Origin of the sequence: Leptolyngbya sp. BC1307, assembly GCF_002286735.1 — a bacterium.
Taxonomy (GTDB): domain Bacteria; phylum Cyanobacteriota; class Cyanobacteriia; order Phormidesmidales; family Phormidesmidaceae; genus Phormidesmis.
The window spans coordinates 1-57,531 of the sequence record NZ_NRTA01000013.1 but is presented as its reverse complement, the minus strand read 5'-3'; the positions used below and the strand labels follow the sequence as shown (position 1 = coordinate 57,531).

Sequence of the window (57,531 nt, the reverse complement as noted above, 5' to 3'; positions counted from 1 at the left end):
AAATACTCATAAGTGCCGTACTTATCGCAGGCTTCATCGCCCGCATAGACCTTAAACCAGACAATCTGTCGCTGGTTGCCATAAGCCTTCGCCACCGCCGCATCAAACACCTGCTGCGCTGCTGGCCAAATATCAACCCCTGTACCATCACCGCGAATAAAAGGAATAATCGGCTGATCGGGTACTACCGGCTCTCCCGCTTCAAACGTGATGCGACTGCCGGTCTCTGGGGGCTTAATCAGTTGATACATATGTTCTTAACTGAGGAATGAATGGGTTTAATCATACGCATAAGCGGTCTGGGCAATTGCGGACAATTGGGAAACGGTCTGCCAACGTCCTGGCAATTGAGCTGCGTATCGCTTCGAATTTTACCGAAAGAGCGGCGAATGATGTGGTTTGCGGCGAGCATTCCTAACGGCACCCGATAGCTAGCTGTCTATCGCGAGGCGGTTCGGTAGCCATAGCTTTGTCAAACGCTTACAGAAACATTATTTGAGCGCTATCCGGATCGCTATAGACTCTAGTAAACAAAAGTTCCTATCGCGTCACTTTATCTGGCTACTGTCAATCTATCCGACTGATTTGGCCGGTTACTATCACAGCATGCAAAAAATCCTGATCGTGGATGATGACAGTACCCTTAGAGCAGCCTTAACTCGCTACCTGAGAGATCGTGGGTTTATCGTACACAATGCCGCTTCGGGCACTGAAGGCTTTTTGAGCTTTACCAAAGACACGCCGGATTTGATTGTGTCCGATGTGGTCATGCCAGAAATGGATGGGTTTGAGCTATGCATCAGAATTAGAAATACTGCGCCAGGGCAGCTAGTTCCCTTTATTTTTCTTTCCGGGCGCTGCGATCTAGAAGATCGCATTCAGGGTCACAGCATTGGCGCAGATGATTATCTGGTTAAACCTTTTCATCCTCGGGAGCTGATTGCCAAGATTGAGGCTCAGCTTGCTCGTACTCACCGCGTTCACGCTGAAATTAATCGTTTGCTACGGCGAGCCCGTGAAGAACGGCTGCAAGGCCAGCCTCAGCCTCCCCTGCCGCTCACCCCAGCTGAAGAAAAAGTCTTTTGGGAAGTGACTCAGGGTTTTACTAATAAAAAGATCGGCGATCGCCTTTTTATCAGCCCCCGCACCGTTCAAACCCACCTCAGCAGCATTCTCAGCAAACTTTCCTTAGAAAACCGCTCTCAGCTAATTCGCTACGCCTTCGAAAACGGCCACAAACCGCCGCAAAATGCTGGCAAAACGCTATAGCCACAGGCCAAACTGCCGCCGCCGAAAAGACTCGATCTGGCATGCTCAAAGAGCCTAATCATCCTTTAATAGTCAGCGAGCATTCCGGTATTCCACTATCATTGGAAAATCAACCGTTTTTACCCCTAAGCAATGCGGCCAAGGCTGTCGGCGGCTGCAGTATCTGCTCTGTTTACTCATAACGTATGTCTTCAAACGCTATCGATTCTGCTGAGTTTCCTACTAATAGCCCCCATGAAAGCTCAGCTCAGACTCAGGGAGTGCAAACCTCAGATCAGATCGATCTGAACCTCAAAACGCTAGCTGCTAGGCTGCAAGAAAGTAGCCTTAAGAAGCAGCTTCAGGCCATCCGTGACTTAGCGGCACTGGGCGAAAAGGGCGATCGCATCCTCATAGACTTTGTGCGCCATCAGCTCGCCACTCAGCAGAGCAAGAACGCCAGCACAGAGGCTCACAGCTTGCCTACAGCCGCACACGGCAGCGCTTATCAGCACCTATATCAGGCCGATTCTTCGGCAGCCAAAGCCTTCATTGCCGAAGCCGCCCACGGCGTATTAGCGCCTGTTTCGGCTCAGGGAATAGACTACAGCGATCTGCAAATTTTGCTGGTCAAGCAGGCTTACCAGCTAGCCGATCAGCTCACCATGCAAAAGCTCTGCGAACTCGCAGGTGAGAGCGCCGTTAAACGTAAATGGGTCTACTTCACTGAAGTCAGCCAGTTTCCAACTGCCGACTTACAGACCCTCGATACCCTTTGGGGTATTTATTCTGAAGACAAATTTGGCTGGAGTAAGCAGCGCGAACTGTGGCTACGCTTAGGCCAGGACTGGGTGCGACTGTGGACGCAGCTTGCCTGGAAGACAGACAACGCTTGGACTCGCTACCCTAACGAATTTATTTGGGACTTATCAGCCCCTATCGGTCACCTGCCGCTTTCCAATCAGCTGCGGGGCGTCAGGATGATGGATTCACTTCTCTCTCACCCGGCATGGACTCACTAAAGCGTGGCCGGGTAGCTGCGGGTGGACGATGGCCTCGTTTGATCCAGCTGGGGTTGACTAGCGTTTGCGCCGCCCCTAACAGCTGACGCGGATGATCGATTAAGAAGGCAGGTCGCTGCGCCGCCAGCGCCTCCCGACTGCTAAAGCCCCAAGTGACCGCTGCTATCAGAATGCCCACTTGCTTAGAGGCGTCAATATCTCGGGTTTCGTCACCGACATAAATCACCTGAGAAAAGTCAACATCGCCTCGCTGCACGATGCGCCTGAGCACTCTGGCTTTACCCAACAAGCCCACGCCCCCTTTAACTGACTCGAATACGTCGCCAATACCGTGCAGAGCTAAAAAGCGCTGAATATTGCGCTGAGAGTTAGAGCTCATAATCATCAGCCGATGACCGGCGGCGACCAGATCTCGTAGCGTCGGGACCAGATCAGCAGCGATCGGCACCGTCCCTATCTCTGACCCCATCTCGCGCCGCACCCGGCGCAGCAAAAAAGGCAGCCGAAAAAGCGGAATCTCAGCCTGTTTGAGCATCTCTGGAGTGCTCAAGGACTGATAATATCTGAGCCTTTCGGGGGTGGTGGGCGAGTAGCCGTACTCCGGTGCGATGCGATTGGTAATTCGCACGATGGCCGCTAGCGTGTCGGCAATGGTGCCGTCAAAGTCAAAAATTATAAATGCCACGTATCCAAGGGCTGATAAGGGTTGAAGCTAGGCACTTCACCATCATACGGTAAAGGCGTTGCTGAGACGATTTCCGAGTGGGCAGCGATCACTCTATGCCTATTTCCACCGGCCCGACCTTAAAATGCTCACAATCAGCCAGAGTCCCAAAAAAGATGCCGCCGCGAACAAGAGCGTACTGAGCCACTGTAGCTGAGCCGTTTGTTGACTCGTTGAGATAATCGCCGCCCCGATAATCAACGCGGCGACTACCGTGCTAAAGGCTCGTCGGTTGGCGGCGCGCTCAATGCTGCGCTGCAGAGAATCCATCCCCTGAATACGCAGATTCCACTGCAGCGTTTCGTCACTGAGACGATCCAGCAAAAAACCGAACTGTCGGGGAGCCGATAGCGATAGATTGCGAAATTCCAGGCCCGTGCGCAGAAACATCTGTAGCGGATCGTTGCCGACTAGCTGCTGGCGAAATAAATCAACCATCAGCGGCTTGATTTCGGCAATCAGGTTAACAGCAGGATTAAACAGACGGGCACCGCCTTCTAGATTGGCTAATGACTTGGTAAACAGGCCAATATTGGCAGGCCACCGCAGATGGTTGCGAATGCCAGTTTCAATCACGGCGCTGAACGCCTCAGCGGTATTAAAGCGATCTAGCGAGATGCCGTAGTAGCGACCTAGCAGGCGGCTGTAGTCGCTCTCAAGCCGAACGAGATCAATAGGTTTGAGCGGCTCTGTGAGCTGAAGAGTAAGCTGGGCGCAGCGTTGAGCATCGGAGCTGACAATGGCTAGCACCAGCTCTGTGAGGGTGGCGCGCGTCTGCGGATCGAGACGGCCCATCATGCCGCAGTCAAGCAGAGCAACGCGGCCATCGTCTAAATAAAAGATGTTGCCAGGATGGGGGTCGGCGTGGAAAAAACCGGTGATGAAGTACTGAGAGAGAAAGGCCCGAAAGAGCAGTGAAGTAATTTCCCCTCGCTCATCTTTCGTATCACCCGGCAGCAGGCGCTCGAAGGGATCAGCGAGGGGATTAGCAGCATCGCCATCTTTGCCGGCAGCTCCAAACCCGGTAGCTCCAACGTCATTAGGTCGTGGTACAACCGGCAGCGGAGCCTGTAGGAGAGGTCTACCCTCTAGCCACTCCATCACCAAAATTTTAGAGTTAGTCAATGGCCAGATAATCTGGGGCACGGTCAGCCGCTCAGAGTCAATCCAACGGCTCTCGGTCATGTCTTTGCGCAGCTCATCGGTATAGCGCGCCTCGGTCGTGAAGTCTAGCTCGTTGGTCAGGGCCGACTTGAATTCTTCGGCAAGTTCAGTGATGTTGTAGCGCTGGCCAAACTGGGTAGTAGAGACCAGTCTGGCGATGTCTTTGATCAGCGCCATATCCCGCTCGACCTGTTTATCAATACCGGGGCGCTGCACCTTGACGGCGACGGCCTGTCCGGTTTTGAGCACGGCTCGGTGCGTTTGACCGATGGATCCAGCGGCGATCGCCCCATAGCCAATCTCCGCAAACACCTCCTCCGGCGGCCTCACCATATGCTGCCGAATGTAACCCTCGATCTGCGCCGCTGGCACCGCTGGCACTGTAGACTGTAGCCCGCTCAGCGCCTCGATATACGAAGGACTTAGCAAATCAGGGCGAGTACTCAATAGCTGCCCGAGCTTTACATACACCGGACCTAGCTCAATTAAGATATTGCGCAACACCTCAGGCGGGGGTAGGTCGGGCCGATCCGGATCGCCCCCGGTGAGCAGTCGCCGCATATAGTCCCAGCCATTGCGCAGAAATACCTCAACAATTTCACGCTGACGCCCAATCAGATCGGGCGTCAGCATCGACGGGAGGGGAGAGCGAGGCATAGAAGGGGCACTCTATAGATTCACTGTTGATGCTAACAATTTTGAGAGCATCGGCCCTGATTAATAGCTGGTCGAGAAAACTTGAGCTACAGGCCGATTTGACGGGTTTAACCGCAGTCCCAGTTGTACAGAACATCAGAAAAATCAAGCTTTTTCAGAGCTGAGGGCTTGATAAAAAAGTTGCAGATGCCGGCATCACCCCATAGAATATCGATTTTCCCATTGGCTTCTGAATCAATTTGCAACAGCAATACATAGGGTTCGTCGTCTTGTGACCCAAGACGAGGATCATTTTGATTGAACAAAGGATACCCGCCCAGTCGATGGCCACTGAACTGCTGACTATAGCTGTCTAGCATCAGCCAGAACTCACCTTCAGCTATGTTGCGTTCATCTGGCCCCTGAGCCAGCGGATTGAAGCCGGTCAGTGCTGTCCATTGATAGTCACAGATACTGATAGGCGCTGTCTTGCGGTGGAAGGTTAAAGCCAAGCAGCTATCTGGTTTGCTCAGATACTTTGAATAAATCTCAAAAGGCATATATCTGTCATCGTCGTCCCACGGTGAGGGCATGAAGTCGAACTGGGTGACTAGCTTTGACTCATCCGGCTCAGGATTGGGATGGTACAAAATCCGGAAGTGAGTCTGAGCAGTCGGATTATCAAAATCTGCGCCATAGAGATAAAACTCATCTTTGGCGATATAAAACTGAAGAATTCCTTGAGAGGGAAAGCCTTCTAGATTGGGAACTTCAGCAAAGTTGATTTGAGCGAGCAGGTAGAGATAGTCGCCCGCTGGCGTTTTAGGCGGGCTAGTTGGTTTAGGTAGGTAGGGCAGTCCTAAAAATTTGCTTTGCCACAGTGTTGCTGTCTGCGTGACGTGGGTCTGAATCTGAATATAGGGTTTAACTGTGGCTTCGAGCTTTTCTCGATAGGGCTCAAAGACTGGCGGCAGGTCTAACTGATTTGGAGGTTGAGTCATTGAGGAGTTTCCTCCAAAGGTTTTGCCTCCAAGCGTTTGCGCTCTGCGAGCTTGAGCATAATTTCGGCATGGGCTTCTCGCGTAATCGGATAGAAATAGATCAGTACGACTCCGCAAATAACCAGAACCAGGGGCACTGGCCCCATAAAAAAGCGGATCGCATTTAGCGCCGACTCGGGCTGCTGGGCGGCTTCTTTGACAAAGCCAGAAGCTTCTAGAGCCGCACCGACTAGGAAAATGCCGACAGCCAGACCAATTTTTTGCAGCAGGGTCATGAACGCATAGAAAGTGCCCTCGCGCCGACAGCCGGTGTTCAGCTCATCCAGCTCGATCACATCTGGCAAAATCGACCAGGGTACGATGTAAGCAGTCGCTACGCCAAAGCTGGCCAATATGCACAGCCCATAGAGAATGGTGGTTTGCCCGGGCTGTAAGAAAAACAGGGCTATCTGCACCAATATCCAGACACCTGAGCCCAGAAAGTAGAGGTTTTTTTTGCCAATGCGCTTGCTCAGGGCGGCGCAGACAAACATCATGACAATCGCGGTGCCCTGAACAATCAGCGCGACTAGGTTTTCATCGACGCCCATCCAAAATTTGGCATAGAAGGGAATGACTGCCGCTGTAATTTGCAGGGCTAGCCAGGAAAATAGGTAGATGCCGACGACGAACAGAAAAGGGCGGTTGCTAGCGACAACTCGAAACTGCTGTAAGAAAGACTCGTTTTGGATGTCGGCGATCGCATTCAAAGACCGTCCTGCCGCCTTCGCCTTTTGATCCATGTAGCCATAGGTGCCGAATATGCACCAGTAAATCGACGCAATCGAAATCGCCCCGCCCAGAAGCCCTAACACGGCGTACCGCCGGGTATCGTCTGCAATCAGCTGGCCAAAAATACCGGCAGCAATCAAAATCGCCACGCCGCCCGCCACCGAAAAAGCCAGCCGAAAAGAGGTCAGCTCGGTACGCTCATCGTAGTCGCCGGTCATCTCGGCGGTGAGCGTGGTGTAGGGCAGATTCGTCGTCGTGAAGAAAACCTGGAATATCGTGGTAACCACCACGTAATACCAAAACTTAGCAGCGCTGCTAGTATCTTCGCTAAAGGGCGCAATCCAGATCAAAAAGTAAGAAAGGCCAAACGGAATCGCCGTCAGAAACATCCACGGGTAGCGGCGACCCCAGCGGGTTTTAGTGCGATCGCTCAGCACTCCCACCAGCGGATCGTTCACCGCATCCCAAATCTTCCCCAGCGCCAGCACTGAACCGGCTACCACAGGCCGCATCCCCGCTACGTCAATTAAGAAAATCAGCAGAAAAAACGCCAGAAACTGTGAGGTCAGCCCTGCCCCAAAATCTCCTGCGCCATAGGCCAGCTTCACCGGCAGCGTCAGGGCTGGCGACGGGCTGTCAGCGTGCAGTTCAGACTGAGATTCTAAATTGGCCATGTTTAAAAAGCCTGATTAAAGCCTGTATAAATAACTATATGAATTGGGCAGTCCGCTAGCGGTTGCCCTTCACGGTTAATCTATTCCCGTTTGCTCTAGCTCTTGCCCACTCCCAGATCGAGAGAGGTTGCCTGGCTGAGCATTCATCTACCCTTCCTTTTCACATCCCATGTCAGATTTATACGTATCCTGGTTAGATTATCACCGAAACATAGAACAGTTGGCCCTGATGGTACACCGCTCCGGCTGGCAATTTAATCAAATTGTGTGTTTGGCCAAGGGCGGGCTGCGAATTGGCGATATTATCTGTCGGATCTCTGATCAGCCCCTAGCTATTCTCTCGACGGCTTCTTATGGTGGCGAGGGCAACCGTACCCGGGGCTCTATTACCTTTTCAAATGACTTGAGTATGACCACCGCCAATTTGGGTTCACGGGTCTTAGTGGTCGATGATTTGGTCGATTCGGGGCAGAGCCTGAAGCGCAGCCTGTCGTGGCTAGAGCACAAATATGGCTTCTATATCGATGAAATGCGCACCGCCGTGCTCTGGCATAAAGAGTGCTCAGTGATAACACCTGACTACAGCGTCCACTATCTAAAAGACAATCCCTGGATTCATCAGCCCTTCGAAAACTACGAGGAGATGAGCTGGGAAGATCTTGCCAGCCTGGAAGACTCATCACCGGGTCAGACTGCTCAGCCCAGCATGACCCGATAGCCGAGGTAAGAATTAGTGCCTGTCGCTAAGCAAATGGCCAATCAAATCGATTTGTGCGCATTCGCGCTGAATTGCTATACACTAAGCCCGTCGCTTCTACCCGCACCTTTCTACTAGCCCTTTGAAAACAACCGATATCACCGGTAGCCCAAAACTTGTAGCGTCTGTGAGTACCCCCCCTTCTAACCTGCCTTCTGACGACATTCCGGCTGCTCGCCGACAGTCACCTCAGTCTGCTTCAGCGCCAACAGCCGCCAGGCGACGAGGCCGATGGGTGGCAGTAGCCTCCAGTCTGGTCGGCGCGATCGCCCTGGTAGGATTGGGCCTCTGGCAGCGGGATCGGCTGAGCGCCCAAGTCAATGTCATTCAGGCAGTTATTCTCCCTTTGAAAAGTTCTGCCAATGCGGCAGGCGATCGCTCTCTACCTGCCGCGAACCTACCCGAGCCCTCTACAGACAGCGCTGACCCGAGCCCGCCTGAGCAGCTGCTCAATCACCGCCATTATGATACGGCTCTCCCCCAAGATCTGGTTCCGCTAAATTCTAAAAGTCAGATTCGGCTGCGGCCTGCGGCCCAAGCTAAAGTTGTCGCCATGATCGCCAAAGCCAAGTCAGAAGGCGTTCAGCTAGGCATCATTTCTGGATTTCGCTCTTTAGAAGATCAGCAGTACCTCTTTTTTGATGTCAAAGCAGAGCGAGGCGAAACCTCTAAAACCCGGGCTGAAGTCAGCGCCCCTCCTGGCTATAGCGAGCACCATACCGGCTACGCAGTAGACTTTATCGACGAGAGTAACCCGGCCACCCACTTAGAAGAAAGCTTCGAAACCACCGCTGCCTATCAGTGGCTAGAGCAAAACGCCGCCTTCTATAACTTCGAGATGTCTTTTCCTAAAGATTCGGCTTCACCTTTGAGCTATGAGCCGTGGCACTGGCGCTACGTTGGGGATCAAGAGAGTTTGGAGTTATTTTATAAAGAGTAGTCGATTCTGCTTAGCTGCCGCTTTGTTATAAAGGGCACCTCCTATGAACCCCACCACTTTAAACTTGCTCGCTGTCTCTGTCTTTGCCTTTACGATGCTGAGCTTGGTGGGGCCGCTGCTGAATATTTCGCCAGGCGCAGTGGCGATCGCCCTTTCCGGCTGTGCTGGCATCGTCGCCATCGACCGCTTTGGCGCTCAGGGAAAAGGCGGCACGCTGCTAATTGACTTGCTCTCTCGTCAATCTTCAGAGTATCGCCAGCGCATTTTGCACCACGAAGCGGGCCACTTTTTAGCTGCCTACCTGCTCGAAATTCCGGTACAGAGCTACACGCTGAGCGCTTGGGAAGCCCTGAAAGCAGGTCTTCCGGGTCAGGGCGGTGTGGTCGTTGAGGCTACTGCTGAACCAGATACAGCTAGCGCCCAGCTCTCAGATCAGCAGCTCAATCGCTACTGCATTGTTTGGATGGCAGGCATTGCTGCTGAAAAGCAGACCTACGGCAGCGCTCAGGGCGGCCAAGATGACCAGATGCAGCTCCGAGGCGTGTGGCAACGACAGCGCCCTACTAGCGAACCCGAAACCCAACTGCGCTGGGCCCTACTCCAGGCCCAAACGCTTTTAGAAAAGCAGCAGAGTGCCTACGAAGCCCTGGTGACCGCCATGGCCAACCGAGCCCCCGTAGAGACCTGCTGTCAGAAGATTGAAGCGCATAGAGTGTCTGCCGATCTAGAGAGTCAGGCGCTCACGACCTGATTACGCCCTAATGCCTTAGCCCTGAGCAGATTTTGGTCGGCTCGGTGCAAAAAACTGTAGCCTTGAGCGTCATCTTCTAGCTGCAATTCAGTCAATCCGATGCTAACGGTGACCTCAATTGTGCTGACATCGTTGATTGCAGTAGTGAGTTCGAAAGGGTCATCGGCAACGGCCTGACGCAGGCGCTCGGCTAGTGCCTGTCCTTCTGTCAGATTGGTATTGCTCAAGATCACTACAAATTCCTCTCCCCCATAGCGGAACGGCGTGTCATAGAACCGCATATCGTTGAGCAGTCGCTTAGCCAACTGCTTGAGCACATCGTCTCCTACTAGGTGGCCGTAGCGGTCATTGACCCGCTTAAAGTAATCTATGTCGAGCATGAGCAGCGATAGCTGAGCCTCCCGAGCGCGGGTTACCTTGATTTGCCGGGGCAGTTCCAAATCGAAGGCACGGCGATTGCTGACCTGAGTGAGCGAGTCTACCAGGGCGATCGCCGAGAGCCAGTCATGAATTTGCAAGAGGGTATGATGGCGCTGAGCCCGGGCGAGCCCTACTTGAAGGTAGGCTTGCGCTAAGCGTTGCTGGCTCTCGCTAAAGAGTACCGATGATGTCATTTCCTCACCGTCAGGCGGGCCGTCCGAGTAGGAGTAGCTTTGAGGCTGAACCGTCGGTTGAACGAGATTGGAGGTTGACGAGGTCTGCGCCGGTGTTAGCCAGAGATAGGCATCGGCTCCAGACTCTAAAGCGGCTGCCGTCTTTTCTGAAAGCAAATCTGACAGACCGTAGAGAAGCGTATGCTCGGTCAGCATTCCAGTTGGCGAATCGGCATTGAGCGATCGCCCCTGGCTCTCCCCTGACTGCCCATCTAGCTGAGAGGCTGGCGGCACCTGACTCGGCCAGATTTCTTCAACGACAATAAAGAAAGTGCCGCGCAAACTCCGATCAAATGTTTTGACTACCGATCCGTCTATGAGCTGACTGGCTTGCGCAATGACTACGTCCGGAAGTGATCGCGCCATGAGCGCCCTGGCTGTGCTCGTTGTCGCCGCCGATGTGAGCGTGAGCGCATCAAGACCGCGCACCTGGGCAATAATGATGGCGGTGAAGCGATCGCTTCCAAGAAGTAGCACACTATTCACAGTAATCTTCCTACCAAAACCAGCTGGCCTTCAATCAACGCCCGCAGATCCCGCGCTCAAAGGGACTCGCCAGTCTTCCTTGTAAGAAAGGATACACAGCTAGTATTCGCGTCAAACCTTAGCGATCGCTGACTTTTTTGCTCGTATTGTTCTGTCATCATCAGTACTGCACCGCTGACAAGAACTATAGAGCAACATCAACGATTGAGCGACTCATTCCCGGTCAGCAGAGAAAACTGGCATCAGCCAAAGGTCGAAAAATAAAATGGTGAAAGCCTGTCTGCACAAAGCGCCTGTGTTCTGCGCTGAAGATATGCATAGACGATACATAGGTGAAATTGATCCGTACTTACTCGCAATCAAAAGCACTCTATGTATAAATAAATGCGGAATTTTGACTAAGTATGGTTTCCGTTTTTACAGTCTCGGTGCTGTGGCTGGATAGCGAGCAGTGACAGCTCGATAAATTTAGTTAGCAGTCCAGCAATATCAACAAACCTCATCAGTTCTAAAACACCTAGATCTTTAATTACTTCGAACGGTCAGCGTAAAAAACATATTGCTAATGGCTGCAGTTACCTGCATAGCTCATAAGTTTTCTCGGCAAACGCCCGTGATTGTACTGGTATAGATTAATGCAAAACCAGATCACTTTTGAGGGGAGCTTTTAGTTCAGCGAATTGGCGTAGGCATCTGGATAATCCTGTTACGGCAAATGGCTGATGCGCTCAGGTTGATAGTATGTTGGCAGTTCGCTGATATCCAGTTTTGCCGCATGCCAGTCGAAACCTTCAAGAATGTGGCACCATTGATTGAATCTGAGATTGAATCTGGAGCGCTGAACCCGTCACCCTTTTCGTTAGCTTTATGTCTGTCAATCAAACCCCATCCCATAACGCTTTACCCGCTCTCAGCGGCGCTGACATTCGCCAGAAGTTTCTAGCGTTTTATGCGGCCAGGGAGCATCAGATTCTCGATAGCGCTTCCCTGGTGCCTGAAGATCCGACTGTGCTCCTGACGATCGCTGGAATGCTGCCATTTAAGCCGATCTTTTTGGGTCAGCGGACTGCAGAGTTTGACCGAGCAACGACAGCTCAAAAGTGTATTCGCACTAACGATATCGAAAACGTCGGTCGCACCGCTCGCCACCACACGTTTTTTGAGATGCTGGGCAACTTTAGCTTTGGTGACTACTTTAAGCGGGAGGCGATCGCCTGGGCCTGGCAGCTCTCCACCGAAGTATTCAAACTCCCACCAGATCGACTGGTTCCTAGCGTTTTTCGCGAAGATGATGAAGCCTTTGCAATCTGGCGTGACGACATTGGCATCCCGGCGCATCGGATCATTCGCATGGATGAAGCCGATAACTTTTGGACTTCTGGCCCGACTGGCCCCTGTGGCCCCTGCTCAGAAATTTACTACGACTTTCATCCCGAATGGGGTGATGACAATATCGATCTAGAAGACGACAGCCGCTTCATTGAGTACTACAACCTTGTCTTCATGCAGTACAACCGCGACGCAGCGGGTAAGCTGACGCCTCTAGATGCGCAAAATATTGACACCGGTCTGGGCCTAGAGCGCATGGCCCAAATTTTGCAGGGCGTGCCTAACAACTATGAGACCGATCTGATCTTTCCGATTATCCAAACTGCCGCCGAGATTGCGGGCCTGGACTATCAGCAAGCAGGCGACGCGCAGAAAGTGTCGCTGAAGGTGATTGGCGATCATGTCCGCGCGGTCATACACATGGTGACAGACGGCATCACGGCTTCTAATGTAGGCCGGGGCTACGTGCTGCGTCGTCTGATTCGCCGAGTGGTTCGCCACGGCCGGCTGTTGGGCATTGAGAAACCCTTTACAACTCAGATTGCTGAGACTGCGATCGCCCTTTCTGAGCAGGCTTATCCGGCTGTGCGCACCCGCCAGACCGCGATTAAAAATGAGCTAGACCGGGAAGAAATTCAGTTTCTTAAAACCCTGGAGCGCGGCGAAAAGCGGCTGGCTGATATTTTAGAGGGCCAGCCGGAGAAGGTCTCTGGAAAGGATGCCTTTGAGCTGTATGACACCTATGGTTTTCCGCTAGAGCTGACTCAAGAGATCGCTGAAGAGAGCGGTATTGCTGTAGACGAGGCTGGCTTCAACGAAGCGATGGAACATCAGCGACAGCGATCTAAAGAGGCCCATGAAACCATCGATCTAACGGTGCAGGGCAGCCTGGATTCTCTGGCAGACGCCATTGACTCGACTGAATTTGTCGGCTATGAGCAGGCAGATACTCAGAGCAAAGTAGAAGCAGTTTTGATAGCGGGTGAGTCAGTCAACCAGGCGGGGATCGGTCGTGAAGTGCAGGTTGTTTTAGATCGAACGCCTTTTTATGCAGAATCGGGCGGGCAGATTGGTGATCGCGGCTATCTCTCCGGTGAAAATCTGGTCATCCGTGTCGAAGATGTGAAAAAAGAAGGCGCGTTTTTTGTGCATTTTGGCAAAGTTGAGCGAGGTGCCGTTGCTGTTGGCGATCAGGTGAGTGCAAAGATTGACCTCGCCTGCCGTCGTCGGGCTCAGGCTAACCACACCGCGACTCATCTGCTGCAAGCCGCGCTCAAATCTCTGGTAGATGAGTCTATCTCTCAGGCCGGTTCGCTGGTTGATTTTGACCGGCTGCGGTTTGACTTTCATGCGCCCGAAGCCTTGAGCGCTGAGCAATTGCAGCAGGTAGAAAAGCAGGTAAACACCTGGATTGCCGAAGCTCACAGCGCCGATGTGCAGACGATGCCGATTGCCGAAGCTAAAGCTAGAGGCGCTGTTGCCATGTTTGGTGAAAAGTACGGTGATGACGTGAGGGTCATTGACTACCCGGGTGTTTCTATGGAGCTGTGCGGCGGTACGCATGTGGGCAACACCGCTGAAATTGGGGTCTTCAAGATTGTTGCCGAAACGGGTGTGGCAGCGGGCATTCGCCGGATTGAAGCAGTCGCGGGGCCGGCGATATTAGATTATCTAGAAGTGCGCGATCGCATTGTCCGCGACTTAAGCGAACGCTTCAAGACCAAGCCTGAAGAAATCACCGAACGTGTCACTAGCCTGCAAAGCGAACTTAAAACCGCTCAAAAAGATCTCGCCGCGCTTAAATCTGAGCTAGCTTTAGCCAAATCCGACCAGCTAATTGGCCAGGCTGAAACCTTTGGCGATATTCCCGTTTTAGTTGCAAATCTAGATGCCGTTGAGCCCGACGCGCTGAAAGCTGCTGCTGAAAGACTGTTACAAAAGCTAGGTGAAGGGGCAGTCGTCCTGGGCTCTGTACCTGAACCAGGCAAGGTCAGCCTGGTGGCGGCTTTCAGTAAACCCGTTATCGGTAAAGGGCTACAGGCCGGTAAGTTTATCGGCGGCATTGCTAAGCTGTGCGGTGGCGGCGGCGGCGGTCGGCCCAACTTCGCGCAGGCAGGCGGACGCGATGCCGATAAGCTTCCCGCAGCGCTAGAGGCAGCAAAGGTACAGCTAAAAGAAGCTCTGGGCGGATGACTTGAAGGCTGAAAAGATGACTTATTACAGATGGTTGGAGAGTCCCTTAGGGGCACTGTTGCTGACTGGGGATGGGCAATCGCTCACCGGCCTCTATCTCAAAGGCCAAAAGCATTTTCCCAAACAGACCGAAGCCTGGCGCGAGTCCGTGCAAGCAAATCCCTTTAACCAGGTTCAAGAACAGCTCGCCGAGTACTTCGATCATCAGCGCCAAAGCTTCAATTTGCCAGTGGCTGCACGCGGCACCGATTTTCAGAAACAGGTCTGGCAATTGCTCAGTCAAATCCCATTTGGTAAAACCATCTCTTACGGCTCACTCGCTCAGCAGCTCGGGCAACCAACCGCGTCACGCGCAGTCGGAGCCGCCAACGGACGGAACCCGATTTCAATCGTAGTCCCCTGTCACCGGGTGATTGCCGCTAGCGGTAAGCTCACAGGCTATGCAGGCGGCATAGATCGCAAACGATGGCTGCTTGAGCATGAGACGGCAAATCTCGAAGATTCACACCCCTCTCAACAACTGTTGCTCTTATCTGACTAATCTAAGCTTTCCTACTTTGACAGTCAGCTATTGGGTGCCAAACATGCGATCGCCCGCATCTCCTAGCCCTGGCAAAATATAGCCGTGTTCGTCTAGTTTGTCGTCAATTGCGGCAGTGAAAATAGGGACATCAGGGTGTTCTGCGTGAAAGCTGGCGATGCCTTCAGGCGCGGCCAGCAGGCAGACAAACTTGATCGATTGGGGCTGAGTTTCTTTGAGCCGGTAAACAGCAGCGATCGCCGAATTACCCGTCGCCAGCATCGGATCGACCACCAACATTTCTCGCTGATCAACGCCGCTGGGCACCTTAAAGTAGTACTCCACTGGGCTCAGCGTTCTCGGATCGCGGTACAGCCCGATATGACCGACCCGGGCCGAGGGGATTAGCCTGAGCATACCGTCTAAAATGCCCTGCCCCGCCCGCATGATGGAGATTAACACTACCTTTTTGCCAGACAGCATCGGCGCGTCCATAGTGGCAAAAGGGGTTTCAATAGAGACTTTTTCTAGGGGAAGATCACGAGTGACTTCATAAGCCAACAACATGCTAACTTCTTCTAAAAGCTTCCGAAACTTGGCAGTGCTGGTCTCTTTTTGCCGCATCAGCGTTAGCTTATGCTGAATCAGAGGATGCTCAATAAGCGTTACCTGATTTGTCATGAAAGCATCTCACATTGTTTCATTAAAAGACTGTCCCATCGCTTTGAATCGTAATCGGGGGCGCGCCGGTTGGCCTGAGCTGCTTGGCAATGCGCCGCCCGGCTGCCCAAGTGCCGCCCTCTAACACTTTGATTAGCGGCAGCTCTTCAGGCGATTTGTTGAGTAGGTGACGGACGCGATCGCCAATCAAATCCAACAGTACAACTGTCAATGCTCGCCACTCTACCACTACAGGCGAACTGGGTAGGTGAGAGTCACCCATGACCGCTGCATGTTTAGGAATCAACAGCTTTAAATCAACACACAGCCCACCATTGCGGTATTCTGCTAGGCCGGTGAGCGCATTGAGATTAGTGACTGCTATGCCTGCTACGCTCAGAGGTTCAACCAGAGAATAGGTCAGCCACTGCGAGAGTTTATGGAACGGGATCAGATTTTCGCCTAATCCCTGATCAGTTAGGCTCGGATGGGGCCACACATCGCCCAGATTGGTACCGGCAAGGGTCACCCGACCCGGCCAGATCGAGCCAAGGCTCTCCAATACCTCTGTCAACAGCGTGCCCGCATCCAACTCCATACCATAGCGTTCTATCCAATAGTCCAACAGATTGCCGGGTCTTGCCGGGTTTTGGGGAATACGATCGCTCTCTAACAGCGCTTTGCCTAACTGCTGTAAGAGAGACAAGCGACCTGAGAGCCCGACCAGAGGATTGCTGTCATCAACTTGAAAGGCCCCGGCTAACTCAGCTTCGTTCAATCTCTTCAGCCCAACGGCATCCACCTGATAGGGCAACTCATGATCAGACGAGAAAAGGCCCTGCTCAAAAGCGTGAAGACTCGCTACAGCTAACCCTTCTGAGCGTTCTAAGCGTTGGTCAGCGTAGGGATCTTGGTAGCGCCACTCAGTGCCAGCACCCGCATCTAGCAGCACGCTGACGATGGCCAGATCAAGCTGCGATCGCGCCATCTCCAACCGATCAAAGCCCGTCACCTGAAAAGCCTGATTGAGCTTGGCGAGTCGGGGCACACTGCCCACATCAAAATGCCGCCAGCGGCTGTGGAACGGCACGTCAAAACTAGGATACGCCTGCTGAGTGGTCTCCACAACGTAAGCGGCGACCTGATCTAGCTGGGACAGATCGCAAGAGAAATACTCAAGCTGGTCGGCCTGAGCCAGATCAAACAGTTGCTGAGCGCGATCACGAATGGCCTGCGGGGTCTGTAAGTAGGCGATCGCCGCTTTTTCTGCTGGCCTCATCAGGCTTCCTCATACTGACGACCAATGGTTTGAGTCAGTACAGTTTCCTCGGGCACTGCTCCCTCTGTAAAATAGCCCGCCGCCTTCTTCGCATTCATCTCAACTTGAGCATCTGCTGGGATCAGCGCTTCTGGAATTGAGATTCGCTCGACAATTTCAATGCCGGACTTGACCACCGCGTCGTACTTCAGATTGCTCATCGAGACAAACTGGTCGATCCGGGTGATGCCCAGCCAGTGCATTACATCGGGCATCAGCTCTTGAAAACGCATGTCTTGAACGCCGGCAACGCATTCAGTACGGGTGAAGTAAGTATCAGCGCGATCGCCGCCTGCCTGCCGTTTGCGAGCGTTATATACCAAAAACTTAGTCACTTCGCCCAGCGCCCGGCCCTCTTTGCGCGCGTAGATGATGACGCCAGCCCCACCGGCTTGAGCGGTCGCTACTGCCACTTCGATGCCGTGAACCAGATACGGGCGACAGGTGCAGATATCTGAACCGAATACATCTGAACCGTTGCATTCGTCGTGAATGCGCACAGCTAATGGCCGATTGGGGTCAGTGATAGCTTCTAGGTCGCCAAGTATATAGACGGTAAGTCCCCCAATCGGTGGCAAAAATACCTGCAGGTCAGGCCGCGTCACCAGTTCTGGAAACATGCCCCCCGTCTGTTCAAACAGGGTGCGGCGCAGGTCGCTTTCTTTGACGCCAAACCGCTGAGCGATTCCGGGCAGATACCAAACGGGCTCGACGGCGGCTTTGGTAACTACCAGGTCTCCTCGCTTGTTTAAGATTTTGCCATCTACCTGCAGGCGACCCCGAGAAACGGCTTCTTGCAGCTCTGGAATGTTGATATGGGCTTTGGTAATCGCAATCGAAGGGCGGATGTCATAGCCTTCTGCTCTCAGCTCAGCAAACAAATTGTTGTCTATTGCTCCAAAAGGGTCGAGCGAAACGATCTTCTCAGCATCTGTCCAGCTAGGGTATGGACCGATAGAGACCGTGGGCGCAGTATTGGTTAAGTCGGCGCGGTGGTCTTGCTCCAGGCTACCGCTGGCGATCGCCAAAGCCCGATACACCGCATAGCCGCCAGAATGCGTCCCGATTGCATTGCGGTGAGCCCGGTTCCCTAGCGTGGCAATAATCGGCCCGCGCTCAACCGGGTCAGGATACCCCCACCGAATCGGCAGCGGTTTCTGTCCGGACTGCCCAGGATGCGAGGTTAAGACAATATGCTTATGCCGAGGCGACTGCGCTGATGCCATCCGTGGAACCCTTTTGTCAACGAATTCTCAAATTAGCCTACAAGGGTCATTTTTGGCTGTAGTTGAGATTGCCAATTTATAATGTATCGGCTTTAATGCTGCGGCGCTGGAGTTGGGGCGACTCTAGCGCATGCTGATCTAAAAACGCTGGGTTGCTCAGCACCAAGCTGTCTAAAAGTTCGATGAGCTGCCGCCGCGATCGCGGATCGAGCTGCGCAGAAGGTTCATCTAATACCTGTACCTGAGGCTGCATAGCGAGTACACCGGCGATTGCTACCCGCCGTAGGGTGCATCCGCGCAGCGATGCACCCCTGAAAAATCTTTTCTCTCACCGAAATACTTTCTAAGGCGGCGCACAATTGGGGGCAAGAGCCAGATTTGCTGCTGGGGGCGTTTCGATTGTCCCTATCTCCTGATTGCCCCTATCCTCTAACCCTACTCACCTACGCCCCTACCTATGATGCTGCTCTCCGTGGGGAATCAGCGAGTGGGGTTTCTCTAGGCCATGTTTCTCCATTAGCGATTGGTCGCCCATGATCGCTCGGGGACAGCCGTCGGCGATGATGCGGCCTTCGTCGATTAGGATGACGCGATCGCATGCTTCCAGCACAAACTCTAGGTCGTGGGAGGAGATTAGCACGGTTTCGGTGGAGTTTTGCAGAAAGCGAATCAGGCGGCGGCGGGTGCGCAGGTCGAGGCTGGCAGTGGGTTCGTCGTAGAGAATGATCTGGGGGGTCATGGCGAGGAGGCCAGCGATGGCCACCATTTGCTTTTCGCCGCCGGAGAGATGATGGGGCAGGCGGTCGAGCAGGTGGGTGATGCCGGCCATATCGGCGGCCTGAGCGACGCGGGCGGCGACTTCGGCGGGGTCAAAGCCCATGTTTTGGGGGCCAAAGGCAATGTCATCGCGCACGGATGCCGAGAACAGCTGGTCGTCAGGGTCTTGGAACAGCAGGCCAACTTCGGGGCGAAACTGTCCGGGTTTGAGGGGTTCGCCAAACAGTAAAATCTCGCCAGCGGCGGGGCTGAGCACGCCGCACAGCAGCATAAACAGGGTAGTCTTGCCGCAGCCGTTGTGGCCAATGATGCCGACGCGATCGCCTGCCTGCACCGTCAGCGAGATCTGGCACAGCACGTCGGGCTGGTCGGGGTAGCCAAAGGAGAGAGTCTGGGCGGCGATCACCGCTGGTCGAGGCTCTGCGGCCATAGCTAGGGGGTCAAACCCGGTCGAGACTGAATCTATTGACACATTCATCGTTGGCCCATTTGTCATCGTCATTTCTGTCACCGGCGCAAGATTCCTTCAGCTATGACTAACGCGATCGCAGCGGCCAGCACTAGCCCCGCCAGCCCCCAGCTTAGGGCGCAGGGCTGGGCCGCAGCACTCTGCCCCACGACTGACTTTGTGCCGTAGCCATAGCCCCGCAGTCGCATAGCTTTATACACCCGATCCGACTGCTCGTAGCTGCGAATCAGCAGATTGCCCGCCAGCATCGCTAGCTGCTCCATGGTCTGGCGATTTACCCGCAGCCAGCGCTGGCGCTTTTGGCCAAAGCCCCGCAGCCGCATGGCCTGTTGCATAGTGGCCAGCATGGCGGCAATCTCAAACAGGTAGCGGTACGACAGCAGCGTCATATCGGCCAAGACGGTGGGCAGACCGAGCGATCGCATGGCGTGCAGCAAAGTCAAAAACGGCGTCGTGCCCAGCAAAATAAACCCCAGGGTCAAAATCGACAAAAACCGCCCCACAATCAGCAGCGTCGCCATCAGACCCTCTTGGCGCAGGGTCAGCCAGCCCCACTGTCCCAGCACCGTATCGCCCACGGTCAGCGGCAGCACCACCACCAGCGCCAAAATAAATAGCCCCGGATAGCTCAGCCGCTGCCGCAAAAACGTCAGCGGCAGCCCTGACAGGCCGTAGAGCACCGCCGCCAGTCCCAGCATCCAGGGCACCAGGGCCAGCTGGCGCACCGTTGCAAAGGCAAACATCAGCCCCACCAGGCTGACCAGCTTCAGCCGGGGCGACCAGCGGTGAATCACCGACTCGCGATGGACATAGGTATCGAGACTCGCGGCTCCCATGGTGTTTAGCCCTCCAGCAGCTCGGGTTTCACCCGGCGCAAAAACAGCACCAGCATGGCGGTAAAAATACCCTCCACAATGGCCAGGGGCACATGGCTCACCGACAGCGCCAGCACCGCCGTTTGCTCAGCCCCGGCATCTAGCTCAGCCGGAATGTTAAAAATAATCAGCGCCAGAAAAATCAGCGCCGCTACCCCCAGCCCCAGGGCTCCGCCCAGAAAGGCAAAGACGCCTGTGCGAGTGGGCTCAGCCAGGGGCTTACCCACCGAGTTGCGCAACTGAAAGATGTGGTAGGCCAGCAGCGCCGGAATGCCCATCATGGTGGCATTCACCCCCAGGGTGGTAATGCCACCATGGCCAATTACCAACGCCTGAAAAAACAGGCCAATCAAAATCGCCGGAAAGGCAAAATAGCCCAGCACCACCCCCAGCAACCCATTCAAAATCAAATGCACGCTGGCGGGCGGCACCGGAATGTAAATAGACGACGCCACAAAAAACGCCGCCGTTAGCAGCGATGCCTTAGGCACCTCCGCCGCCGGGTCGGGTTTTCGGTTGATCTGCCGCAGAGAGTACCAAGTGGCCAGACCAGTGACAGCGTACCCCGCTGCACAGACCTGGGCAGATAAAATTCCGTCGGGAATATGCACTAGCGCTTGCCTCGGGCGAAAAATAGAGCGGTGCCAATAAAGCCCCAAATTACAGAGCCAATGGTAACGCCCCGCTGCACTGGAGACAGGCCAGTACTCGAAGAGATTAAAGAATTGGTTGGGGTTTCGGCCTCATTCTCAGAGTCAGGCCCAGAGTCAAGCCTTGGAGAAGGAGCATCCTCAGCGCTGGTGGCAGGGGCAGCTTCAGCCGCAGCGGTCACGGGAATGGTGGAGATCGCACCGTGCCCCGCCTGGCGCACCACCACCTCCCAGTTGCCCTGCACCGTCTCATCGGGCACAAAGCTAAACCGACCCTGGTCGTCGGTAGTGCTCTGCTGCCAAACCTCAGCCGGGTCGTCAGGAGCGTAAACCAGCACCTGGGCCTGGGCCATCGGTTCCCCCGTTTCGAACCGGGCCTGCACCTCAACGCTGCTGACCCAACGATGCTCCATTGCAACCCCGTGGCCCAGCACCGGCAATGCCCAACCTACCGCTCCCAGAGCCAATGCCAACGCAAGGTTTAGTCTCATGAGGCTGTCAACCTCACCTCTTCACAGTGGCCCTCGCCCACGTGGCCCAAGCTCGGCAAAACGGCTAGAAATGTGGTGTAGTCTTCCTCCGACAGCCCGGCCTGAAGGGCGGCGCTATCGACATCCACCATGCCGTTGGTCGCCAGCGCCGCCAGCGGGTCAAACCCCAGCGCCCCAGTGTTGATGCTGTCGTCGGGGGGCGCACCGCCATCGCCAAACAGGTGGTCAAAGTGGAAGGTGGCCTCCATCTCAGCTTCTTCGCCAGCAGTCAGAATGCCCTTGCGCTCGTCGCCGACAAAGTCGCCGCAGGTAAAGGCCAGCTCCTCGTTCACCTTGATGGCGAAGGGAATGGTTTCGCCGTCTTTGCTGGCCGTGCCCTGCATCCAAACGGTGTAGCCCTCAGACGGGCCGCTTTCGGCGGGCACCATACGCCAGGCCAGGGCGTTGAAGCGTCCTGCCGGAGCCTCAACCTCGCTCACCATCACCGGGTCAGCGCTCTCATCGCCCTCGGCTAGGTCAACCACCTGAGTGCCCTCGACCTTGACCTCGGCCTCGGCCTCTAGGGTGCCGCCCGCCTCAGGGTCAAAGGGAGGATCGGTCTGGGCGGCAGTAATGTCGGCCAGAGACACGTAGACATTGTCAAACTCCACCTCCCACCCGTCTTTAGTGGTAAACCCTTCGCGCACAAAGTCTTCGCCGTTGGCGCGAATCACCAGGGTGCCGCTCTCGCCGTCAGCACTGGCGGCGGTTTCTGCCTCAGGGCTCGGGTCGGGGGCAGTGGCGGTGGGGCTTTCGCTACCGCAGCCAGCCAGCACCCCTAGGGCTAAGCAGCCCAGCGCGCCAACCGTGAAAGCTTTAAACGAATTGCGTTGCATAGTACCTAAGAAAATAGATGGCTTAGCGCCAGGAGGCAAGTGTCGCATCAGAATGTCGAGCGGTTTTGGGCCTTGGCCCGACAAACCCCAGCCTATTTACTTAACCCCAAGCTTCCTGAAACGCGCAATGCCTAGGGGGGGCATTTATTTACGGTCTCCACTGCCAAAACGGTAGTATGAAGCGGCAGATCCATCTATTAATCCATCTACCGAGCCGAGAGCCTAATGCACGACGTCATTGTGGTGGTAGCTGGGTGGTGGCTACCCTGCCGGAGCTTCGACCGCCTACCACTTGGCCAAGCAGGGGCACTCGGTGCTGGTCATAGAGAAGGAGTCTTTACCCCGCTACAAGCCCTGTAGTGGCGCGGTGTCGCCCAGCGTGGCCCAAGTTCTTTGACATTGCCTGTGCACCGGCGCCAAATCACCCTAGACGACGGCAGCACGCAGCAAAATCCGCACACTTTAATCTTTGGTCGCGGCGGCCAGCCTCTGAACGTAGCCAATCCGCTGCGGGGTGGCGACACCGTGATTGATCTCACAGGTGTACTCAGCTTCGACTTCGGCAGCTACCGCATTCAGACCAATTAAAACATTGACTTTCAGCCGGCCCATCCTCGTCCGGCTACCTTCGCTGATGTCGGCGGCTCGCTCAATCTAGCGAGTCTCCTGGTAGTAATGCCGATATTAGCGACGAGCAGGGCAACTTTAAGGGCACTCAGGTTCGGAGGCGGAGGCAGTAGCCGCCTAGCTAGCCACCGCTCCGACCGGCAGCGCTGACGGAGACTTTTTGATCGTAGGCGATCTCAGTGCCTATGCCTAAGAGGAGCCCATTACCGCTTTAGAAGCCACTTAGTCCGCAGTATATAACGGTTCTAGCTATCACTAATGTATTAAGCTAAGTGGCCAAAGCTATAGCAGCGCAGTTTTTAGGCGAGAGTGCCTACTCATTTGTTTTTGACGGGCAGCTTGGCACCTCAGACTACGCCCTAGCCAACCCCCTTTACTACGCACTCAGGTCACTGGCGCAACCGAGTGGCATATTAATGCGGATGAACCCGATGTCATTGACCAAAATCTGGATTTCGCTTGAGAAGCAACTCTCTTGGACGGTCAAAGCCCCTTCAGAACCTCCGATCACGATTCGATATTAATCGGGCTAGATCTAGCGACCTCGGCGACACGAAAGTCAGCGCACAATCAATGCTCTCTAGGCAGCTCAATATTGAAACTGGTTCCTCTGCCCAGCTCAGATTCGCAGTAGAGCTTGCCGCTGTGTTCTTCAATAATCCTGTAGCTAATTGATAGCCCTAAACCTGTTCCTTTGCCTACTGGCTTAGTCGTAAAAAACGGATCAAACAGCTTGTCTAACTGTGGTTTTACAATCCCCCTACCATCGTCTTTAATCGATATCTTCACCCAATTATCCACTACCTGAGTTGTGATCGTAATATGTTTGGGCCTGTCTTCTTCAGCATCTGGCTCTAGGGACTGTAGCTCATCAATAGCATTGGCCAGCAGGTTCATAAAGACCTGATTGATCTGCCCCGAATGGCATTCCACCAGAGGGAGCTCACCATATTCTCTCACCACTTCAATCGCAACTTGGGTACTGTTCGACTTCAGTCGATGTTGCAAAATCAGCAGAGCACTCTCTATACCCTCATGAAGATCAGCCGCTTTGATACCTGATTCGTCTAATCTAGAAAAACTACGCAGGGATGAAACAATTGCCTGAATCCGTTGAGTGCCAGTAGACAAAGAAGAACAGAGTCTGGGTAAGTCTTCTGCGATGTATTCAATGTCGGCCTCCTCTAGCAGTGCGCTAATTTCGGCAGATGGCTCAGGATAGTGCGCCTGATAGCCTGCAATTGCTTTGATCAAGTTGTCTGAATATTTTTCTAAATGCACCAGGTTGGCATGAATGAAATTAACGGGGTTATTGATTTCATGGGCGATGCCAGCCACCAGTTGTCCGAGGCTAGACATCTTCTCTGTCTGAATGAGCTGGGTTTGCGTGGCCTTTAAATTATCCAGCGTACTTAAGAGTTCTTCTGATTTACGGCGGTTGTAATCGAGTAGAGAAGCATGCTGCAAAGCGACGCCTAGCTGCGCGGCGACCTGACTGGCAAACTCAACTTCTACTGGCTCCCACTGGCGAGGTTCTTTGTGCTGATAGGCGCTCAAAATTCCCCACAGGTCTTGTCCGACAAAAATCGGAACGGTGATGAAAGCTTTAATGCAAAGCTGCTCGTAGAGCGCTAGGTGACATTGAGAAAAGCTCTGCTGGTAGACATCATCGACGACAAAGACCTCTCCTTGGCGATATCTGCCGCCTTGAGTTTCTTGCAGATAAGTATCGTTCCAGACGGTATTGACGCCTAGCGGACCCACATCTAGCCAGCGGAGCGTTGCGGCTTCAAAGTCTGCTGCAAATTCGCCGCCCCAGTTGGCATCGAACCGATAAACCGAGACTCTATCGGCAGTCAAGATGTGGCTCAGTTCTTTAGTAGTGACCTGAAAGATCTCGGCGATGTCGAGCGACTCGCGAATTTTAGTGACGATAGCGATCAGTAATTTCTGCCTGGAAAAAGAATTTTCTAACTCCTGATTGGAAAGCTGTAGCTGTTGTGTTTTTTGCTGCAGCTGGTCTGTGCGCTCGGCTACCTGTTGCTCTAGATTGGCATTGAGTGCTTGCACCTGCTGATATAGCCGGTACTGTTCAACAGCGGTAGCAAACCGTTCGCCGAGCGCCTGAGCGTACTTAATTTCGGCTGCTGTCCAGGCTTCGGCCTGACCTTTTTGACTTTGCCGCCAGACTTCAAACGATTGTCTGGCCATGAGCTGCCGCGTGTCCGGATGGTGGTATCCGGCCCACAAAATTTCGGTATTGGCCTCATTGCGAAAAATAGTCAGACAGCCGACCACCTGCGAGCCATGGCGCAGCGGAATGATCAGCAGGCTGCATACGGATGTGGCTTCAAAGAACGGGGCCAGCGTGCGGAACAGCGGTTCGCGGTAGAGATGATCGACTGCCCACAGGTTGGGCCAGTGGGTAGACCGGCTATCCTCGCGTTGATCTGCGCCCATGCTATAGACCGAACGCATCCACTGGACTGACCAGGGTCGGTAGCCGCTGCTGTCAGGGCCAGGCTCAATGATTGAGCCTAGAAAATTTTTCCAAAGAAAATTTTCTTCAATCACCCGGCCTTGGGCTTCGTTAATAGGGACGGGCTGTTCGCCGCAGGTGTAGAGTTCTCTAGGCTGAGATTTTCTGGCCATCAGGTAGAGCCTGCCGCCGGATCCACTAAACGTAGCGACGGCTTCTTCAAGGGCTGCCTGTGGCTTCGTCGTGGGGCTGTTATAGAGCAGTTGGGTGACGCGGTTGATGTTGGCCTCTTGCTCTGCTTGGGCGCGCACGCGGTTGAGTAATATCGACTGAGCGATCGCTACCCCTACCTGATCAACCACAGCTTGGATAAACTGCAGCTCGGCTTCTGCTACGACTCGTGACTCACTGTGATGGCAGGCCAGCAGTCCCCACAGCTGTGCCGATGTTCCTGAGGGCAGGCGTACGCTTTTTTCGGTAGGCAGTTCTTTTAAAACGATGGGGACAACGACAGAAGACTGGACTCCCATTGCCGTTAGATACTCAGCGTGACAGGGGTCTAGCGGTCGGTAGCGAATGTCGATATCTGACTGAGCTTCTCCTGTCTCTAAATGATCTAAAGGGCTCAGCCCGATCTGGTGGTTAGTGACATCGACGATTGAGCGCTGGCGGGCTCTTAAAAACAGCTCCCGTGCATAGGGCGGAATGTCATCAGCCGGAAAGTGGAGACCCAGTAAGCTGGGCAGACGATGGTTGCTAATCGATTCGGCAATGACGGTTCCGCTGCTGTCTGGATTAAATCGATAGATCTTAACCCGGTCGATGCCCAGATAGTCCCGGACTTCTTTGACTGTTGTATCTAAGATTTCCTGCAGCTCTAAAGACTGCCGAATTCGATTGGCGATCCGATGCAGCAGATCTTCTTGGGTATTGCCTGTCAGACGCGCTAGCAGCTTATCCATAATCGATACTTGGGAAAATCTGAGGTGTTAAAACAGAATTCCCATTTTGATATTCGGTTTCTTAAGGCGGCATGACAAATCAGCCTAGCGTTAAAGCTGAATGCTGGTGAGTTCGGCTCTAGGGTCAGTAGATCTGCTGTCGCGGATTTGTTCGTAGAGAGACTTTTCGCGATCGCTCAATTCCTGAGGCGGTGTAATCACCACTTTGACCAGCTGATCGCTGCGGTTAGTCCCCTGCTTATCAGGCCAGCCCTTACCCCGCAGACGGAGCGACTGCCCCGACTTGACACCCGCCGGAACGCTGACAGTCACGCTACCGTCAGGAGTCGGCACGGTCACTTTTGCACCTAATACGGCTTCATCTGGCGTAATCGGCACCTCGCAAGTCAGGTTATCTCCTTCTAGCTGAAAAAAGCTGTGCGGCAACAGCTCAACCGTCAAATAGACATCGCCGCGCTGCTGAGTTTGCGGATTTAGCGCGCCTTTGCCCTTCAATCGAATTTTGCTGCCGGGCTTGACGCCTGCCGGAATCCTCACAGTGACCGATTCGCCGCCAATGCTAAAGCGCTTTTGAGTACCGCGAAAAGCCTCGGACAGGCTCAGCTTGAGATCGGCTGTCTGGTCGAAGCTGCCCTGGCTGACGCGAGTGCTAGCCCCTGCCCGGCTGGCGGCTCGCGGGTCAAAGCCAAACCCACCGCTGCCGAAACCGCTAGGGTCAAAGCCGCTGGCACCGCCCGGCTTTTGATAGCCGTAGGAGCTAGCGCGAGCCCCGCCCCCACCAGTGGCAAAGCGACCCAATAGCTCGTTGATGAAGTCGTCAAAGCTACCATAAGCGCCAAAGTCAAAGCCGCTAGCAGCACCGGTCGCCCCCCCCGCAGAACCGCCCGCAGGACCACCGGCCCGGCTAGCCTGCTGCCAATATTGGCCAAACTGGTCATATTTGGTACGCTTTTCGGCGTCAGAGAGCACTTCGTAGGCTTCGCTGACCTCTTTAAACTTTGCTTCCGCTGCTTTGTTGTTAGGGTTAACGTCCGGGTGATATTTACGCGCTAGCTTCCGAAAAGAGCGCTTAATGTCGTCGGCACTGGCCGTTTTACTGACCCCCAAAATGGCGTAGTAATCTTTGAAGTCAGTTGCAGCCATACTTATCCTCCCTCACTGTCAAACCTCAATGTCAAATCTAATCCGGTTAAGCGGGTCTATATCAATCTGTAGAGCGCTATCTATATGTCCATCCAGGTAGACGCAGAATACTCCCTAAAAATCAGCGTAGCAAAGCTGCCTCCGTTTAGAGGTTCGGTTTGTAGGTTCGGTTAAGGGTGTGTGTAGCGGTCGATGGCTGACCCGGTGGCTGCTGTTGCCGAGGGCGCGATAGGCTACTGCTGATCGCGCCCTCGGCCATATAGTTCTGTTAGCTCTTTAAGGTGAGCGCTAATGGTAGGCGTGAGCATAGGCGTCACGTAGCGCCACGACCAGTTGCCCTCGCCCACCCCTGGGGTATTCATGCGAGCGCCGCTGCCCAGCCCTAACAAGTCTTGTAAGGGCACAATGGCCTGGTTAGCCACCGAACTCAGCGCCAGCCGAATCATGACCCAGTGAACGTTGTCTGGGTCAAATGCGCCGACATAGGCCGCTAAATGTTGCTTCTCGTGATCTGGAGCCTGCTTAAACCAGCCAACGGTCGTGTCATTGTCGTGGGTGCCTGTGTAGATTAAAAAATTACGATCTACGTTGTAAGGCAGGTAAGGATTTTCGTAATCCGAACCGAAAGCAAACTGCAAAATTTTCATGCCCGGGAGATCAAAGCGATCGCGCAATGCCTCCACTTTCTCATCGATTAAGCCCAGATCTTCTGCCAAAAAAGGCAACCGACCCAGCTGCGCTTCCACCGTCTCAAAAAACGCCTCACCCGGCGCTTCTATCCACTCTCCATTAATAGCGGTCTCTTGACCAGCAGCAACAGCCCAAAAAGCCTCAAACCCCCGAAAATGATCAATCCGAATCAGGTCTACACAGGCCAGCATCGCTCGGAGACGCTGGAGCCACCAGCTAAACCCACCCGCCTGAACGACCTCCCAGTTATAGGTAGGGTTGCCCCACAGCTGACCCGTCTGACTGAAGTAATCTGGCGGTACTCCCGCCATCTGAGAAGGGTTGAGCGTCTCTTCATCCAGCATGAAGTTCTCGGGGTTGGCCCACACGTCAGCGCTGTCATGCGCCACATAGATAGGCATATCGCCCACGATCTGAATGCCGTGCTGGTTGGCATAGGTCTTTAAATCAGTCCACTGCCGGTAAAATTCAAACTGCATGTACTCGTGGAAAAAAATGTCAGCCGCCAGATCCATCCGGGCACGGTTGAGCGCATCTGGGTCGCGCCGCGCAATCGACGCATCCCACTGCGGCCAAGACGCGCCCCCATGAGCATTTTTCAAAGCCATAAACAGGCCGTAGTCTTCTATCCAGGCGGCGCAGTCTTTACGAAACTGGATAAACGCCCGACGAGTGTCATCATCAGCGATTTCCTTGAACCGTTCCGCAGCCTTGCGCAACCGGCTCAGCTTAAAGTCATAGACCGCTTCGTAGTCCACTGCGTTTTCTGGGAAAGGCTCAGCCCGAGCAAGGTCGTCGGCGTCAATTAGTCCGTGCGCTTGAATCGTCTCCAGGCTAATCAGCAGCGGGTTGCCCGCCATGGCCGAATAAGCCATGTAGGGTGAATTGCCATGGCCCGTTGGCCCGAGCGGTAAAATCTGCCAGAGCTGCTGCTGGCTCTCAATCAAAAAGTCAACAAATCGATAGGCTTGAAAACCCAAATCACCGATGCCAAAACGACCGGGAAGCGATGTGGGATGCAGTAAGACGCCGCTGGCTCTGGGAAATGACATAGCTACTTTTGTTCAGTTGCTCAGAACTCTATCACGGGCAGATGGACGCCATACTCTGCTTTTTGAAAGAAGCATTAAGAGAATGTCATGATTATAAAAAATTTGAGACAGCAATGGCCGAGCAAACGTCCCATAGAAATCCTGCCCCTACTGTAGATCTGATCATTGAGATGGCGGATCGACCGCATCGACCGATTGTGCTGATCGAGCGGCTGAATACGCCTTATGGATGGGCGCTGCCGGGCGGATTTGTAGACTATGGCGAATCGGTAGAGATCGCCGCGCGGCGAGAAGCCCAGGAGGAAACCAACCTGCTGGTGACGCTGATTGAGCAGTTTTATGTCTATTCAGACCCCAGCCGCGATCAGCGTCAGCACACTCTTAGCATCGTCTTTATTGCGACAGCGACCGGTCAGCCCTCGGCCCAAGACGACGCCAAAAGCCTGGCCATTTTTAACCCTTGGCAGTGCCCTGTAGATCTGTGTTTTGACCATGACCAAATTCTGCGAGACTACTGGCGCTACCGTCACTACGGCCAGCGACCTCGGTTGCAGTGACAGCAGTTAGCTAAACCCATTCTTGCATTTGGTGTTTGTCAGATCTCGCCTAGCCAGTAAAATAGGCCGGTGAGGTTCTGAAGCCGTCGCCATTTGAGACTGCTTCGGCCTGTGAGATGCCTGATGAGCTGACTGACCTTAAGGAACGATAGACAAGTGCGCAAAATCATTCAAACCGATCAGGCTCCGGCTCCGGTAGGCCCCTATAACCAGGGGGTAGTAGCGTCGGGGGCCATGCTGTTTGTGGCGGGGCAAATTCCGCTAGATGCGGCAACCGGTGAACTGGTCGGGACAACGGTCGCTGAGCAAACTGAAAAGGTTTTGCAGAATCTAACAGCGGTGGTGAAGGCCGCAGGTACAGATCTATCTCAGGTGGTAAAAACGTCGGTCTTTTTGAAGGACATGAATGACTTTGCCGCCATGAACCAGATATATGCTGAGCATTTTGGTGACGAGAATGCCCCAGCCCGGGCCTGCGTAGAGGTGGCCCGTCTGCCTAAAGATGTGCTGGTCGAGATTGAATGTATTGCGATGGTGTCCGCGTAGGGCAGCGGCTTTTGATTCAGAAGTTTTGGGGGGAAGTATGGCGGATTCGTTGGCGATCGCAGTTCTAGCAGCAGGCAAAGGCACCCGCATGAGATCGGCCCTGCCGAAAGTGCTTCACTCGCTTAGCGGCCTGCCCTTACTCCAACACGTATTAATCAGCACAGCGACAGTCCACCCCGTGCGGCAAATCGTAATTGTGGGCTACGGCGCAGACCAGGTAAAAACTGCGCTGGCTCATCTGCCCAATTTAGAATTTGCTGAGCAAGCTGAACAGTTAGGAACGGGACATGCCGTACAGCAGGTGATCCCAGCGCTGGCAGGCTTCGAAGGCAATCTGCTGGTGCTCAATGGTGACGTACCTTTGCTCAAACCTGAAACCATCGAGAATATTGTCAGCACCCACAATGACAGCGGCAGCGCCGCCACTATCTTGACGGCGAAAATAGACGATCCGACCGGGTATGGACGGGTCTTCTGTGACGAAAATCTCGTCGTTAAAGAGATCATTGAGCACCGCGACTGTACCGCAGCCCAGCGCGCCAATCAGCGGATTAATGCGGGCATCTACTGCTTTAGCTGGTCGGCGCTGATGACCGTTTTGCCGCATCTCAAAGCTGATAACGACCAGCAAGAGTACTACCTGACCGATGTCATTAAAGATCTCTCACCCGTTAGGGCGGTAGACGCGCCGCCTGCTGAAATCGCAGGTATTAACAACCGCAAGCAGTTAGCTGAAGCCGAAGCAGTCATGCAAAAGCGCATTAAAGACGATTTGCTGCTGTCGGGAGTGACGCTGATCAATCCTGATACGATTACGATTGATGCCACCGTGTTGGTAGAGCCCGACGTGGTGATTGAGCCGCAGACTAACCTGCGCGGACGCTGCGTAATTCACCCAGGCTGTCACATTGGCCCCGGCTCTCTGGTAGAAAATAGCGTCATTGGCGCGAATACCACACTCATTCACTCTGTCATTACCGATAGCGAAGTCGCGGGCGGCGGGCGGATTGGCCCCTTTGCTCATATTCGTGGTCAGGCGGTCGTCGGCGAAAACTGCCGGATTGGCAACTTTGTTGAGGTGAAAAAATCGACAATTGGCGATCGCACCAATGTGGCCCACCTCTCATATATCGGCGATGCAGAATTGGGCCAGCAGGTTAACGTGGGGGCAGGAACGATTACCGTTAACTACGACGGGCGCAATAAACACAAAACGGTGATTGGCGATCGCACCAAAACCGGCGCTAATAGCTGTTTGGTCGCCCCCATTACCATTGGATCTGATGTCACGATGGGCGCTGGCTCGGTGCTGACCAAGGATGTCGAGTCTGACTGTCTGGTGGTGACGCGATCGCCGCAAAAGAGCATACCCGGATGGAAGCCTGAGTACCTGAGACAGGCACAGACAGAGACGCCAGCCAAGGACTAGAACGAGAACCGTCAAAACTGGATCCGAGACAGCCTTTAGCCATCGGCCTCAGCTAACCGCGCTATGTTTTATGATTTTCTCTGTTAAGAAAAATATCTATCTCAGGGACTTTCTATAGTTCGTCTAAAGGTTGATTTATGAATTCGAGCGTCCTTCTTAAGATAGAGGCACTGAAAGAGCGACCCGACTAAAAAGCTGATCTAAAAACAAACACAGCCCTAAAGAGGAAATCAAGTATGGCAGATAGCTATCAGCCCGTGGCCGGTGACACCTTAGACCGTGACAGTATGACCCTGTCGCAGCATGTGCTTCAGCAGCTTGACAGCTTTGGTCCTGAGGCCCAGGATCTCAGCGCCCTGATGAGTCGAATCGCGCTGGCTGGCAAGCTGGTCGCCAGACGACTGACCCGAGCGGGCCTAGTAGAAGATGCGCTGGGATTTACCGGGCGTGAGAACATCCAGGGAGAGTCCGTCAAAAAGATGGACGTATACGCCAACGATGTCTTTATCTCCGTATTTCAGCGCAGCGGCCTGGTCTGCCGCCTGGTCTCCGAAGAAATGGACGATATCTACGACATCCCTGAAAACTGCGCGACCGGTCGCTATACGCTTTTGTACGATCCCATCGACGGCTCCTCTAATGTCGATATCAATCTCAACGTCGGTTCGATTTTTTCGATTCGTCAGCAGGGTGAAGATACCGATAAAACCGGCGCTGATCTGCTAACGTCCGGTCGAGATCAGGTCGCAGCAGGCTACATTCTCTACGGCCCCAGCACGGTGTTTGTCTACTCTATTGGCAAAGGCGTTCACGCCTTTACGCTAGACCCGAGCCTCGGCGAATTTATCTTAGCGAGTGAACATATTCAGATTCCCGCCCACGGCGCTAACTACAGCGTCAATGAAGGTAACTTCTGGCAGTGGGAAGATCCCTATCGCGACTATATTCGCTACGTCCACCGGCATGAGGGCTATTCAGCTCGCTACAGTGGCGCATTGGTCGGTGACTTTCACCGGATCTTAATGCAGGGGGGCGTGTTCCTCTATCCCGGTACGCTCAAAAAGCCCGATGGCAAGCTCAGACTGCTCTACGAATCTGCGCCCCTAGCCTTTTTAGCGGAGCAGGCCAGCGGCAAAGCAACGACCGGCAAGCAGCTGATTTTAGACGTAGACCCCGACCAAATTCACATGCGGACGCCGCTGATCATTGGCAGCAGCGAAGATGTGGCACTGGTAGAGTCGTTTTTACAAGAGCGCGAACTAGAGCGTCCGCCCGTAACATCAGGTCGAACACTTGGTTAAATAGCCGATTGTATAGATGCTGACTTTATAGATTCCGGTTTTAGTAGATATTTTCCACAGCTATCGTCTTTCCATTCGCCATCCGTCGCTCTCTTCTATACCGCTGCTATGGTTTCTCTACTCGAAAATCCACTCCGCGTTGGCCTGCAAAATGACCGCATCCCTGCCCCCCAAATCCTCGTGATTTTTGGGGCCTCTGGCGATCTCACCCAGCGCAAGCTGGTTCCCGCCCTCTACCAGATGCGGCTAGAAAGGCGGTTGCCGCCCGAGCTGACGATCGTCGGCGTCGCCCGGCGCGAATGGAGCCACGATTTCTTTCGTGAGCATCTCAAGCAGGGCGTAGAAGAGTTTGGCGGCGGACTGGGCGGCAATCCAGCGCTCTGGGATGAATTTGCTAAAGGGCTTTACTATTGCCCTGGCAACCTGGATAAGCCAGAAGACTATCAGCGGCTCAAGCAGTTCTTAGGTGAGCTAGATGAAAAACGCGGCACTCAGGGCAACCGGGTATTTTATCTCTCAGTTGCGCCCCGGTTTTTTGCTGAAGCCGCCCAGCAGTTAGGCGGAGCCGGGATGTTGGCAGACCCGAGCAAACAGCGACTGGTGATCGAAAAGCCATTTGGTCGAGATTTGGCCTCTGCCCAAACCCTCAATTACAAAGTGCGCAACGTCTGTCAGGAAGAGCAAATCTACCGAATTGACCACTATCTCGGTAAGGAAACTGTCCAAAACCTGCTGGTCTTCCGCTTCGCCAACGCCATCTTTGAACCCTTGTGGAACCGTCAGTTTGTCGATCATGTCCAAATCACCGTCGCCGAAACCGTTGGCCTAGAAGGTAGAGCTGGCTATTACGAGACGGCTGGCGCAATCCGCGACATGGTGCAAAATCACCTGATGCAGCTTTTTTGCCTGACGGCGATGGAAACCCCGAACTCTCTAGATGCGGCCAGCATTCGCAACGAAAAAGTAAAGGTGCTGCAAGCTACTCGCCTGGCTGACGATAGCGACCTGTCGCAGAGCGCTATTCGCGGTCAATACTCATCGGGCTGGATGAAGAACAAAGCAGTGCCGGGCTATCGAGATGAAGGCGATGTGCCCGAAGGCTCTACCAACAACACTTTTGCGGCATTAGCCCTGCGAGTAGATAACTGGCGGTGGCAGGGCGTCCCTTTCTACCTGCGAACGGGTAAGCGCCTGCCAAAAAAGGTCTCCGAGATTTCTATCCATTTCAAGTCTGTGCCTCACCTGATGTTTCAGTCTGCGACCAAGCAGCTAAATAACAATATTCTGGCTTTGCGAATTCAACCTAATGAGGGCATTGCCATGCGCTTTGAAGTGAAGACGCCTGGTTCTTCACTGCGCACCCGCTCAGTTGAGATGGATTTTCGCTACGATGCGGCCTTTGGTCAGCCCAGTACCGACGCTTACAGCCGCTTGCTGATAGATGCGATGCTCGGCGACCAGACGCTCTTCACTCGGGGCGATGAAGTAGAGCAATCGTGGCGAGTGCTGACGCCACTGCTAGAAGTGTGGGATGCTCCCGCTGCGTCCAACAGCATTCCGCTATACGAAGCGGGCACCTGGGGACCCATTGAAGCCGAACTGCTCTTGAATCGGACTAACCGCCGCTGGCGTCGTCTCTAGATTAGCCTGCAGGTACTTGCACAAGGTCATTCATTGGTTAGTTTTCGTTATGCTTTAAAGGCGTTTCTTAGCAAACTCGATCTATTCCTTTCGCTTTTGTTTCCACTCAGTGCTCTTTCCTTTATAAAAAGCTATGGCAACTTCTATTCTGGCGATTCAAAAGCCCAAAGATATTTCTCTAGACGAGATCGAAGCTGAGCTGCAAAATATTTGGCAAAATCAGGACAGCAGGGGCTCAGCGCCGGTGGCAGCTCGGGCAGCGACCTTTACGATGGTGATTTATGAGCCCGAGGAGATTCAGCAGCTGCTGGCGACGCTAGGTTTTTATACTAATGAAATAGACGGGCTACACCGCTCAGAAACTAGAGAGGCGATTCTAGCGGCTCAGGTTAAATACGACCTGAGGCTAACTGGCCGAGTAGACCCGCAGACTCTGTCCATGCTGCGCCAGGAAGTGCGCCAGCTGCCTATTGAGAAACAGCATTTTCCCAATGATGACATCCGAGGATTTAGCTTTGATGGCCCGCTGGCTGCGCAAAACCCCTGTCGGGTAATTACCCTATGTCCTATCTTTGGCGAAGACGAAGGCGTCACGGCGCAGGTCTCGGCCTATTGCCCGGTGCATAAGGGCAGCAGCGACGGAAACCTGAGGTGCTGTGAGTATATTACGCTGCGAGGCACTAAGGATGCCTTAGAAAGAGTTGGCGATCTGGTAGAATCACTGACCGTTGCAGACCTGCCTAAGTTTATCTGGTGGAAGGCGACGCCTAACCCTGAGCAAGATCTGTTTCAAAAGCTGGCGTTGGCTAGCAGCTGTTTGGTTTTGGATTCGAGCTACTACGGCGATGCCAAGTCCGAGATTGTCAAAATTCAGACGCTGGTGAATGAGCATACTAATATTGCCGATCTCAACTGGTACCGGCTAGCCCCCTGGCAGGAATTAGCAGCAGCAGCTTTTGACCCACCGGAGCGGCGGATGGCACTGATGGACGTTGACCGCGTCGGCATTGACTACGAAAAGGGTAACCCTGCTCAGGCACTGATGTTCTTAGGTTGGTTGGCGAGCCGCTTGGATTGGCAAACTCAAGGCTATGAGTATGAAGGGGGTGACTATGATCTGGAGCGGGTCTACTTTATCGGTGAAGGGGGGCGGCGGATAGAAGCTGAGCTAGCAGGGGTGCCTGCGATTGACCAGGGCGAGGTGCTCGGCGACTTAACGGGTGTGCGCTTGCAGTCGACAAATCCTCAGGCCAATTGCAACACAATTTTGTGCTCAGAGACGGTGGGCTGTATGCGGATGGAGTCTGGCGGGAGTGCGCAGAGCAGCCTGGTACAGGAGGTGACCTCGCTTTCGGATCAGCGCTCAGATCTATTGCTAGAGCAGCAGCTACAGCGGTGGGGCGAAGATGTGCTGTTTGAAGAGAGTTTGGCCACGACTTCTGAGGTTTTAGGTCTGATGGCTCAGAAGTGACAAAAAAATGCCTACATTGCTGCTGAATAAGCCAGAAATGTAGGGCAAACTGCTGACGTTAGAAGACCTATCGGAGAAACAGGCCGTCTATTACTTTATTAGGAGCGGTAAAGTAGTCTCTGGCTATCTCTATCTCTAGAGTGGCCTTAGCGGGGATAGTGGCCTTAGCGGGGATAGCTGCCGTAGCCGCTCAAATAGCCTTCGAGGTCATTAAAGCGATCGGCGTTCAGGCTGTAGTACATCCAACGGCCTTGTTGCCTGGCTGTCACCAGTCCGGCTTCTTTGAGGGTCTTGAGATGAAAAGACAGCTTAGACTGGGCAATGCTGAGGCGATCGCACATATCACCTACGCAAAACTCGCCTTCTTGCAGCAGTTCAATAACCTGAATACGGATGGGCTCGGAAAGCGCATGAAAACCAGAAAAAACGGTATCCGATGATTTTGCCATTGTGATTAATAAGATTGACCTGAGATAGCGCCGAATATCTGCGTTGTGGAGTAGTCTCCAGTGACGCTAGATGTCCACAGCTTAGTCAAGACAAATTGGTTTGGACATCCGGGCATATACGATGAAATCAAGCTATATCAAGAGTTCTCTCGCGGCTGTGATGAGGGTTAGTGCGGTAATTGGCGCGGTGACTGCCCGTAAAACTGCGGCTCCTAGTGAAACAACTTCATAGCCCTGAGCGCTAGCGACCGTAATTTCATCTGGAGTCCATCCACCTTCTGGCCCAATCGCTACAGTGACCGCAGGTGAATGTGCCGAGACCAGGTGAGTTTGCAAATGGGCCAATAGGTGAAGTCGGTCGGTGCGAGCGGCGCAGAGATAGCGCAGTCCTTCGCTGTCCATGTCGGTTAGACATTGCCGAAAGTCTGTGGGCGCAAAAATTTCAGGAACGGTTACCCGCTCGCTTTGTTCGGCGGCTTCTTGGGCAATGCGCTGCCAGCGGCGCAGCTTGCTATCGCTGGGTTTGAGCAAAGTGCGATCGCTCAGCACCGGGTAGATATGAGTCGCGCCTAGCTCGGTGGTCTGGCGCACGACCTGATCAAAGCTGTTGCCTTTAGGTAGGGCTGCTATCAGCCGAAGTGGCACAGACGGCAGAGATTGAGCGGCGATCGCCTCGATAATCTGAGCTTGATCTGGCTGGTCAGTCAGGGCGGCTATCCACTGCTGGCCTGCCCCGTCTTGAGCAATGAAGCGATCGCCCGCCCGCAGTCGCAGCACTCTCAGCAAATAGTGAATCTGCTCCGCTGCCAGTGTCAGTGACGACCCCTGATGCTGCTCGGCGCTAATAGTAATCCGCTGCACCCGCTTCCTTAGACCTCAATGCTAAAAGACCTGGCCTATTGCTATGAGGTTAGCTAGCTAGTAGACGGCTAGCTAGTAGCCCCACTGCACAATCTCTACATCTACAGCCTTAATACCTTCGCTGTAGGTGCCCAAGTCGCGAGCCGCCTGCTCAGAAATATCAAGAGCACCACCAGAGCGATCATTGATCCGCACAGTCACCGTTGCGCCTGTGTCAAAATTAGTCAGCTGAACCAGCGTACCGAAAGGCCAGTCAGGATGGGCGGCGGTGTGGTCGTAGCGGTCAAATATTTCGCCACTAGCGGTATAGTTACCGTCAAATCCGGGGCCGTACCAGCTCACATGCATCGGCTCAGCCAGCGCCGCGACGGGCGTCAGCAGACCAGCTGACAAACTACTCAGAACGCACAGATGCTTCAAAGAGATCAATCTAACCACTCCTTACTTGATTAGCGCCGCCATTATCCCAAGCGATGAAAATAAATGCAATCTTTCGCAACATTTGACCAGCGGACGAGGTCCAGACCAAAAGCTCAGATCAAGGCCGAGCTGATGATTACTCGGCATTTGCAAGTACCCTTTTCAGGACCACCTGGCAGCGGATGAATGCCGACTTGCACCATTGGTGCTTACTGTCGGCGCTTATTGTGCCCTATGGTTTAAGTGGATAGACAGATGCCGCTTTTATAGGCCGATCCCGCCTGCAGCAAGGGCGCTAACCTTATCTGTCCCCCGGGACGACTGAAGAGACCATGCACTTTCACCATCTGCATTTCTACGTTACAGATGCTGAGCTCTGGCGAGACTGGTTTGTTCGTAAACTCGGTTTCCAGCCGGCGTTGACTTCAGCCGCTGAGGCTACTGAGGCTTTGGTACAGGGGGCGATTGAGATTCGTTTGTCTGGCCCTTCATTTGGTCCGCCCTCTGAGCAGACCTCTGAGCAGCCCTCGCTGGTCAATCGCTATCTACAGCGTCATCCGCCGGGCTTAGTCGATATCGCCTTTGCCACTGACCAGTTTGACCAGGTGCTAAGGCAGGCCCAGGCGCAAACCGCCTTGCTCGGCGAAGTCAGCGTTGATACTACTGGCCAGCGGCAGTGTCAGCTAAAGGGCTGGGCCGACCTGCGCCACACGATAGTCGAGGTGTCGTCGCAGTGGATACTGACGCAGCAAACAAAGGCCGCTCAGCTCTCAGCGATTGATCACGCGGTGATCAATGTGCCCCAGGGTGAGCTGGCTGCTGCCTCAGACTGGTATCAGCAGCTGTTTGGTCTGTTGCCCGGGCAGCGATTCGACATCAATACGGCTTACTCAGGGTTGCGCAGTCAGGTTTTAGTTCATCCTCAGGGCACGCTGCAAATACCGATCAACGAGCCCAGTTCGGGCAATTCTCAAATTCAAGAATTTTTACACCATAACCGGGGGTCCGGGGTGCAGCACGTGGCGCTGCGCTGCGCAGATGCGGTGGAAGCGATCGCCCACTTCCGGCAGCAGGGGCTCGACTTAATCAGCGTGCCAGCCACCTATTACGAAGATCTCTGCCAGCGACCAGACCGCCCTCTGGGCGATATCTCGGCTATTAGCCAGCAGCAGCTCTTACTCGACTGGGCCGCTGGTGGACAGCAGGGAATGCTGCTACAAACCTTCACTCAGCCAATTTTTGCGGAGCCTACCTTTTTCTTTGAAATTATTCAGCGCAGTGCCTACCGAGAAAACGGTCAAACTAAGGTCGCCCAAGGATTTGGGGAAGGCAACTTTCAAGCGCTCTTTGAAGCCATTGAGCGAGCCCAGAGAAAGCGAGGTCACCTGAGCTGAGCGCTAGCTACCGTAGGAAGCCCGTGAAAAACCACAGCACTAGCAGGGTAATACTGGTTGAGAGAGAGGATACCTGACTATCGCTCAACGCTGTCCCCTGGCTGCTAAAAATCTGTACGACTATCAATCCCAGCCCCAAGCCGACCGCCAAGCCGACCGCCGCTAGACCCATAGAACGCCAGAGCTTTCGCGTTTTCTGATTGAGAAAATAGACGGCACACATCATGCCTAGCGCCAGGGCAAGAGAAGCGCCGAGGGCGTCCTCAGACGTTAGCACCCAGCTCAGCCCGGCCAAGCCCGCAAAAATAATCGATGGCCAGAGCAGCTCATTACTACTTTCGGGCTGGTCGAGTAAGTCTGTAAACCACTGCGACCCAACGTTGCTTAATGGGCTATTGCGAGCAGTAGTTGGCACAGATGATTTGGCCTGCTTTTCAGCAAAGCGAATGCGATCAGGCACTTTAATCTTGCCCTCTTGCCGCAGCCGGAGGCGTTCCATCAAAATCGCGTCATAGGCGGCTTCGATAGATTCTTTTTTCTGAGGGTTATCCTCGCATTCTGCAACCAGGCGCGCTTTAGCAGACTGAACCTCTTCGAAAGAAGACGCCTCTGTTAGCCCTAACGTTTCGTAATAAACGTTTTGTTCGCTCATTCCTAAACCATCTCCGAATCGATGACCTGGTCGTGTAATGCCGCTGCGCCAGGTACGCTTGTGCGCCATCGGGTTAGCAGATTTTCCGGTTGATCTTATAGCTGATTGACCTTATCTCTGACTGACCTTATGACTGAGATTTGTCAAAATAGAATCTCACAGCTATGGCCAACCTAAACCCTTAGCCCTAGTTTAACCGTGGATCGACCGAAACGAGAATGCCCCTTAGAGAATGTTTGAAAAGGCCAACGCCCAAAAAGTTGCTAAGCGTAAAAACGTTTGATGAAGTGAGTGCCTGCCTTTTGGGCTCGTCTCTTTGCCCTGATGCAGCAGCGCCAGCGCTACCGGCCCAAATGTGAGGGGTTGATCGGCAACCTATGCTCAGTCACAAAATTCTAAGGTCAGCAAATATTTATAGGCGACTTGCGACTCGGTAAGAGAGGGTTTTTTTGTTAAGGTATGAGTGAATTATGAAAAGTTTACTGAGGCTTCTATTATATCAAGAAGTAAAGTAGAGAAACCTATCGATAGCGCCATTCGCACCGAATGCTCTTTAGCTAAGAGCTTTCCGCTGGCGTAATCAAATCTACGCTACCTTTTATTTGCTTTAGTATCAGGATTTCTAAGCTATGGCCGATGCCAAGATCCTTGTAGTTGACGACGAACCCGCCATCCGTAACCTGATCCACCGCTTTTTAGCGAAGCAAGACTACCAGATGGAATCGGCTGAGGATGGCAAAAGCGCGCTCGCAATGTTTGAGCAGTTCAACCCCGACCTGGTTATTTTAGATGTCAACTTGCCGGATGCGAATGGCTACGACCTCTGTAAAGAGATGCAGTCACGAACCGGCGTATTTGTATTGATGCTGACTAGCCGTACCGATGAGGCCGATAAGATTCGCGGCTTCAATACGGGCGCAGATGACTATATTACTAAGCCTTTTAGCCTGGGCGAGCTGGAAGTGAGACTGGGCGCTATCTTAAAGCGCCAGCGCCCGGTAACGGTAGCTGAGCAGCAGTGCTTGACCTTCAGCAAGCTGGCGATTGACCCTATTCGCCGGGAAGTGACGCTAGCAGGCGACATCGTACCGCTAACAGCGCTGGAGTTTGATCTGCTGCACTTTTTGGCAGGGCATCCGGGCCGGGTATGGCGGCGCTCAGAGCTGATCCAAAAGGTGTGGGACTATGAATATGTGGGTGACCAGCGAGTAGTGGATGTCCACATTGGTCAGATTAGAAAGAAGATTGAAATTGACACGACTCAACCCACGCTAATTCAGACGGTGCGTGGCGTTGGGTATAAGTTTGAGCCACCTGCCGAGGCCGAGGTTGTGGCGCAGTAAAGCGGCAGATCAAAGCAGACTATACGGCTCAGACTATACGGCCCAAACTACACAGCTAAAGCAAACCTCGAATACTGGCTACACAGAAGCCTTTCCCGCTGTAGAAGATAGTGGGAAAGGCTTTTGCATTTGCTGGCTCATGCTTGAGCGATCTGATGGTGCTGATTGCGCACTTTCCAGGCGAGGCTGATCAGCTGACCCCAGCGACGCTCTACTCGCTTGGGGGTCCATTTGAGCTGCTGGGCGATCGCCGTATCAGAAGGCCCATTGTCAGGGTCTTGCGCCTGCTGCTGCTTAAGATCTAGCAGCTGAGCCTGCTCGGCAGTGAGCTGGTTTAGAAATATCTGCCACTCGCGGGGAGCAAGGCCAAAGTTTCTATCCAGGTCAGCGCCTAGCCACTGATGCACCAGCTCCCAGCTATGAAACTGAGCAAACTTTTCGACGTGATACTTAAAGCGCTGCTGCAAGTAATCTCGCTGCCGGGCGGTCAGCCCTAAGACTTCGTCGATCTCCGAAGCGGCCATGTCCTGCAACCGCAAGGTGAGGTAGTCAACGCATGCCTGCTGATCTTGTTCCTGGAGGTATTTGATCAGCTCGCGGATGATGCGATCGCGCAGTACCGATTCAGACGGGTCCGTCGTATCGGCCACCATCCGCTCGCGAATCTGCTGAATTGCGGGCGAACGGAAGAAGCCATCGGCATCGTCACCTTTGGGCGAATCCACGGCCATTTCTATATCGACCGAAGTCTCAGCCGGCAGCCTGCGGGCAAACGCCTGCGCTCGTAAAACGACTAGCTGCTGGTTGTAACAGCCCGGCAGTGAGATGCGCCGCTTGGCGTAGTGCTCGCTGAAGGCCATGTACTCTGACAGCTCTAGGCGCGTGCGCGGCGTATAGTCTGCCGGCAGATGGTTTTCGCGACGAAACGCCTTGAGCACCTCGATATAGAAGCCTTGCAAAAAGTCTTCTAGCAGCGTGCAGCGCCCTTGAAACCCTAGCTGAGTCCTCGCAGGGGCGATGTAACGATAGGCGATCGCACTAAGACGACTATGCAGTTCCACCCGGCCCTGACGAGAGCCCAGCAGGTAGTAGTCAAGGTATTTTTTAATGCGGTTTTGAGCCAGCGATCTCTGCCAGGCATTCACTTCACCAGAGGCCTGAATGCGGGTGCTCTTGCGACAGATGCGCGTAACCTCAATAGCCAGGCGAGTGGCTACTGCGTTAACAACCTTTGCACTGGTCGAAATTTCAGCGTTGATCTCGGCGGTTAGAACATCAATCAGCTTTTGATCGACCGGGCAGAGCGTTTGCTCATCACCATTGGCTAGAGCAGGCATACTGCTGTCGATCACCTCTTGATTTGCAGGAGAATCTCCCGTTGGTTTGGGATGCAGGGCTTTTGCAGGTACCTGGGCGCCAACCTTTGACTGACCCTGGTGACGGCTGAGCGTTTTCTTTGGTTTATCCGGATGAGTCTGTTGGGTATCGGTAGTATAAAAAGTAACTTTGGACTGGTGGCAGTCGGGGCGGTCGTTGGAAAGCGGATTAAGCATAGTAGATGGATCCATAATTCTCTTCGGTAACGCACAAGTCAGACGGGAATAAGCAGCTATAGAACAGACGCGCTTGCCGGGTTCGACGTTTTCACTTTAGAGAATACGAATCTGATTCTTAGAAGCTGCTGTGGCAGTCATGCAAGCAACTGTCACATAGCGACTGTCACATACATTAAAGATTCTTGATGGGATTTGCATAGATAAACCTGAGTGCTTTGCTGTGTAAAGGATCTAGCGTTCTAAAGCACAGTCAGGTGCAGGAGAGAAGCCGATTAGCCTGATATGACAGTTGCCATAAGGGTCTATAGCGTCCCCTAGTTCAGGCTGCTTTCTTGGGCTACTTGTTTTGGAGTGACGAAGTTATTCAGGGTTCAGGCGCAGAGCCGCTACAGCTGCGCGCCCCAGGTGATGGCCTCTTGCCAGCCCAGCCCCTGACGAGCTATCTGGGGAGAGTCGCCCGTCAGGTCTAAAATTGTGGACACCTGATATCTGAGTTCAGAACCGCTATCTAGAATTACGTCTACTTGCTTTTCCATCCGGTCAAACAGATCGGCCTTTGATAAAGCTTCTGTGTCATCTTCTGGAGAATTGCGAATAATAGATAAAGCAGAGGTGGAGATAACCGGATTGTCCAGCGCTTCGATCAGGGCTAAACACAAGGGGCTTTTAGGTACTCGAATGCCGGTGGTGCGGCGCTTGGGGTTCATCACCAGCCGGGGGACTGACTTGGTAGCGGGCAGTAAAAAGGTATAGGGGCCAGGGATGAGGTGCTTCATGATGCGGTAGGCCGGATCGCTGACGTTAGCGTAGCTAGCTACATTTGATAGCGAGGAGCAGAGAAAAGTGAGGGGCTTATCGTTAGAGAGTTGCTTGAGCTGGCGAACCCGCTTCAGGGCGTTCTTGGCATTGAGATCGCAGCCGATGGCGTAGACGGTATCGGTGGGATACAGCATGACTGCCCCTTGCCTCAGGGCGTCGCGTACCGCAGCAATCTTACGGGGTTGAGGGGTCTGAGGATGAATTTTATAAACGGTGGCCATGGCTGTAGCGGGGGTATCTGGTAAAAAGTATCAGCTAGGAATAAAGAATGAGATCTGCCGTTAGGTCAGCGTCACCGTATTTTCTCCTGCCTTTGACAAGGTTTTTGCACCTGTGAACCTATGCTTATGAAAACGTTAGCCTACCTAGAGTGTCCGACCGGAATTGCGGGTGATATGTGCCTGGGGGCGTTGGTTCACGCGGGTGTGCCGCTCTCTTATTTAGAAAGTCAGCTGGCCCAGCTCGGGTTACAAGATGAGTTTCGCCTGCGGAGCGAATCGGTGTTGCGCAATCAGCAGGCAGCGACCAAAGTCTATGTGGATCTATTGGAGGCTAATGGTGATGGCGGCAGCGATCGCCTCAACCATCACCACCACCGGCATCACGGCGACCAGCACCACCACGATGGACATACTCACAACGAACATACGCATAGCCCCAAGCACCACAGCGGACGCCGGTTGCCCGAGATTGAAGCGCTGATTCAGCGGGCGGATTTGCCTGAGCGGGTGACCACCTGGAGCCTGGCAGTGTTCCGGCGGTTGGCGGAGGCAGAAGCCGCTGTGCATGGCATTGCGCCTGAGCAAGTGCATTTTCACGAGGTCGGCGCAACGGATGCCATTGTCGATATTGTCGGGACTTGCTTAGGGCTGGACTGGCTACAGATAGACCAGCTAATATGCTCGCCGCTGCCCACGGGGGGCGGCCAGGTGCGCTGTGACCATGGCCTGCTGCCAGTGCCGGTGCCAGCAGTGCTGAAGATGATGGCCAGCGCGCAGATGCCGGTATACAGCAATGGCATTGACCGGGAGTTGGTGACGCCGACAGGCTGTGCGATCGCCGCCACCCTGTCGGCGTCATTTGGCCCGCCCCCTCGCTTTACGCTGCAAAAAATCGGTCTGGGCGCTGGCGGTCGCGATCTGCCGCTGCCCAATATTCTGCGTCTCTGGATTGGCACTGTAGAAGCTAGTGCGGTAGAAACGCTGCCTGCAGGCGTTCAGCAGCGTTCAGCTCGGCAGCGTTTAGACAAATCCTCAACGATCCGCTCGCTATCGGCAGAAGCCCCCGAGACAGAAGCCCCTGAGACAGAAGCTCCTGAGACAGAAGCCCCTGAGACAGAACCCATTATTGAACTGCAGACACAGCTAGACGACTGCTCGCCTCAAGCCATTGGCTACCTCTTTGACCGACTGTTTGCCGTAGGCGCTGTCGATGTGTTTAGCCAGGCAGTGGCCATGAAAAAAAACCGCTTAGGCACGCTACTGACGGCATTGTGCCCGCCTGCTGCTGCCAGCGCCTGTGAATCAATGCTCTTTCGAGAGACGACGACTTTAGGCATTCGCCAGACGCAGCAAAGGCGCACTGTGCTAGCGCGGGAGATGGTCACAGTCACGACAACCTACGGTCAGGTGCCGATTAAGGTGGCTAGGGCTCAGCCAGGCGGAGCCGTGCTCAACCTTCATCCTGAGTATGAAGACTGCGCTGAATTGGCGCGATCGCACAACATCCCCTGGCGACAGGTGCATCAGGCAGCGATGGTAGCAGCGGCTCATTGGCAGCGCAACGGGCAAAGCGTCGGGGAAAACAGTCTTGGATCAGTGCAGTAGCGTCAGCGAGATAACCCCACCGATCTAATCACTCACTTTATTGGGCTGGCTTTTGGGTTTCCAGCTATCTTGAGCGCGTTTCTGAGCAGCTTTGACAATCCGCGAAAAAATGCGGAACTCTTCCAGGTCTGCGTCGAGATCAACCGGTGCGTCTGTCAATTTGACCAGGTTGTATTCCACGCTTTGGTTGTAGATAGCGAAAGTAACCGCGCAAATTTCTAAAAACTGAATGACGCTTCGGCACTCCACTTCCATAAACTGCTTATAATAGTCAACCAGATTGGCCAGGCGAGCTTCTAAGTAGAGCTGAGACTTGGGTGAAATCAATAAAATTTTCAGCAGCAGCACGGCAATATTCATCGAGTTACCCTGAGCTAGCAGCAGCACAAACAGATTCGAGGGCGCAGACTCATCTTCAGTAGTCAAAGCGTCGATGATGCGGTTACAGGTTCTCAGCGTTAAAGACGAATTAATGACGCGATCATCATGCTTGGCGTAGAGCCGGCGCAGCTTTTCGCTGAGGTGCTTTTCGACTGCGTTAACAAATTCTGACTGGCTAATGGCAAAACAGAGATAGTCAACCAGGTTCGCCTTGTAGCTAGCGTAGGGAGTATTGTCGGTTTGCTGCAAAAAGAGGCGGGCAACGTGGCGATGGCTAAATCGTCCCTGGCGCAGCAGAATAGTCTTGACCAACCTGAGCACGCTATCTCCTAGGACGGTGGGGTTAGAATATCGGTTGCCCAGCCGGGAAGGCTGCTGCTCAAAAGCCGTATACATAGCCAGGTCGTATCTAAACTGGGTTTTGAGCCGCTTTGATAGCGTGCGGGCAGCGGCGCGCTGCTCGGGTGAGTTTTTTTTGTCAATGTACTGCGTGACCAGATGGTAGGCGACGTAGCGATCGCTCCAGCCACCGGGTTGAGTAGGGCCGATCCGCTGGTGAGCAAATAGCTTAAGCGCTTCAAAGTCAAGGCTAGCGATAAAGTCGCCTAGCCACTGATGGAGCCGCTGCAGGCCAGGGATGGCACTGTACCCAGACAGGGTGTGCTGCTGAAAAAGCGATAGCAGCGCCTGAATCATGTGCCCTTGCCGGGCGAGATCCCAATTGTTGATCAGGATGTAGCAGGCACGCTTGAGAGTGTTGCAAAACTCTGCTTGGTCGCCTGCCAGTAAAATTTGGTGTAGAGCGGGCGACAGGTCGCGCTCGGGCATTTGACCCGGGCTAAAAAATAGCGCCTCAAATTCGGCGAGCGCTTCAACTGGCGTTCGGCTTTTGACCATCGCTAGCAGGTCGCTGTAGATCTGCTGCTGAGCTGCATGCAGTGCCATCGGCCTGCCGAGCGGCTCCACTGACGACTCTAAGCGATCGCCTCGTTCAGATTCTGAATCACGAAACCTCCTGTCTACAACCATTGCAATATACATACGGCAGTTTAGATGATCTCTAGACTGCCCGGTATCAAAGCTGAAAGCTGTATTGTCAAAGCGACACTAAGAATCCGGATAAATAAATTCGGATAAACAGTAGAGATGGGGGCGGAGGGACTTGAACCCTCACGACTTTTACAGTCAACGGATTTTCATTCTCCCGCAGCTTTCGCTGCTGCTGCCAGGTTGCCACCTGAGTGGCCCAGCAGTTTTGAGAATTGGACTCTCCCTTTACCCTCGGCTAAACGTTAGGGTAGCTCCCGTCGAGTCTCTGCACCTTCCGTCAGATTTCTCCGTTGGCTTGGCTCAGGATTGCCCTACTGATCGCCCGACTGACGGGTTAGCAGCTTAGGTTTCCCTGAATTTGAGAGCTTCCACTTGATAGATTTCTCCATCAAGGCCCAGATTTTCTAAGTCCGCAGCGTCTACCATTCCGCCACGCCCCCTTAGTCAGTGAAATTGACCGCAATCAGGTACAGCTAAGTTCACAGATATCTATTGCACCACCAAGCGGGTCTGGATGCAACCAATCTTTTGGCAAATCGGGCGAATGCCAGCTCATCTGAACACGTAAAAAGCTACTTCAGATTAGAGATGCGCTGCAATGGCCGCTCGGGGTCTAATATAGGTCTATGTATTCGAAGCTGGCTCCATACGCTTTGCCCTAACCCGCATTAAAGATGACATTTCCTGCGCTTGAAACTCCTACGCTTATTGCCTTAGCTCTCTACGGGGTACTGGGCGGGCTATATCTACTCGTTATTCCGGGAGCGCTACTGCTCTACCTCAAGCAGCGCTGGTATGGGGCCGGTTCGATAGAGCGGCTTTTGCTCTACGCGCTGGTGTTCGTTTTCTTCCCAGGAATTTTACTGCTCAGCCCCTTTCTAAACTTTCGGCCTCAGCGCCGTGAAATCAGCAGCTAGCGCTGTGCCTCAGCAGATAAGACAGCCAGCCAGTCAGCGTGAGCTTAGAAATGCGGCGAATTGATGTAATTGGAATTGGAATCGGCGTTTTTGCGGCAGGCGGGCTGCTGTATCTGGCTTTTTCTTGGGCTGGCATGGATGGCCTGTCGGCGGGCATTTGGAGCCAGGTGGTTTTTGTTGGCGGGCTTCTGGGCTGGACGGCGACCTATCTAACGCGGGTGCTGGGTAAAAAGATGACTTACTACCAGCAGCTGCAAGACTACGAAGAAGCGGTGCTAGAAAAGCGGCTGGCAGAAATGAGCCCAGAAGAGGTCGCCCAGCTTCAGGCTGAGGTAGAGCAAGAGCGACTAGAGCAGCAGCTAGAGAAATCGGCAGAGGCTTAGCTGTAGACTCAGGTTTCTCTGTGGCTTAAATTTATAGAGAGTTTTAGAGACGCTATAGCCGTCTCGCAGTCCTTTGGCTGCCGGTGAAAGATGGGCCGGTCTTTTTTTATGGTGTCTGTTAGAGAGCGGTTTGATCAGCTGCGCGATCGCAATGAGTGCGCTCTAATTCCCTTCATTACAGCCGGTGATCCGGATCTGGCGACGACAGCCGAAGCCTTGCAAGTGCTAGATCGCAATGGCGCAGATATGATCGAGCTAGGGGTGCCTTACTCCGATCCGCTGGCCGATGGCCCAATCATTCAGGCAGCGGCGACTCGGGCTTTGCAGCGCGGGGTGAATTTGGCGGCGGTGCTCAAACTCGTCGCGGAGGTAAGCCCGAAGCTATCGGCACCGATTATTTTATTTACCTACTACAACCCCATTCTCAATCGGGGCATTGAGACTTTTTTGAAGGATATCTATGCAGCCGGGGTGCGAGGCTTGGTGGTGCCCGATCTGCCCCTGGAGGAAATGGACAACCTGCTCAAACCAGCGGCAGCGGTAGGCGTTGATGTGATTTTGTTGGTGGCACCGACTTCGCCGGAAGATCGGATACGGGCGATCGCCGAACGCTCTCAGGGCTTTGTCTATCTGGTCAGCGTCACGGGGGTGACCGGCGTCCGTCAGCAAATCGCTAGTCGGGTCGAAGGCCTGCTAGCCGATCTGCATAGCGTAACTGATAAGCCCATAGGCGTAGGCTTTGGTGTGTCCGAACCAGCTCAGGCCAAGCAGCTAAAAGACTGGGGCGCAGACGGGGTGATTGTAGGCAGCGCGATTGTTAAGCGACTGGCTGATGGTACACCTGCCGCAGGGCTGGCCGCAGTGGGTGAATTCTGCGCTCAGCTAAAGGCCGCTATCCAATAGAACTGGCCAATAGAACTGGTAGATACCATAGGGACAAGTTTACCTGGGCCAACTGATGAATCGTCCCACTATTTTAGACTCGCAAACCAGCTATACCTTTAGCAAGTACTTCGAGCTGAGCTATGAGCCAGAAGATATCTTTGCAGAGTTTGATTGCTCCTTTGAGCGCAGGGCACTGACGCTTCCTCAATTTGATCAGCCAGTTGCGTTTGCAGATGAGCTGCGCCACCGTTTAGAGCGAGCGGTTGACTTAACGAATATAGCGAGCGAAATGGCCCGGCGAGAGCTGCTGATTGCGCCAGTTGTATTTGCAGTCTGTGATTATTTAGACCAGGAGATGAAAATTGAGTACCAGGTTGATGTCAGCAGGCGACTCAAAGGTACTTTTGATTACTTTATTCCCAGCCCGCAAAACCTGTTGGTGATTGAAGCCAAGAATGCCGATCTGGGTCGCGGATTTAATCAGCTAGGAGCCGAGTTGATTGCCCTCGACCAGTGGACGCGGCAAGAGACTCCGATTCTCTATGGGGCGGTGACCACTGGCGATAGCTGGCAGTTCGGTCAATTTATCCGGGCTGAGCGCAAAATCTTGAAAGACACCAAGCTGTACAGCACTCTCATAGAACTAGAAAAGCTGCTATCGGTGCTAATAGGAATTATTCAACCGGCTCAGGTACCGCTACAGAGCAACGGCTGACAGTTGGGTCAGAGGCTGCTTAAGGTCAACCAGTCTGGTCTGAAAATAGGGCAAGCTTCTAGCCAAGTAGCCTATCTACGGCTTTTTATGCTTGTTAATGTCTCCCAAGAGTTCTTCGAATGCCTCGCCGTACTTAATTGCGGCGGACTTAGATTTTTTGGGGGGCGGAAAGAGAGCAGAGTGAGCGCTAATAAAGGCAAAAACAGCGAAGATTGCTAGAAGTGGAAGTAAAGCAGGCATGGTAGATATTGTTTTCGCTTTTAAGCGCAGATAGCGATGGTGAGGACAAAGATCTTTTGAGTCTGAGTCAAAATCTAAAGAGATCACGCTGAGAATTGGTATCGCTAGAGACGGTTGTTTTGGGACAGTTCGTTAAGAACGTGCGGCCCAAACAATTAGCCTACGCGATTAAAATGTTACGCATCTCCTTCCGTATTATCACTGCCTTTGTACGGGACTCCATATTGCTCACTTAAAGAAAATGATTTAGATTATGTATCTTTTGTGGTTTTTGGCGGCTCTTGCCGGGCTGTGAACTCGGGTGTCAGAAGTCGCTGACTTTCCTATCTAGATAAATACACTTAAAATCTTTCTGAGAAATGATTATTACACTGTGAATTGCGCGAAATCAATCCTTACGGAGTGAAAACACGTATCAATTAGCACGCCGCTTGGAGCAATGCTCAGAGGAAGCTATTGCAAAATTGCACTGGCAATCTGGCGGTCTTAGTAGGGCAACCGAGCGAAATGCCGTGTCTTTGGGTGTAATCTCGATCTCAGAGGAATGTCTTTGAGTATGAATCTTAAGAGAATATTATTTGTATTAAGCTATGTCCAAAGGTGCGGGCTGACTGGAAAAAATCATTCCGCCCTATTTTTCGATTGTTAAAAAATATCCGCAATTTATTGGGCCTATTGACTGCTAAGGAACAAAAGTTGATCTAAACCTGTTTAGCTCAAAGGCCAACGGCCTCTTATCTAAAATGTGGTGCGGATAATTTGCTCAAGCTGGTTAGGTTTTCTAAGAAGCTTCTTAAAAAACCTCAGGGGGCTCAGCGCGATCGCACTAAAAAAACAAAGCGGGCGCACACCGTGACCCGCCGTCAGCTTACGCTGCTTATCAATCTCTCTAAAGCGGTAAATCTTTTGATCAAATGGCAGCTTTGCCAGACTCAGATTTGCTGGGCGAGGGGGGACACCCCTCACGTATATTTTTCTTGCTGAGTATCAATTGTTACTGAAAAGCCGCCAAATATTTCGCTGAGATCGCGGCGGGTGATCTGTTTTAGCCGACGTTATTTTGAGAGGGGGCGGGCTGGATTGGCATATTGCTCCAATCTATATGCAGATGGCGCTGCGGAAAAGGAATCTCGATGTCGTGCTGGCGTAAGGCTTCGGCGAGCGCAAAGTGCAAATCGCTCTTGATAATGAACTGACGGCTGGGCTGAGAAACCCACACCAGCAGCTCAAACTGAAGCGCGCTGTCGCCAAAATTATTAAACAGCACCATGGGCGGCGGGGCGGCTAACACATCTGCATGCTGGCGGCCTACGCTGAGGAGCAGATCGCGCACTTGCTCAGGGTTGGATTTATAGGCTACGCCTACCGGAATCCGAATGCGAGAAATTGGGTTGCGGTGACTCCAGTTCACAACTTCATTCTCTAACAGGTGCGAATTTGGCACGATAATTGAGACCTGATCGACCGTGCGAATTTCAGAAGAACGCGCCCCAATGCGTTCGACAGTGCCGGTCTGCTCACCAACTTGAACAAATTCGCCAACCTGAACCGGACGCTCAAAGACCAATATCAGGCCGCTGCCAATGTCTTTGACAATATTTTGCAGGCCCAGACCGGCTCCAACGCCCAGCGCACTCGCCAGCAGCGTCAGCGAACTGAGGTTAATGCCGGAAGCTTGTAGAACAATGATGCAGCCAATAAAAATCAGGCTGTAGCGCAGCAGAATCGCGATCGCCTCCTGCACCCCCCGGTTAATGCCTGTCTCTTGCAGCACCCGCCGTTTGAGCGTATTTGAAATAATCCTCGCGCCCACGGTGACCAGCAGCACCAGCAGCACCAGCCGGAAAATCACCAGCATGGAGATAGCGTTGCCGCCGATCGGAATGGTTTCGGCAGTAAAAGACTCAGTCAGTTTGGAGATGATGCGGTGGCTGACCCGCCGAGTGTCGGGAAAAAGATTGGTGGCATAGAGCAGCGCCCCGATCCAGATGCCCAGCCGCAGCAGTAGCAAAGTGGCATTGAGAAACAGATTGACCGTTGTGAACTGGCCGGTATCCGATTCGCTATCCGCCGCTGAATGCAGCAGTTGATAAAGGTATTTGCGCCAGATAAAACCGGCCAGCCAGTGAGCCAGGGCAGCGACTAGCGGCACCACCGGGACCTGCCACAGATGCTGCTGAATGTAGTCAGGCTGGCGCTGCTGCCGGGTCTTGATGAAGGTCTCTTGAAGTTTGTCGGCCCACTCTTGGGCCTGCGCAGCCGTAGTCAGACTACTGGTCGTGTCTTCAGGGGTAACCGTAAAGTTAAACTCCATCTGAGGATCTTCCAACGAAGGCGATCCGAGCCAGACGGTAGACAGCCCTTCTTCTGTAGGGGAGACATCTACCCCAATTTCTGGCAGGCTCTCCTCATGGACGAACTGTTGCAGGCTACGACTGATGGTTTGGGCTCGGGCAGTGGCGCTAGCCGTCGCAGCCGTATCGGTCACTCTGAAGACGGTGTGGCCATCAACGACCACAGGTGCTGAGCCATCGACTGCAAACATGCTGCCAGGGAAAATCGCGGCAGGGGCCAAAAAGGGGAGGGCGATCGCCACCGTAAATGCCATCACTGCTCCCAAAACCAGTCGAATAATCCGCTGGGGATCGCTGCTGCTGTAGTGGTGAGGATGATCTAATTTGCTATTGTTTGGTCTGCTATTCACAACTGCCTGACCTGGACGATCTCTTAACCACTCTGGTTCTAGCTCAAATCAAGCATACTGTTTTGAGCTCAGCATGTGCTCTGCCAGTTACGAGGTTAACAGGGTTGGCGCGGCGGCGTGTGTGCTATGGCTGAGTGCGATTTACGATCAGCGGCATGGCAGACAGCAGCATGAGCAGCAGCAAACAGCAGATCAGCGGCAAGAGCTTGCCGCCGCTCAGCGCCTCTGCGCCAGTGACGCCCAGCCAAGTATAGGCCAGGGTGCCAGGGATAATGCCAATTAGGGTGCCAGCGGCATAATCTGACACCGGAACCGGCGTTAGCCCCAGGGCAAAATTCACCAAGTTAAACGGCGAGACAGGCGAGAACCGGATGGTCAGTACGCAGCCTAGAGATTTGTCACAGAGGGCGCTATTGAGTTTTTTGAGCAGGGGTTGATGGTGAAACCGCCGCTCAAACCAGTCGTAGAGCAGGTAGCGAGCCAGCCAAAAGGCAGCGACAGCGCCTAGCGTCGCTCCAATTACTGACCACACCGCGCCCCACCACAGACCATAGACCGCCCCACCGACAATCACCAGTATCGTCCCAGGAATGCCCACGGCATTGGCTGCAATATGAGCTAAGAGAAATAGCCCGACGCTGCGAATGGAGGTGCCGCGATCGCCCGCCTCAGAAAAAAACTGAATCAGTGCGCTGCGGTCAAAAATGAAAGCGAAGGATTGCCAGCCAGCCGCATTGATAGCGATAGCAATAAGGGCGGCAACGAGAAAGCAACCCCAAAATTTTCTATTAAATCTCATTTGCAGCGGGGGCGTCGGGGAGCACGGGGTATTCGCTGATCATCAGGCCACATCTGCCGGTGCGTCTGTTTCTGAGGCATCGGCAGATGTGGCATCGGCCTCGGGTACCGCCTCTTTAAGCGCCTTACGCGCAATTTTGGTGATGTACAGCGTGATGGCAACCACCGTCACGAAGATGAGAATTTTGATAATCCAGTCAACAACCGGGCTAGAGGGGGCTTCGCCAGTGCCGAGCATGGCGATATCACCAATCAAGGAGCCCAGGTAGACGTACATGATGGTGCCCGGGATGATACCAGTCGTGCCCAGCACATAGTCTTTCAAAGTGACTTTGGTCAGACCCAGCGCATAGTTCAAGAGATTGAACGGAAAGGCAGGTGAGAGGCGAATCAGAAAAATCAGCTTGAGACCTTCGTCGGCGATCGCCCCATCGAGCGCGCTAAAAAAGCGATTGTCCGCCACTTTTTGAGCAATCCAATCGCGGGCGACAAACCGCCCGATCAAAAAAGCGGCGGTAGCACCCAACATAGCCCCAATAAAGACCAGAATAGAGCCCTTAAGCACGCCAAAGACAAAGCCCGCGCCCAGCGTGACTACCGACGCTGGTAAGAAGGCCACCGTGATCACAATGTAAGCCAGGATAAACACCACTGAGCCAATCGGCCCGAGGCCATCAATCCAGGTGACCAGGCTCACTAGCATCTGCTGAATTTGGCCGAAGATAGCCAAGGGACCAGCCGCCTGACTAGCGCCCGCTTGTGCCAGAGCTGGCCCCGCAGCCAACAGCATACCGCCCAACAGAGAAAACAGCATAAGCTTAAGCCCGCGACGAACAGTTTTAGGCCAACCTGACCGCTGCAGCAGAGTCTGTGCTGGTAAGCGGTGAGGGGCAGCATGAAGCCGAGTAAGAGATTGATGACTAGAAACCTTCATAGGATCATTCCTTAACTGGGTGTGACTGTGGACAATCGAAAACTTGATCGCTAGAGCAAAGCGCCACCGCAGCTAGAACCGCTGCCCGCTGTGCAGCCATAGCAATAGGGCCGGGTAGCAATTTGCTCAATTACATCGAGAGAGTCAGCGGCTAGCAGCTTTTCTACGGTGAGGGCAGTGCCGTCGGGCGATCGCGCGGGCACCCCCTCCATCTGGTTAAAGTCGCAGTCGTAAATATTGCCTGAGTAGTCAATAGACAGCTCATTGCGACACATCAGATGCTCTACCGTGCTGGCATTGTGGTGAGACTCTAAAAACTTGAGATAGGGCTGATGCAGATGGCGATGCTGCAGGTGAAACTTAGTGCGGCCAATCGGCAGATTGGTAATCGTAAAAAGATGGTTGAAGACAATGCCAAAGTGCTCCTTGAGATAGGCGCTGTAGTCTGCCTGTAGACCGGCCTGACCCGGCGTCAGCGAAAAATCTGTAGAGGTCGGTATCGGCGGGTTATAGACCAGGTCTAAAAGCAGATTAGGGTCTTTGCCGTAGCCCAAAGCATTGAGCTTTTGGATGGCGCGCACTGAGTCGTCGTAAACGCCTTTGCCGCGCATCGCATCGACATTGTCTGATAAGTAGCAGGGCAGAGAGGCGACGACATGGAGCTGATGCTGGGCGAAGTACTCGGGCAGATCTTCGTAGCCCGGTTCAAAAAATATGGTCAGGTTAGAGCGCACAATCACTTCTTTGCCGCTGGCTCTAGCGGCTTCTACCAGCGGGCGAAAGCCGTAGTTCATCTCAGGGGCACCGCCTGTCAGGTCAACGGTTTTGATCTGGTCAAACCGGCGGATTACTGCCAGGAGCTGTTCGCACACCTCGTGAGAGAGTTCTTCGGTGCGATGGGGGCCTGCTTCGACATGGCAGTGGGTGCAGGCCAGGTTGCAACGGCGGCCTAAGTTGACCTGTAAAACGCTAATGGCATTTTTGGTGAGGGGGCTACCGAGTTTTTTCTCAAAGGGCGTGATGGCGGGGCGAGAGCGATCAGTTAAGTCAGTGGTTGATGAACCGGCAGAAGGAGACGTGAAAGTGTGAACCATAGAAAGTGAAAAAGTATTGAGATGAACGGGTTGGTTTACAGCCGAGGGGCTGGTTCTATCAGCTTAGTGTTTTACAGTTAGGGCTATCAGCGTGGCTTGGCACTTTACTATTAGAGAGAGGGATGCTGAGTTTTTGCTTAGAGCCAGATAGGAGTACCGTGGGATTTCTCAGCGAGCAGCAGGCGCTAAATGCACATATTGCTAGTTGACGATGAAGTAGAACTGACCGAGCCGCTGAGCCGCATCTTGCAGCGCCAGGGCTATACGGTAGCTGTAGCAACTGATGGGCAAACAGGCTATGACCTGGCCGTCAGCGGCAATTTTGACCTGCTGATTTTAGACTGGATGCTGCCGGGTAAGAGCGGTCTAGAAATTTGCCGGGAGGTGCGATCGCAGGCTCAAACCACCCCTGTCCTTTTTCTCACTGCCAAAGACATGCTCGACGACCGGGTTGATGGGCTAGATGCGGGCGCAGATGATTACCTGGTCAAACCCTTTGAGCTGCGCGAACTCTTAGCCCGCGTCCGCGCCCTGCTGCGCCGCCCGCCTGCCTCAGAACGCTCAGATTTGGACAATTCACCTACCGCTGGCGCAGTCCTCCAATTCGCAGACCTGACGCTCGACATTGAAAATCAGTTTGCCAGCCGGGGCAGTGTGACCATTGAGCTGTCTGAAAAAGAAGTGCAGCTGCTGGCTTATTTGATGCGATCGCCCCATCAGCTACTCACGCATACCCAGATCTATGACGCCGTTTGGGGCAGTGCCATCCCTAGCAGCAACGCCCTCGCCGCCCAGATGCGCCTGCTGCGAAAAAAGATTGAGCAGCCCGGCCAACCTGTTCTTATTCACACCGTATACGGCAGAGGCTATCGTTTTGGCACAACTGCTTAGCACCCAGATCTAATAAACCCGCCCGACAGATGTGGATCAATAAGTAAGCTAAATGTCAGCTTTGTACGTACAGTCAGCACCTGTTTATTTTTACAGGCACCTGTTTATCTTTACAGGTTTTTGATTTTGACCTGTTCTTAATGCGGTCAAAACCTGTAAAGTAAAAGCCTGGCTAAAATTTTTTCAGAAAATAAAAACTGGAAATACGTTAAAAATTAGCCCTTCTTCTTCGGCTAAGAACGTTCACAAATACGTTCTTTAAGACCTGGCCTCTCCGTTTATTTCGCTTACTAAAAAATGACTAAAATTTCCTTGCTAGCTTCTCTCACTGCAAAGAAAGATTGAGTATTTTACCAGTCTATTTTTGCCTGGACAGTATGCATGGGTGATCGCCTTCAAGTGAATTTATAGCGCCTTGTTTAACGATGTATAATATTGCGCCTTACTGCTTTCAAAAAATACGGACTGAACGCAGTTCAGTTAGGAAACTTCGAAAAGCAGAGCTTTTATGGGCTATTTTTCATTGGCTTCAAAAAAAGATACGGTTTTCTAGTGATCTTTTGAGAAAAATACGTAACAATGCGATTTCAGGGATTTTGGGACAAGACCAGAGCAATTTCGAGAGACACTGATGGTTGACACATTGGTGGTTGACACACTGTCAACTCAGAATTAAACTCATTTTCCTGTAGAGATATGCATAAGTCAGGGTGAGACAGACTCAAAATAATCTATTAATCAACCAATAAGACTTATATCTCGGAACATAACTCAGTTGAGTACCTGTAATAAAGCCCTTTTTCTGATTGAAAATTTCACTAGCGAGATCCTGATGAACGTTTCAGGTAATGAAAACTCTGAAGCTGGCTTAGAAGCGCCATATGTGAGTATTAGGAGCAGCAATGGTTCAGCTCATCAAGTGACACCGCCTCCAGACTCTATCTACAGCCGATACAGGGTACCAACTTAAGCCGGGAAAAGCTATGCGTGCAGGGGCTTGGGCTGATGTGCTTTAGCTGCCTTTCTGGGCAAAGGCAGCTCAGTATGATGGCTGAGTACCCACTCAAATAGGTCAGGAAACTGATGGCCAAATAAGCGTTGAGCAGCGGTG

General features: G+C 53.4%; 52 protein-coding genes and 2 pseudogenes (1 of these 54 only partly in view). 24 read left to right on the top strand and 30 right to left on the bottom strand.

Annotated elements, in window-relative coordinates:
• A protein-coding gene (locus CKL79_RS09810) for an NADP-dependent isocitrate dehydrogenase (RefSeq protein ID WP_121969402.1) crosses the window boundary here: on the bottom strand, positions 1-251 show its beginning. Its footprint begins 1,174 nt before the window's first position; 251 of the gene's 1,425 nt are visible here — the first part of the coding sequence; it begins with the start codon at positions 249-251; the stop codon falls past the left edge of the window.
• A 355-nt stretch (positions 252-606) separates the two neighbouring features.
• On the opposite strand from CKL79_RS09810, the gene CKL79_RS09805 reads away from it, so the two are divergent.
• Together CKL79_RS09805 and CKL79_RS09800 are read left to right on the top strand one after the other, a co-directional pair.
• Positions 607-1,269 (top strand): response regulator, encoded by a 663-nt coding sequence (locus CKL79_RS09805; protein ID WP_121969443.1) that lies wholly within the window; start codon positions 607-609, stop codon positions 1,267-1,269.
• 185 nt (positions 1,270-1,454) lie between these two features.
• Positions 1,455-2,270: a GUN4 domain-containing protein gene (locus CKL79_RS09800; protein WP_121969401.1), complete on the top strand. Its 816-nt coding sequence runs from the start codon at positions 1,455-1,457 to the stop codon at positions 2,268-2,270.
• Here the strand turns inward: CKL79_RS09800 and CKL79_RS09795 are convergent.
• The 4 genes from CKL79_RS09795 to CKL79_RS09780 form a co-directional block, all read right to left on the bottom strand.
• The gene (locus tag CKL79_RS09795; RefSeq protein ID WP_121969400.1) at positions 2,224-2,955 is read right to left on the bottom strand and encodes an HAD hydrolase-like protein; all 732 of its coding nucleotides are present in this window, start codon (positions 2,953-2,955) and stop codon (positions 2,224-2,226) included. The two genes, CKL79_RS09800 and CKL79_RS09795, sit on opposite strands and share 47 nt — an antisense overlap.
• Positions 2,956-3,054: 99 nt before the next feature.
• Entirely contained in the window at positions 3,055-4,815 is a 1,761-nt protein-coding gene (locus CKL79_RS09790) for an AarF/UbiB family protein (protein WP_121969399.1), read from the bottom strand.
• Between the two features lie 107 nt (positions 4,816-4,922).
• Positions 4,923-5,795 carry a DUF1963 domain-containing protein gene (locus CKL79_RS09785; protein WP_121969398.1) on the bottom strand — a complete coding sequence of 291 codons (873 nt, stop codon included), beginning with the start codon at positions 5,793-5,795 and terminating at the stop codon, positions 4,923-4,925.
• Entirely contained in the window at positions 5,792-7,240 is a 1,449-nt protein-coding gene (locus CKL79_RS09780; protein ID WP_121969397.1) for an MFS transporter, read from the bottom strand. The genes CKL79_RS09785 and CKL79_RS09780 overlap by 4 nt, the downstream gene beginning before the upstream one ends.
• Positions 7,241-7,409: 169 nt before the next feature.
• Here CKL79_RS09780 and CKL79_RS09775 point away from each other — a divergent pair, with 169 nt between their 5' ends.
• The 3 genes from CKL79_RS09775 to CKL79_RS09765 all read left to right on the top strand — a co-directional run bounded on the left by CKL79_RS09775 (position 7,410) and on the right by CKL79_RS09765 (position 9,688).
• Entirely contained in the window at positions 7,410-7,958 is a 549-nt protein-coding gene (locus tag CKL79_RS09775; protein WP_121969396.1) for a phosphoribosyltransferase family protein, read from the top strand.
• A gap of 166 nt (positions 7,959-8,124) precedes the next feature.
• A complete protein-coding gene (locus tag CKL79_RS09770) occupies positions 8,125-8,937 on the top strand; it encodes a M15 family metallopeptidase (RefSeq protein ID WP_121969395.1) in 813 nt (270 codons plus the stop codon).
• A gap of 43 nt (positions 8,938-8,980) precedes the next feature.
• Positions 8,981-9,688, top strand: a complete 708-nt coding sequence (locus CKL79_RS09765; RefSeq protein WP_121969394.1) for an ATP-dependent Zn protease — start codon at positions 8,981-8,983, stop codon at positions 9,686-9,688.
• Here the strand turns inward: CKL79_RS09765 and CKL79_RS09760 are convergent.
• The gene (locus CKL79_RS09760) at positions 9,670-10,827 is read right to left on the bottom strand and encodes a GGDEF domain-containing protein (protein ID WP_121969393.1); all 1,158 of its coding nucleotides are present in this window, start codon (positions 10,825-10,827) and stop codon (positions 9,670-9,672) included. The two genes, CKL79_RS09765 and CKL79_RS09760, sit on opposite strands and share 19 nt — an antisense overlap.
• Positions 10,828-11,694: 867 nt before the next feature.
• Here CKL79_RS09760 and alaS point away from each other — a divergent pair.
• On the top strand, positions 11,695-14,349 hold the full coding sequence (alaS, locus tag CKL79_RS09755) for an alanine--tRNA ligase (protein ID WP_121969392.1): 2,655 nt from the start codon (positions 11,695-11,697) through the stop codon (positions 14,347-14,349).
• Between the two features lie 16 nt (positions 14,350-14,365).
• A complete protein-coding gene (locus tag CKL79_RS09750; protein ID WP_121969442.1) occupies positions 14,366-14,890 on the top strand; it encodes a methylated-DNA--[protein]-cysteine S-methyltransferase in 525 nt (174 codons plus the stop codon).
• 27 nt (positions 14,891-14,917) lie between these two features.
• On the opposite strand, the gene upp is transcribed toward CKL79_RS09750, so the two are convergent.
• From upp to CKL79_RS09705, 9 genes and pseudogenes are all read right to left on the bottom strand, one after another.
• Positions 14,918-15,550 carry a uracil phosphoribosyltransferase gene (gene upp, locus CKL79_RS09745; protein ID WP_121969391.1) on the bottom strand — a complete coding sequence of 211 codons (633 nt, stop codon included), beginning with the start codon at positions 15,548-15,550 and terminating at the stop codon, positions 14,918-14,920.
• A 22-nt stretch (positions 15,551-15,572) separates the two neighbouring features.
• Positions 15,573-16,808, bottom strand: a complete 1,236-nt coding sequence (locus CKL79_RS09740; protein ID WP_121969390.1) for a URC4/urg3 family protein — start codon at positions 16,806-16,808, stop codon at positions 15,573-15,575.
• On the bottom strand, positions 16,808-18,073 hold the full coding sequence (locus tag CKL79_RS09735) for a GTP cyclohydrolase II (protein WP_121969389.1): 1,266 nt from the start codon (positions 18,071-18,073) through the stop codon (positions 16,808-16,810). Before CKL79_RS09735 ends, CKL79_RS09740 begins: the two co-directional genes overlap by 1 nt.
• Before the next feature lie 76 nt (positions 18,074-18,149).
• Positions 18,150-18,356: pseudogene (locus CKL79_RS09730) on the bottom strand (hypothetical protein); the annotation flags it as partial.
• Positions 18,357-18,524: 168 nt separating this feature from the next.
• Complete coding sequence (locus CKL79_RS09725) at positions 18,525-19,280, bottom strand: energy-coupling factor ABC transporter ATP-binding protein (RefSeq protein WP_121969441.1); 756 nt, start codon at positions 19,278-19,280, stop codon at positions 18,525-18,527.
• 77 nt (positions 19,281-19,357) lie between these two features.
• The gene (gene cbiQ / locus CKL79_RS09720; RefSeq protein WP_121969388.1) at positions 19,358-20,155 is read right to left on the bottom strand and encodes a cobalt ECF transporter T component CbiQ; all 798 of its coding nucleotides are present in this window, start codon (positions 20,153-20,155) and stop codon (positions 19,358-19,360) included.
• Between the two features lie 5 nt (positions 20,156-20,160).
• Positions 20,161-20,805, bottom strand: coding sequence for a cobalt transporter CbiM (gene cbiM / locus CKL79_RS09715; protein ID WP_121969387.1), 645 nt, complete (start codon positions 20,803-20,805; stop codon positions 20,161-20,163).
• The gene (locus tag CKL79_RS09710) at positions 20,805-21,335 is read right to left on the bottom strand and encodes a carboxypeptidase regulatory-like domain-containing protein (protein ID WP_121969386.1); all 531 of its coding nucleotides are present in this window, start codon (positions 21,333-21,335) and stop codon (positions 20,805-20,807) included. The genes cbiM and CKL79_RS09710 overlap by 1 nt, the downstream gene beginning before the upstream one ends.
• The gene (locus CKL79_RS09705; RefSeq protein WP_121969440.1) at positions 21,332-22,210 is read right to left on the bottom strand and encodes a DUF4382 domain-containing protein; all 879 of its coding nucleotides are present in this window, start codon (positions 22,208-22,210) and stop codon (positions 21,332-21,334) included. Before CKL79_RS09705 ends, CKL79_RS09710 begins: the two co-directional genes overlap by 4 nt.
• Positions 22,211-22,435: 225 nt before the next feature.
• On the opposite strand from CKL79_RS09705, the pseudogene CKL79_RS09700 reads away from it, so the two are divergent.
• The 3 genes and pseudogenes from CKL79_RS09700 to CKL79_RS09690 form a co-directional block, all read left to right on the top strand.
• Positions 22,436-22,598: pseudogene (locus CKL79_RS09700) on the top strand (FAD-dependent oxidoreductase); the annotation flags it as partial.
• 17 nt (positions 22,599-22,615) lie between these two features.
• Positions 22,616-22,798 carry a hypothetical protein gene (locus CKL79_RS09695; RefSeq protein WP_141242186.1) on the top strand — a complete coding sequence of 61 codons (183 nt, stop codon included), beginning with the start codon at positions 22,616-22,618 and terminating at the stop codon, positions 22,796-22,798.
• A gap of 311 nt (positions 22,799-23,109) precedes the next feature.
• Complete coding sequence (locus tag CKL79_RS09690) at positions 23,110-23,361, top strand: hypothetical protein (protein WP_121969384.1); 252 nt, start codon at positions 23,110-23,112, stop codon at positions 23,359-23,361.
• A 46-nt stretch (positions 23,362-23,407) separates the two neighbouring features.
• Here the strand turns inward: CKL79_RS09690 and CKL79_RS09685 are convergent, their stop codons facing one another.
• The 3 genes from CKL79_RS09685 to malQ form a co-directional block, all read right to left on the bottom strand.
• A complete protein-coding gene (locus CKL79_RS09685) occupies positions 23,408-26,278 on the bottom strand; it encodes a GAF domain-containing protein (RefSeq protein WP_121969383.1) in 2,871 nt (956 codons plus the stop codon).
• 90 nt (positions 26,279-26,368) lie between these two features.
• Entirely contained in the window at positions 26,369-27,421 is a 1,053-nt protein-coding gene (locus tag CKL79_RS09680; RefSeq protein WP_121969382.1) for a J domain-containing protein, read from the bottom strand.
• 233 nt (positions 27,422-27,654) lie between these two features.
• On the bottom strand, positions 27,655-29,163 hold the full coding sequence (gene malQ, locus CKL79_RS09675) for a 4-alpha-glucanotransferase (protein ID WP_121969381.1): 1,509 nt from the start codon (positions 29,161-29,163) through the stop codon (positions 27,655-27,657).
• 113 nt (positions 29,164-29,276) lie between these two features.
• Here malQ and CKL79_RS09670 point away from each other — a divergent pair, with 113 nt between their 5' ends.
• The 6 genes from CKL79_RS09670 (at position 29,277) to opcA (ending at position 36,108) form a co-directional block, all read left to right on the top strand.
• Complete coding sequence (locus CKL79_RS09670; RefSeq protein ID WP_121969439.1) at positions 29,277-29,720, top strand: NUDIX hydrolase; 444 nt, start codon at positions 29,277-29,279, stop codon at positions 29,718-29,720.
• A gap of 156 nt (positions 29,721-29,876) precedes the next feature.
• A complete protein-coding gene (locus tag CKL79_RS09665) occupies positions 29,877-30,266 on the top strand; it encodes a RidA family protein (RefSeq protein ID WP_121969380.1) in 390 nt (129 codons plus the stop codon).
• 37 nt (positions 30,267-30,303) lie between these two features.
• Positions 30,304-31,695, top strand: a complete 1,392-nt coding sequence (gene glmU / locus CKL79_RS09660; protein WP_121969379.1) for a bifunctional UDP-N-acetylglucosamine diphosphorylase/glucosamine-1-phosphate N-acetyltransferase GlmU — start codon at positions 30,304-30,306, stop codon at positions 31,693-31,695.
• Positions 31,696-31,931: 236 nt separating this feature from the next.
• The gene (gene fbp / locus CKL79_RS09655; protein ID WP_121969378.1) at positions 31,932-32,996 is read left to right on the top strand and encodes a class 1 fructose-bisphosphatase; all 1,065 of its coding nucleotides are present in this window, start codon (positions 31,932-31,934) and stop codon (positions 32,994-32,996) included.
• Positions 32,997-33,104: 108 nt separating this feature from the next.
• On the top strand, positions 33,105-34,637 hold the full coding sequence (gene zwf / locus CKL79_RS09650; protein WP_121969377.1) for a glucose-6-phosphate dehydrogenase: 1,533 nt from the start codon (positions 33,105-33,107) through the stop codon (positions 34,635-34,637).
• Between the two features lie 133 nt (positions 34,638-34,770).
• Positions 34,771-36,108 (top strand): glucose-6-phosphate dehydrogenase assembly protein OpcA, encoded by a 1,338-nt coding sequence (gene opcA / locus CKL79_RS09645; protein WP_121969376.1) that lies wholly within the window; start codon positions 34,771-34,773, stop codon positions 36,106-36,108.
• Positions 36,109-36,272: 164 nt separating this feature from the next.
• On the opposite strand, the gene CKL79_RS09640 is transcribed toward opcA, so the two are convergent.
• From CKL79_RS09640 to CKL79_RS09630, 3 genes are all read right to left on the bottom strand, one after another.
• Positions 36,273-36,557 carry a metalloregulator ArsR/SmtB family transcription factor gene (locus CKL79_RS09640; protein ID WP_121969375.1) on the bottom strand — a complete coding sequence of 95 codons (285 nt, stop codon included), beginning with the start codon at positions 36,555-36,557 and terminating at the stop codon, positions 36,273-36,275.
• A 132-nt stretch (positions 36,558-36,689) separates the two neighbouring features.
• Positions 36,690-37,418: a 16S rRNA (uracil(1498)-N(3))-methyltransferase gene (locus CKL79_RS09635; RefSeq protein ID WP_121969374.1), complete on the bottom strand. Its 729-nt coding sequence runs from the start codon at positions 37,416-37,418 to the stop codon at positions 36,690-36,692.
• A 72-nt stretch (positions 37,419-37,490) separates the two neighbouring features.
• On the bottom strand, positions 37,491-37,847 hold the full coding sequence (locus tag CKL79_RS09630) for a septal ring lytic transglycosylase RlpA family protein (RefSeq protein WP_240518771.1): 357 nt from the start codon (positions 37,845-37,847) through the stop codon (positions 37,491-37,493).
• Positions 37,848-38,257: 410 nt separating this feature from the next.
• On the opposite strand from CKL79_RS09630, the gene CKL79_RS09625 reads away from it, so the two are divergent.
• Positions 38,258-39,232 (top strand): VOC family protein, encoded by a 975-nt coding sequence (locus CKL79_RS09625; RefSeq protein ID WP_205879045.1) that lies wholly within the window; start codon positions 38,258-38,260, stop codon positions 39,230-39,232.
• Positions 39,233-39,239: 7 nt separating this feature from the next.
• On the opposite strand, the gene CKL79_RS09620 is transcribed toward CKL79_RS09625, so the two are convergent.
• A complete protein-coding gene (locus CKL79_RS09620) occupies positions 39,240-39,884 on the bottom strand; it encodes a CPP1-like family protein (RefSeq protein ID WP_121969372.1) in 645 nt (214 codons plus the stop codon).
• Positions 39,885-40,513: 629 nt separating this feature from the next.
• Here CKL79_RS09620 and CKL79_RS09615 point away from each other — a divergent pair.
• Positions 40,514-41,227 carry a response regulator transcription factor gene (locus tag CKL79_RS09615; protein ID WP_121969371.1) on the top strand — a complete coding sequence of 238 codons (714 nt, stop codon included), beginning with the start codon at positions 40,514-40,516 and terminating at the stop codon, positions 41,225-41,227.
• 137 nt (positions 41,228-41,364) lie between these two features.
• On the opposite strand, the gene CKL79_RS09610 is transcribed toward CKL79_RS09615, so the two are convergent.
• Entirely contained in the window at positions 41,365-42,795 is a 1,431-nt protein-coding gene (locus CKL79_RS09610) for a HetZ-related protein (RefSeq protein ID WP_240518770.1), read from the bottom strand.
• Positions 42,796-43,169: 374 nt separating this feature from the next.
• Positions 43,170-43,823 carry an L-threonylcarbamoyladenylate synthase gene (locus CKL79_RS09605; RefSeq protein ID WP_121969370.1) on the bottom strand — a complete coding sequence of 218 codons (654 nt, stop codon included), beginning with the start codon at positions 43,821-43,823 and terminating at the stop codon, positions 43,170-43,172.
• A gap of 126 nt (positions 43,824-43,949) precedes the next feature.
• Here CKL79_RS09605 and larC point away from each other — a divergent pair, with 126 nt between their 5' ends.
• The gene (gene larC, locus CKL79_RS09600) at positions 43,950-45,428 is read left to right on the top strand and encodes a nickel pincer cofactor biosynthesis protein LarC (protein WP_121969369.1); all 1,479 of its coding nucleotides are present in this window, start codon (positions 43,950-43,952) and stop codon (positions 45,426-45,428) included.
• Between the two features lie 24 nt (positions 45,429-45,452).
• Here the strand turns inward: larC and CKL79_RS09595 are convergent, their stop codons facing one another.
• The gene (locus tag CKL79_RS09595) at positions 45,453-46,850 is read right to left on the bottom strand and encodes a hypothetical protein (RefSeq protein WP_121969368.1); all 1,398 of its coding nucleotides are present in this window, start codon (positions 46,848-46,850) and stop codon (positions 45,453-45,455) included.
• 683 nt (positions 46,851-47,533) lie between these two features.
• On the opposite strand from CKL79_RS09595, the gene CKL79_RS09590 reads away from it, so the two are divergent.
• From CKL79_RS09590 to CKL79_RS09575, 4 genes are all read left to right on the top strand, one after another.
• Entirely contained in the window at positions 47,534-47,776 is a 243-nt protein-coding gene (locus tag CKL79_RS09590; protein ID WP_121969367.1) for an NAD(P)H-quinone oxidoreductase subunit L, read from the top strand.
• Between the two features lie 50 nt (positions 47,777-47,826).
• Positions 47,827-48,159, top strand: coding sequence for a DUF3007 family protein (locus CKL79_RS09585; protein ID WP_121969437.1), 333 nt, complete (start codon positions 47,827-47,829; stop codon positions 48,157-48,159).
• 108 nt (positions 48,160-48,267) lie between these two features.
• The gene (trpA, locus tag CKL79_RS09580; protein ID WP_121969436.1) at positions 48,268-49,062 is read left to right on the top strand and encodes a tryptophan synthase subunit alpha; all 795 of its coding nucleotides are present in this window, start codon (positions 48,268-48,270) and stop codon (positions 49,060-49,062) included.
• Between the two features lie 55 nt (positions 49,063-49,117).
• Positions 49,118-49,759 (top strand): hypothetical protein, encoded by a 642-nt coding sequence (locus CKL79_RS09575; RefSeq protein WP_121969366.1) that lies wholly within the window; start codon positions 49,118-49,120, stop codon positions 49,757-49,759.
• Positions 49,760-51,044: 1,285 nt separating this feature from the next.
• On the opposite strand, the gene CKL79_RS09565 is transcribed toward CKL79_RS09575, so the two are convergent.
• From CKL79_RS09565 to arsS, 4 genes are all read right to left on the bottom strand, one after another.
• Complete coding sequence (locus tag CKL79_RS09565; protein ID WP_121969364.1) at positions 51,045-52,703, bottom strand: mechanosensitive ion channel domain-containing protein; 1,659 nt, start codon at positions 52,701-52,703, stop codon at positions 51,045-51,047.
• Positions 52,704-52,827: 124 nt separating this feature from the next.
• On the bottom strand, positions 52,828-53,502 hold the full coding sequence (locus CKL79_RS09560) for a TVP38/TMEM64 family protein (protein WP_121969363.1): 675 nt from the start codon (positions 53,500-53,502) through the stop codon (positions 52,828-52,830).
• Between the two features lie 42 nt (positions 53,503-53,544).
• The gene (locus tag CKL79_RS09555; RefSeq protein WP_121969362.1) at positions 53,545-54,315 is read right to left on the bottom strand and encodes a TVP38/TMEM64 family protein; all 771 of its coding nucleotides are present in this window, start codon (positions 54,313-54,315) and stop codon (positions 53,545-53,547) included.
• A gap of 170 nt (positions 54,316-54,485) precedes the next feature.
• A complete protein-coding gene (arsS, locus tag CKL79_RS09550; RefSeq protein WP_121969361.1) occupies positions 54,486-55,529 on the bottom strand; it encodes an arsenosugar biosynthesis radical SAM (seleno)protein ArsS in 1,044 nt (347 codons plus the stop codon).
• Between the two features lie 189 nt (positions 55,530-55,718).
• On the opposite strand from arsS, the gene CKL79_RS09545 reads away from it, so the two are divergent.
• Complete coding sequence (locus CKL79_RS09545) at positions 55,719-56,420, top strand: response regulator transcription factor (RefSeq protein WP_121969360.1); 702 nt, start codon at positions 55,719-55,721, stop codon at positions 56,418-56,420.
• Positions 56,421-57,401: 981 nt separating this feature from the next.
• Here the strand turns inward: CKL79_RS09545 and CKL79_RS23840 are convergent.
• Positions 57,402-57,531, bottom strand: a 130-nt coding sequence (locus CKL79_RS23840) for a DUF6399 domain-containing protein (RefSeq protein WP_240518777.1), incomplete at its 5' end; no start/stop codon positions are given.

Bases quoted from the DNA above. Each gene is read 5' to 3' on its own strand.
- CKL79_RS09805 (WP_121969443.1), top strand. From the start codon at position 607: ATGCAAAAAATCCTGATCGTGGATGATGACAGTACCCTTAGAGCAGCC.
- CKL79_RS09800 (WP_121969401.1), top strand. From the start codon at position 1,455: ATGTCTTCAAACGCTATCGATTCTGCTGAGTTTCCTACTAATAGCCCC.
- CKL79_RS09790 (WP_121969399.1), bottom strand. From the start codon at position 4,815: ATGCCTCGCTCTCCCCTCCCGTCGATGCTGACGCCCGATCTGATTGGG.
- CKL79_RS09785 (WP_121969398.1), bottom strand. From the start codon at position 5,795: ATGACTCAACCTCCAAATCAGTTAGACCTGCCGCCAGTCTTTGAGCCC.
- CKL79_RS09780 (WP_121969397.1), bottom strand. From the start codon at position 7,240: ATGGCCAATTTAGAATCTCAGTCTGAACTGCACGCTGACAGCCCGTCG.
- CKL79_RS09775 (WP_121969396.1), top strand. From the start codon at position 7,410: ATGTCAGATTTATACGTATCCTGGTTAGATTATCACCGAAACATAGAA.
- CKL79_RS09765 (WP_121969394.1), top strand. From the start codon at position 8,981: ATGAACCCCACCACTTTAAACTTGCTCGCTGTCTCTGTCTTTGCCTTT.
- alaS (WP_121969392.1), top strand. From the start codon at position 11,695: ATGTCTGTCAATCAAACCCCATCCCATAACGCTTTACCCGCTCTCAGC.
- CKL79_RS09750 (WP_121969442.1), top strand. From the start codon at position 14,366: ATGACTTATTACAGATGGTTGGAGAGTCCCTTAGGGGCACTGTTGCTG.
- upp (WP_121969391.1), bottom strand. From the start codon at position 15,550: ATGACAAATCAGGTAACGCTTATTGAGCATCCTCTGATTCAGCATAAG.
- CKL79_RS09740 (WP_121969390.1), bottom strand. From the start codon at position 16,808: ATGAGGCCAGCAGAAAAAGCGGCGATCGCCTACTTACAGACCCCGCAG.
- CKL79_RS09735 (WP_121969389.1), bottom strand. From the start codon at position 18,073: ATGGCATCAGCGCAGTCGCCTCGGCATAAGCATATTGTCTTAACCTCG.
- CKL79_RS09725 (WP_121969441.1), bottom strand. From the start codon at position 19,280: ATGGCCGCAGAGCCTCGACCAGCGGTGATCGCCGCCCAGACTCTCTCC.
- cbiQ (WP_121969388.1), bottom strand. From the start codon at position 20,155: ATGGGAGCCGCGAGTCTCGATACCTATGTCCATCGCGAGTCGGTGATT.
- CKL79_RS09710 (WP_121969386.1), bottom strand. From the start codon at position 21,335: ATGAGACTAAACCTTGCGTTGGCATTGGCTCTGGGAGCGGTAGGTTGG.
- CKL79_RS09705 (WP_121969440.1), bottom strand. From the start codon at position 22,210: ATGCAACGCAATTCGTTTAAAGCTTTCACGGTTGGCGCGCTGGGCTGC.
- CKL79_RS09685 (WP_121969383.1), bottom strand. From the start codon at position 26,278: ATGGATAAGCTGCTAGCGCGTCTGACAGGCAATACCCAAGAAGATCTG.
- CKL79_RS09680 (WP_121969382.1), bottom strand. From the start codon at position 27,421: ATGGCTGCAACTGACTTCAAAGATTACTACGCCATTTTGGGGGTCAGT.
- malQ (WP_121969381.1), bottom strand. From the start codon at position 29,163: ATGTCATTTCCCAGAGCCAGCGGCGTCTTACTGCATCCCACATCGCTT.
- CKL79_RS09670 (WP_121969439.1), top strand. From the start codon at position 29,277: ATGGCCGAGCAAACGTCCCATAGAAATCCTGCCCCTACTGTAGATCTG.
- glmU (WP_121969379.1), top strand. From the start codon at position 30,304: ATGGCGGATTCGTTGGCGATCGCAGTTCTAGCAGCAGGCAAAGGCACC.
- fbp (WP_121969378.1), top strand. From the start codon at position 31,932: ATGGCAGATAGCTATCAGCCCGTGGCCGGTGACACCTTAGACCGTGAC.
- zwf (WP_121969377.1), top strand. From the start codon at position 33,105: ATGGTTTCTCTACTCGAAAATCCACTCCGCGTTGGCCTGCAAAATGAC.
- opcA (WP_121969376.1), top strand. From the start codon at position 34,771: ATGGCAACTTCTATTCTGGCGATTCAAAAGCCCAAAGATATTTCTCTA.
- CKL79_RS09640 (WP_121969375.1), bottom strand. From the start codon at position 36,557: ATGGCAAAATCATCGGATACCGTTTTTTCTGGTTTTCATGCGCTTTCC.
- CKL79_RS09620 (WP_121969372.1), bottom strand. From the start codon at position 39,884: ATGAGCGAACAAAACGTTTATTACGAAACGTTAGGGCTAACAGAGGCG.
- CKL79_RS09615 (WP_121969371.1), top strand. From the start codon at position 40,514: ATGGCCGATGCCAAGATCCTTGTAGTTGACGACGAACCCGCCATCCGT.
- CKL79_RS09610 (WP_240518770.1), bottom strand. From the start codon at position 42,795: ATGGATCCATCTACTATGCTTAATCCGCTTTCCAACGACCGCCCCGAC.
- CKL79_RS09605 (WP_121969370.1), bottom strand. From the start codon at position 43,823: ATGGCCACCGTTTATAAAATTCATCCTCAGACCCCTCAACCCCGTAAG.
- larC (WP_121969369.1), top strand. From the start codon at position 43,950: ATGAAAACGTTAGCCTACCTAGAGTGTCCGACCGGAATTGCGGGTGAT.
- CKL79_RS09595 (WP_121969368.1), bottom strand. From the start codon at position 46,850: ATGTATATTGCAATGGTTGTAGACAGGAGGTTTCGTGATTCAGAATCT.
- CKL79_RS09590 (WP_121969367.1), top strand. From the start codon at position 47,534: ATGACATTTCCTGCGCTTGAAACTCCTACGCTTATTGCCTTAGCTCTC.
- CKL79_RS09585 (WP_121969437.1), top strand. From the start codon at position 47,827: ATGCGGCGAATTGATGTAATTGGAATTGGAATCGGCGTTTTTGCGGCA.
- trpA (WP_121969436.1), top strand. From the start codon at position 48,268: ATGGTGTCTGTTAGAGAGCGGTTTGATCAGCTGCGCGATCGCAATGAG.
- CKL79_RS09575 (WP_121969366.1), top strand. From the start codon at position 49,118: ATGAATCGTCCCACTATTTTAGACTCGCAAACCAGCTATACCTTTAGC.
- CKL79_RS09560 (WP_121969363.1), bottom strand. From the start codon at position 53,502: ATGAGATTTAATAGAAAATTTTGGGGTTGCTTTCTCGTTGCCGCCCTT.
- CKL79_RS09555 (WP_121969362.1), bottom strand. From the start codon at position 54,315: ATGCTGTTTTCTCTGTTGGGCGGTATGCTGTTGGCTGCGGGGCCAGCT.
- arsS (WP_121969361.1), bottom strand. From the start codon at position 55,529: ATGGTTCACACTTTCACGTCTCCTTCTGCCGGTTCATCAACCACTGAC.
- CKL79_RS09545 (WP_121969360.1), top strand. From the start codon at position 55,719: ATGCACATATTGCTAGTTGACGATGAAGTAGAACTGACCGAGCCGCTG.